The organism is Ohtaekwangia kribbensis (genome assembly GCF_042676245.1).
Lineage (GTDB): Bacteria > Bacteroidota > Bacteroidia > Cytophagales > Cyclobacteriaceae > Ohtaekwangia > Ohtaekwangia kribbensis.
On the sequence record NZ_JBHTKA010000007.1, the window covers coordinates 519,043 to 576,713 of the forward strand.

The 57,671-nt window shown below is 45.4% G+C and carries 36 protein-coding genes (2 of these 36 only partly in view); 27 read left to right on the top strand and 9 right to left on the bottom strand.

What is annotated here, in order from left to right:
- The 5 genes from ACFQ21_RS17450 to ACFQ21_RS17470 form a co-directional block, all read left to right on the top strand.
- On the top strand, nt 1-2,643 hold the 3' portion of the coding sequence (locus ACFQ21_RS17450) for a TonB-dependent receptor (RefSeq protein WP_377580565.1). The gene continues 615 nt to the left of window position 1, outside the view; 2,643 of the gene's 3,258 nt are visible here — the last part of the coding sequence; its start codon lies beyond the left edge, outside the window; the stop codon is at nt 2,641-2,643.
- Between the two features lie 166 nt (nt 2,644-2,809).
- Entirely contained in the window at nt 2,810-4,345 is a 1,536-nt protein-coding gene (locus tag ACFQ21_RS17455; RefSeq protein WP_377580566.1) for a T9SS C-terminal target domain-containing protein, read from the top strand.
- Between the two features lie 94 nt (nt 4,346-4,439).
- A complete protein-coding gene (locus ACFQ21_RS17460) occupies nt 4,440-7,319 on the top strand; it encodes an IPT/TIG domain-containing protein (protein ID WP_377580567.1) in 2,880 nt (959 codons plus the stop codon).
- 43 nt (nt 7,320-7,362) lie between these two features.
- Entirely contained in the window at nt 7,363-8,871 is a 1,509-nt protein-coding gene (locus tag ACFQ21_RS17465; RefSeq protein WP_377580568.1) for a T9SS type A sorting domain-containing protein, read from the top strand.
- A 78-nt stretch (nt 8,872-8,949) separates the two neighbouring features.
- On the top strand, nt 8,950-9,891 hold the full coding sequence (locus ACFQ21_RS17470; RefSeq protein WP_377580569.1) for a hypothetical protein: 942 nt from the start codon (nt 8,950-8,952) through the stop codon (nt 9,889-9,891).
- Nucleotides 9,892-10,072: 181 nt separating this feature from the next.
- Here the strand turns inward: ACFQ21_RS17470 and ACFQ21_RS17475 are convergent, their stop codons facing one another.
- Nucleotides 10,073-12,457, bottom strand: coding sequence for an ABC transporter permease (locus tag ACFQ21_RS17475; RefSeq protein ID WP_377580570.1), 2,385 nt, complete (start codon nt 12,455-12,457; stop codon nt 10,073-10,075).
- A gap of 310 nt (nt 12,458-12,767) precedes the next feature.
- On the opposite strand from ACFQ21_RS17475, the gene ACFQ21_RS17480 reads away from it, so the two are divergent.
- The 7 genes from ACFQ21_RS17480 to ACFQ21_RS17510 all read left to right on the top strand — a co-directional run bounded on the left by ACFQ21_RS17480 (nt 12,768) and on the right by ACFQ21_RS17510 (nt 24,096).
- Complete coding sequence (locus ACFQ21_RS17480) at nt 12,768-14,630, top strand: PAS domain S-box protein (RefSeq protein WP_377580571.1); 1,863 nt, start codon at nt 12,768-12,770, stop codon at nt 14,628-14,630.
- A gap of 8 nt (nt 14,631-14,638) precedes the next feature.
- Complete coding sequence (locus tag ACFQ21_RS17485; RefSeq protein WP_377580572.1) at nt 14,639-15,043, top strand: response regulator; 405 nt, start codon at nt 14,639-14,641, stop codon at nt 15,041-15,043.
- A gap of 210 nt (nt 15,044-15,253) precedes the next feature.
- Nucleotides 15,254-16,177, top strand: a complete 924-nt coding sequence (locus ACFQ21_RS17490; RefSeq protein WP_377580573.1) for an extracellular catalytic domain type 1 short-chain-length polyhydroxyalkanoate depolymerase — start codon at nt 15,254-15,256, stop codon at nt 16,175-16,177.
- A gap of 270 nt (nt 16,178-16,447) precedes the next feature.
- Nucleotides 16,448-19,474 (top strand): SusC/RagA family TonB-linked outer membrane protein, encoded by a 3,027-nt coding sequence (locus ACFQ21_RS17495; RefSeq protein WP_377580574.1) that lies wholly within the window; start codon nt 16,448-16,450, stop codon nt 19,472-19,474.
- Nucleotides 19,475-19,504: 30 nt separating this feature from the next.
- Complete coding sequence (locus ACFQ21_RS17500; RefSeq protein WP_377580575.1) at nt 19,505-21,091, top strand: RagB/SusD family nutrient uptake outer membrane protein; 1,587 nt, start codon at nt 19,505-19,507, stop codon at nt 21,089-21,091.
- Between the two features lie 169 nt (nt 21,092-21,260).
- Nucleotides 21,261-23,561 carry a transglycosylase domain-containing protein gene (locus ACFQ21_RS17505; RefSeq protein ID WP_377580576.1) on the top strand — a complete coding sequence of 767 codons (2,301 nt, stop codon included), beginning with the start codon at nt 21,261-21,263 and terminating at the stop codon, nt 23,559-23,561.
- Nucleotides 23,562-23,700: 139 nt separating this feature from the next.
- Nucleotides 23,701-24,096, top strand: coding sequence for a (R)-mandelonitrile lyase (locus ACFQ21_RS17510; protein WP_377580577.1), 396 nt, complete (start codon nt 23,701-23,703; stop codon nt 24,094-24,096).
- Between the two features lie 55 nt (nt 24,097-24,151).
- Here the strand turns inward: ACFQ21_RS17510 and ACFQ21_RS17515 are convergent, their stop codons facing one another.
- The 5 genes from ACFQ21_RS17515 to ACFQ21_RS17535 all read right to left on the bottom strand — a co-directional run bounded on the left by ACFQ21_RS17515 (nt 24,152) and on the right by ACFQ21_RS17535 (nt 29,166).
- Entirely contained in the window at nt 24,152-24,595 is a 444-nt protein-coding gene (locus ACFQ21_RS17515; RefSeq protein ID WP_377580578.1) for a hypothetical protein, read from the bottom strand.
- Between the two features lie 92 nt (nt 24,596-24,687).
- Nucleotides 24,688-25,464, bottom strand: a complete 777-nt coding sequence (locus tag ACFQ21_RS17520; protein ID WP_377580579.1) for a LytR/AlgR family response regulator transcription factor — start codon at nt 25,462-25,464, stop codon at nt 24,688-24,690.
- 1 nt (nt 25,465) lies between these two features.
- Nucleotides 25,466-26,536, bottom strand: coding sequence for a histidine kinase (locus ACFQ21_RS17525; RefSeq protein ID WP_377580580.1), 1,071 nt, complete (start codon nt 26,534-26,536; stop codon nt 25,466-25,468).
- A gap of 4 nt (nt 26,537-26,540) precedes the next feature.
- Nucleotides 26,541-27,650 (bottom strand): sensor histidine kinase, encoded by a 1,110-nt coding sequence (locus ACFQ21_RS17530; RefSeq protein WP_377580581.1) that lies wholly within the window; start codon nt 27,648-27,650, stop codon nt 26,541-26,543.
- A 67-nt stretch (nt 27,651-27,717) separates the two neighbouring features.
- Entirely contained in the window at nt 27,718-29,166 is a 1,449-nt protein-coding gene (locus tag ACFQ21_RS17535; RefSeq protein ID WP_377580582.1) for a hypothetical protein, read from the bottom strand.
- A gap of 318 nt (nt 29,167-29,484) precedes the next feature.
- On the opposite strand from ACFQ21_RS17535, the gene ACFQ21_RS17540 reads away from it, so the two are divergent.
- From ACFQ21_RS17540 to ACFQ21_RS17550, 3 genes are all read left to right on the top strand, one after another.
- Complete coding sequence (locus tag ACFQ21_RS17540; RefSeq protein WP_377580583.1) at nt 29,485-30,129, top strand: LuxR C-terminal-related transcriptional regulator; 645 nt, start codon at nt 29,485-29,487, stop codon at nt 30,127-30,129.
- 384 nt (nt 30,130-30,513) lie between these two features.
- The gene (locus tag ACFQ21_RS17545; protein ID WP_377580584.1) at nt 30,514-33,534 is read left to right on the top strand and encodes a SusC/RagA family TonB-linked outer membrane protein; all 3,021 of its coding nucleotides are present in this window, start codon (nt 30,514-30,516) and stop codon (nt 33,532-33,534) included.
- 12 nt (nt 33,535-33,546) lie between these two features.
- Nucleotides 33,547-34,908, top strand: a complete 1,362-nt coding sequence (locus ACFQ21_RS17550) for a RagB/SusD family nutrient uptake outer membrane protein (protein WP_377580585.1) — start codon at nt 33,547-33,549, stop codon at nt 34,906-34,908.
- A gap of 130 nt (nt 34,909-35,038) precedes the next feature.
- On the opposite strand, the gene ACFQ21_RS17555 is transcribed toward ACFQ21_RS17550, so the two are convergent.
- Entirely contained in the window at nt 35,039-35,518 is a 480-nt protein-coding gene (locus ACFQ21_RS17555; RefSeq protein WP_377580586.1) for a GNAT family N-acetyltransferase, read from the bottom strand.
- A gap of 52 nt (nt 35,519-35,570) precedes the next feature.
- Between ACFQ21_RS17555 and ACFQ21_RS17560 the strand changes: the two genes are divergently transcribed.
- From ACFQ21_RS17560 to ACFQ21_RS17590, 7 genes are all read left to right on the top strand, one after another.
- Nucleotides 35,571-37,124 (top strand): APC family permease, encoded by a 1,554-nt coding sequence (locus ACFQ21_RS17560; RefSeq protein ID WP_377580587.1) that lies wholly within the window; start codon nt 35,571-35,573, stop codon nt 37,122-37,124.
- A gap of 330 nt (nt 37,125-37,454) precedes the next feature.
- Entirely contained in the window at nt 37,455-38,390 is a 936-nt protein-coding gene (locus tag ACFQ21_RS17565; protein WP_377582040.1) for a dihydrodipicolinate synthase family protein, read from the top strand.
- A gap of 17 nt (nt 38,391-38,407) precedes the next feature.
- Entirely contained in the window at nt 38,408-39,898 is a 1,491-nt protein-coding gene (locus tag ACFQ21_RS17570; RefSeq protein WP_377580588.1) for an aldehyde dehydrogenase (NADP(+)), read from the top strand.
- Nucleotides 39,895-40,896, top strand: coding sequence for a 4-hydroxyproline epimerase (locus tag ACFQ21_RS17575; RefSeq protein WP_377580589.1), 1,002 nt, complete (start codon nt 39,895-39,897; stop codon nt 40,894-40,896). The genes ACFQ21_RS17570 and ACFQ21_RS17575 overlap by 4 nt, the downstream gene beginning before the upstream one ends.
- A gap of 5 nt (nt 40,897-40,901) precedes the next feature.
- Entirely contained in the window at nt 40,902-42,191 is a 1,290-nt protein-coding gene (locus ACFQ21_RS17580; RefSeq protein ID WP_377582042.1) for an NAD(P)/FAD-dependent oxidoreductase, read from the top strand.
- Between the two features lie 459 nt (nt 42,192-42,650).
- Nucleotides 42,651-45,623 carry a SusC/RagA family TonB-linked outer membrane protein gene (locus ACFQ21_RS17585; RefSeq protein WP_377580590.1) on the top strand — a complete coding sequence of 991 codons (2,973 nt, stop codon included), beginning with the start codon at nt 42,651-42,653 and terminating at the stop codon, nt 45,621-45,623.
- An 11-nt stretch (nt 45,624-45,634) separates the two neighbouring features.
- Entirely contained in the window at nt 45,635-47,233 is a 1,599-nt protein-coding gene (locus ACFQ21_RS17590; RefSeq protein WP_377580591.1) for a RagB/SusD family nutrient uptake outer membrane protein, read from the top strand.
- 111 nt (nt 47,234-47,344) lie between these two features.
- Here the strand turns inward: ACFQ21_RS17590 and ACFQ21_RS17595 are convergent, their stop codons facing one another.
- A complete protein-coding gene (locus tag ACFQ21_RS17595; protein WP_377580592.1) occupies nt 47,345-48,064 on the bottom strand; it encodes a LytR/AlgR family response regulator transcription factor in 720 nt (239 codons plus the stop codon).
- The gene (locus ACFQ21_RS17600) at nt 48,030-48,794 is read right to left on the bottom strand and encodes a sensor histidine kinase (protein ID WP_377580593.1); all 765 of its coding nucleotides are present in this window, start codon (nt 48,792-48,794) and stop codon (nt 48,030-48,032) included. Before ACFQ21_RS17600 ends, ACFQ21_RS17595 begins: the two co-directional genes overlap by 35 nt.
- A gap of 167 nt (nt 48,795-48,961) precedes the next feature.
- Here ACFQ21_RS17600 and ACFQ21_RS17605 point away from each other — a divergent pair, with 167 nt between their 5' ends.
- From ACFQ21_RS17605 to ACFQ21_RS17625, 5 genes are all read left to right on the top strand, one after another.
- Nucleotides 48,962-49,732 (top strand): isocitrate lyase/PEP mutase family protein, encoded by a 771-nt coding sequence (locus ACFQ21_RS17605; RefSeq protein WP_377580594.1) that lies wholly within the window; start codon nt 48,962-48,964, stop codon nt 49,730-49,732.
- Nucleotides 49,733-49,763: 31 nt separating this feature from the next.
- Nucleotides 49,764-50,819, top strand: coding sequence for a bifunctional transcriptional activator/DNA repair enzyme AdaA (locus tag ACFQ21_RS17610; protein ID WP_377580595.1), 1,056 nt, complete (start codon nt 49,764-49,766; stop codon nt 50,817-50,819).
- A gap of 298 nt (nt 50,820-51,117) precedes the next feature.
- Nucleotides 51,118-55,632 (top strand): T9SS type A sorting domain-containing protein, encoded by a 4,515-nt coding sequence (locus ACFQ21_RS17615; RefSeq protein ID WP_377580596.1) that lies wholly within the window; start codon nt 51,118-51,120, stop codon nt 55,630-55,632.
- A 177-nt stretch (nt 55,633-55,809) separates the two neighbouring features.
- The gene (locus ACFQ21_RS17620; RefSeq protein WP_377580597.1) at nt 55,810-56,448 is read left to right on the top strand and encodes an NAD(P)-dependent oxidoreductase; all 639 of its coding nucleotides are present in this window, start codon (nt 55,810-55,812) and stop codon (nt 56,446-56,448) included.
- Between the two features lie 275 nt (nt 56,449-56,723).
- Nucleotides 56,724-57,671 carry the start of a PAS domain S-box protein gene (locus ACFQ21_RS17625; RefSeq protein ID WP_377580598.1) on the top strand. 2,112 nt of this gene lie beyond the right edge of the window, so 948 of the gene's 3,060 nt are visible here — the first part of the coding sequence; the start codon lies at nt 56,724-56,726; the stop codon falls past the right edge of the window.

The following is a 57,671-nucleotide window of genomic DNA, read 5'->3' on the forward strand; positions in this document are numbered from 1 at the left end:
TCCAGTACACAACTCCAGGATATAGTCATCATCGGTGATAAAGCACTGTCGGGAAATGTTGTTGAGACGAATGAAGTGTCGCTGCTCAATTCCATTCGCAGTTCATCGCTTATTATTACCGGTATATCTGCGCAACAGATTTCGCGCAGTGTTGACCAGGATGCTGCCGATGTAGCAAGACGTTTACCGGGCGTTACCGTACTGAACAACTTTGTAAGTATACGCGGCATGCAGGAGCGCTATAATTTGACATTCCTCAACGGCATGATCGCTCCGAGTTCGGAAGCAGACCGCAGGGCGTTCTCCTATGATATGCTTCCCAGTAATATGATCGATAAGATGACAGTATACCGCAGCCCCGGGCCTGAACTTCTTTCAGACTTTGCAGGCGGTGTTATCAAAATCGAAACGAAGAATACATCAATAGCACGTCAGCTTGAAATAAATGCCTCGGCCTGGTACAGACCGGATTCACACTTCGAAAATTACTATACCTATGATGGCGGAAAGAAGGACTGGCTTGGGAAAGATGATGGCACGCGTGCACTCCCGAAAAATTTCCCGGCAACGGCTGCTATACCTGCGGGGGGATTAGGGTCACCGGCAACCACGCGCGATGTCTCCGGGTATACGGCTGATGAACTTGCTGCCAATGCAAACTGGGGGAAGCAATTATATAACAAGTGGAATTTACAAAAAGCAAATGCTGGTATGGATTATCGTGCCGGCATTAATTATTATAACGCGTGGCGACTTGGTGGTGTACGCCTCAGCAATCTTACCTCCATCAACACCACACAGGCAACGCAAATTATACGACAGGATTTCAAACCACTGCGAGGCGCAGGTAACGATGGCCGACAGCGTGATATAGAGTCGTATCGCGATACCATCAGCCAGGTAACGGCACGCTGGGGACTGTTGCAGAACCTGAGCCTCATCGTTAACCCAAGACACAGCTTTGAACTAAAGGGTATATATAATCGCCTGGGTATAGATGAGACCATTGTGCGTGATGGCCTCGATTTGTCTACAGACTATAATTCGTATCTGCGCAAAATTACGTATACCTATAGGAGTCGCGAAATACTGGCAACGCAATTGGCCGGTAGTCATACGTTGGGAGCAGAGAACAACAGTCATAAAATAACATGGTCAGGCAGCTATAGTTTTGCTAACGATGATGTGCCGGCTCAACGATCGTTACTCGCGTTGCCGGTAGGGGGCGGTAACAGTCAGAACCCGGATGCCAAACGGTATATAACCGGTACGGCTTCCAACCCGTTCACAACGGTTAATTCTTTTTTCTATTCGAATGGTGAGGAAACCAATACCACCTTTACACTTGACTACGAGAAGAAGTATGAGTCTGCATGGTTTTTCAGAACCGGCTTCTTCAATGAAAATAAGGAGAAAGATATAGATGCACGCCTGATCGCTGTCGGAGGACAGGACTTTCTTTACGAAGGTTCGCGGGTAAGTGAGTACGAAGCCGAGAAAGTATTCCGTCCTGAACTCTTTAAAGAAGACGGTACAGGTGCCTATATTTTCGATAATGAATACCTTTCCGGTGTATTCAATGTAAAGGGAAAAATATATGCAGGCTATGCTTCGGTAAATATACCACTCATTAAAAAAAAGCTGCAGATCTATGGAGGCGTTCGCTACGAAGGGCAGGATTTACATTTACGTATACCACCCAGTGAGTTTCTCGAGAACGCAGGTTATAAGGCAGACCTCATCAACCGGTATATATACTACTGGCTTCCCTCTGTTAATGTAACGTGGAGTTTCTCTGATAAAATGTTACTGCGGGCAGCATATGGTAAAACGCTCAATCGTCCGAACTACCGCGAACTTATTCCCATCACGGTTCTTGATCCGCGATTGGACAATATGTCTATCGGGAATGATACGCTGCAGGATGCACAGATCCACAACTTCGATCTGCGTTGGGAATTATACCCTTCGGAAAGTGAATTCGTTTCGGTGGGCGCTTTCTTCAAGCGGCTTAACAACGCTATAGAACCGTATGCCTATAATGAAGGCAGTCGCGAAATGATTCGCTATGATAATACACCGGAAGCACAGGTGTACGGTTTGGAAGTAGAAGTGCGCAAGAACCTGGGTTTCATTCCGGGTACATGGTCCAGACGATTTTCTGCGATCGCGAATCTCGCTTTGCTGAAGAGTGAAGTAAAATTCAAAGACGGTTTGTTTCCCGACCAGGGTAATGACTTTGATGACTTTCGTATCGGCACACGTCCCTTGGAAGGTACAGCATCATACGTGGTAAATATAGGACTATATTTTGACCAGGAAGACTGGGGCACCAAAGTATCTGCACTCTATAATGTGTTGGGACAACGCCTGGTGTATGCGGGTACTTCTTTCTTCCCGGAGACGTATGAACTTCCGCGCCACGTGGTAGACCTGGTTGTTCGCCAGCGTCTTACAAAATATCTCGAACTGAAAGCAGGTGTTCAGGATCTGCTCAATCAGCCACGCAGATTATACCGCGATTATGATCGTAATCAATATTGGGACGACCAGCGCAGAACGAAGTTGCCCAATAAAGATTGGATGTTTCAACAGTATCGTCCGGGCAGCTATTTCATGCTCGGTCTTAATCTGACGCTTTAAAGAATTAAAATCCAACAGACACCATATGGAGACCTGATCAAGAATGTTAACCCCATGTCTGTAGGAAGCAGAAAAAATGGCCCCGATGCAGTCGGGACCATTCACACAATGAAAAACCGGAATGCAGTCCAGTTTTAAATAATTATTAAAAGTAAATCAACTCACAATGAAAAACAACCTTAAAGTTTTAGTAACGCGCGTCATTGCAGGGGCCGCGTTTGCCGGTATGCTTTACGCATGTTCCGATCAACTCGCAACGGATGATTCAAATCTGAAGGATGGATCACTAAGAAGTGCTGATGTTAGTTTGCTGGCTACTCCGGTTGGTCCGTCAACGGCTACGGAGTGTACCATTACTACCATTACAGCAAACACTACCTGGTCACCATCTGGTAATCCTTATATACTATACGGAGATGTACGTGTTGCCAGTGGTGTAACACTTACGATTCAGGCGGGTACAGTAATTCGTGGTGACAAAGCTTCACGCGGAACACTGACTATATTACGCGGAGCAAGAATCATTGCGAATGGTACATCAACCAGTCCTATCGTATTTACTTCAAATCAACCTGCAGGATCACGCGCTTCAAAAGACTGGGGTGGCGTAAATATACTTGGATCGGCTCCAAACAACCAGGGCGCCAATGTTAATGCAGAAGGATATCCTTCATGCGTAACAGCACCACAGTACGGTGGTACAAACTGTGCTGACAACTCAGGGGTTCTCCGTTATGTTCGTATCGAGTACGGTGGAATTCCACAGGCAACTGTTCCGAACAGTGAGAAGAATGGTTTGACATTGTATAGTGTTGGTAGCGGAACAACAATCGATCACGTACAGGTTTCATTCGGTGGTGATGATGCATTCGAGTGGTTCGGAGGTTGTGTAAACGCCAAATACCTGATCTCGTATCGGAACCAGGATGATGACTTTGATACTGACTTCGGATACTCCGGTAAAGTTCAGTTCGGTATTGCCGTTCGCGATCCTGCTATCAACGACAATTCAGCTTCTAACGGTTTTGAATCTGACACAGATGCTGACGGTGTAAATGCTACTCGCACAACAGCACGTTTCAGCAACTTTACATTGGTTGGTCCTTACGATCCTGCGTGTGCCCGTACCGTTGTGGACAATGCTTCACCAAACCCTCGCTTCCTCGATGGTCTGCACCTGAGACGCAATACTGGTATAGATGTATATAACTCTATCATCACTGGCTGGAGAAATGCACAGGTATATGCTGAGCCAAGCTCAATCGTATCAGCTGCTTCCGGTGGTGTTGCTCTTTCTCACAACACGGCAGTGAAGCCTGCCAATGCATTGGTACCGGCTTCCGTTTGCTTCATCGAGCCTGCGGCTGCAAACAACGTATGGACGATCAGCGCTACAAACATCTGTGCTGATGCTACAGCTTGCGCAAATGGTGGTGTTGGAAGTATGGTAACCAATAGCGGTCTTGGCACTGCTGCCTGGACACTGACCAACCCAAGTGTAAGACCTTCTACTGCTACCGTTGCTATCCAGACAAACGGAACAAATGCGAATGCACTTGACAGCTTCTTTACCGTGAATGAGACAACAACCGGAGCTACTACGTACTACCGTGGTGCCCGCAGATTTGTTGATGACAACGGATGGGACTTCGGGGGATCATGGGTGAACTACGATCCGCAAAATGCTCCTTATCCTAACTAGGCTATAGGTACATATATAGTATAACTGGACTGACATTCTTTCAACTTCCGGCCCCGTAAGGCGGGAGGTTGTTTTTTCAAAAACATTTAACCTCATGATGCTTCGAAAAAATCTTTACCCATCCTTTTTTAAATTACCGGTTCGTGTGGCATTGGGATGCCTGGTATATATAGCATTGCTGTATACGGTCATTTCCTGTCAGGAAAAAGATGAGTTCGTGCCACTGAAAATTCATGCCATAGAACCATCGGAAGCGATCATTGGCGACACGATCACCATCATCGGAGAGGGATTTAGTCCCGGGTACGAGTATAATGAAATATCGTTCCAGGGAGTAAGCGATCCCATTGCTCCGTTGAGTATATCCAACACCGGTCGCCTGTATGTGCGTGTACCGGACGGAGCAGCATCCGGAAGTATACATATTAATATACTGGATGAAGAAACTGCGGATAGCCCACCCGTTACCATTCACGCTCCGGAGATCACTTCCATTACCCCTGACCATGCCTGGATCGGAGATACGGTTGTTATAAAGGGTAAAAATTTTCGAAGCGAGCGCGAGCATAATGCCGTAAAATTCAACCCGGCAACTAGTAATTTAACAGCTACCGTTATCAGCGCATCAGCAACTGAACTGAAGGCAATTGTACCTTCATCGGCCCGCACGGGTACCATGAGTGTACTCGGTTATGCCGGAGTAACATTTACATTAAACCCGGGAGAGATTGCAGTGATAGAACCGCTGCAGGGTGTTGTAGGCGACACCATTTCACTAAAAGGTAAAGGACTGAGTACGAGCCCGGCCGCAACCATAGTGTTCACCGGGAACAATGCAGTCATCACTTCATTAGAGCAAGAAAGTACTCCACGCCACCTTCGCGTTATTGTTCCACCCGGAGCAACCGATGGTGTTGTGAAGCTTGTGTACAACAATGTGGATATAATATCACCCGGTATATTTAAAGTATACCCGGTGATTAAAGATATATCTCCGCGCTCCGGTCTCGCAGGTTCCGTGATAAAAATCACAGGCCATAATTTCAGCACAGAAGCCGAAGAAAATGAAGTAAAATTCAATGGCACTACTGTACCGGTAACAGGCGTTTCCGAAACTACATTACAGGTAAAATTACCGTCCGGCATTTCATCGGGACCGGTAACCGTTACTGTAAATGGAAGAATAGCTACAGGACCGCCCTTTACACTCGCGGCCGAAGGCACACCCGTTATTACCGAGCTTCAACCTGACCACGGACCGGTAAACAGCATTGTAGTTTTGAAAGGAGAAAATTTCAGCACAACCACTTCGCAGAACGAAGTGAGGTTTGCAGGCAACGCAGTGGCTACTGTACAATCGGCTTCTGCCAAAGAGTTGATTGTGCGCGTTCCGCCGGGAGCTGTGTCTGGTCCGGTTACCGTTACAAAGGAAGGAAAGACAGGCACAAGTCCGGACTATACAATTTCATCCAAACCTGTGCCGGTAGTAATATCGCTTAGCCCACTTTCCATTAAACGCGGTGCTATACTCACGATAAACGGAGCAAACTTTAAAACAGTAAAAGAGGATGTCAATATAGGATTCACCGGAGTCGGCACCTTTAATTATACTCCCTTAAGTGCTTCCGAAAATCAACTTACCGTGCAGGTGCCAAATGATATCAGTCCGGGGAATTGGACGATCTATGTGGAGCAGGATGGTGAAAGCTCCAACAAGGATAAGACCGTTAAAGTAGAAGGACAACCTGTTATTGCTTCACTGGATCCGACACAGGGTATACCGGGCTCTGTTGTTACATTGACAGGTACTGATTTTGATCTTATTGAAAGTAATAACCAGGTAAAGTTTGGTAATACGGTAGCAACACTGGTAAATGCCGGAGATGTATTGCCGGATAAAGTATCGGTATATGTGCCCGACCTTGCTCCCGGCACCTATAGCATTACCTTAACGGCATTTGGGACAGCTTCTGCCGGAGTGTCATTCCAGGTAAAGCCCAAACCTGCCGTGGTTAGGAATGTATACTATATTTCGGCTGATGATATTGTTACCTCGCAGGCTCTTCTTATCAAGAAAGCAATATTTGATCCACCCTCTACACAAACTGTATATAAAAGTGTAAATGCCCCCATAATAGGAAGCATGCTGGTGGATCTGGCGGGAAGCAAGGTATATCTTGAAGAGAACGGAGCCATTATCCGAAGCAATCTGAATAACACCGGCAAGGTTGAACTATATGATCTGAATGAAGCAGGAGGGACCTATATCGGTGATTTGAGTCTTGATGCAGCCAACCAGAAATTATACTGGTCAGGTGCCGGAAGTCCAAATATATACAGCGGTAATACCGATGGATCGGGAACTCCGGAATTATTGTACGATGGAACCGATGGACTGGAGATTGCATTGGGCGTTACGTATGTTCCCGAGGATGGAAAGCTATATATAGCAGATCAAAACTATACCAATGGACATCGCATCTTACGCGCCAATGCAGATGGCTCCGGAACACCACAGGTATTATTTGATGGTGCGGATGGACTTGGCCTGGTACACGATGTAAAGATCGATGTTGCAGCCGGGAAAATATTTATTGAAGACATCGAAGAGTCTGCCTGGGCGTACAGGATACTCAGTGGCAACCTGGATGGCAGTGGTACACTCACGGTGCTGAAAGTATTAGGCTGGCCACAGGTTACCGGTATATCGCTGGATCCGCAGGAGAAGTATATATACTGGATGCAGGTCAATGAAGCTGATCCGCAGTTTGGAAGTATATACCGCGCGCAATACAATTTTGCTCCGATTCCCGGCACCGATCCGGCTTCCGCTGTACAAACCGTTTATTCGAATATCAAGTTGGCGGGTGTAACAGGCTTTGTTGGTGGTATAGCGGTTGAAAATACATCAGGGGCGGCACAACGCGCATCCATACGGTTGCCATTGAAACTCCGTGCCACCAAACATAAATAATGTATATATGCCAGGCTATAGATTATAAACACCTTAAATCACAATGAAAAACAAGAGATTTCTACAAACAAAACTTTCCAGACTAAATGCAGTGGTCTGGATGGTAGTACTTACCTTATTGGTACCCGCCCATAAAAGTATGGCGCAGGTAACGGCAAACGATTCAACCGCGCTGGTCGCCCTGTACAACGGTACGGCTGGAGCAAACTGGTTTTCGGCTACCAACTGGTTAACAGGTCCTGTAGGTACATGGCAGGGGGTAACCATTGCCAACAAACGCGTAACGGAGGTATATCTTCCATTTAATAACCTGTCGGGAGTGCTTCCTGACGAGGTTAAGAAACTTACCGAACTGAAATTTCTCGGCTTGCCCGGTAATCAGCTTTCCGGAGCAATCCCTTCATCCCTCAGCAACTTAAAGAAGCTCACAGCATTGGATCTGTCCGAGAATAAATTTACCGGCAGCATTCCTGCATCGCTTACCTTGTTAACGAAACTTACAAGCCTGAATCTTTCACGGAATACACTCTCCGGCAAAATACCGGCTACGATCGGACTGCTGTATAAACTGACTTACCTGAATCTTGCGCAAAACGGCCTTACTGGAAATATACCGGTAAGTATAGCACTGATGGCCGATTTGAAAGATCTTTTCCTTGAGAATAATCAACTCTCCGGAAATATTCCTTCTGTAATTGGTTTCCTCGAAAAAGCAGAGCAGGTATATCTGTATGGTAACAAGTTGTGTGGATCTATTCCGTCCTCCATCGGTTCAATGGATAGCCTGGTATACTTTAACGTATCAAGCAACCAATTGACAGGTGCTGTACCTTCATCGGTAGCATCGCTTACCAGACTATATCTCTTTAATATTGAAAGCAACCAGATCGCAGATCTTCCGAATCTTTCCGGTGTATCTTCACTGTTCCAGTTAATCGTAGGCAATAACCGCCTTACGTTTGCAGATCTGGAACCGAACATTACCAAAATGCTTCCGGGGAGTTATGCTCCACAAGACAGCGTTGGTACGAACAAGACGGTAACCGTTTGTGAAGGTGATTCACTCGTGCTTTCTGCTGATGTGCTGGAGTCATCACCAAATAATACTTTTGTTTGGTTCAAGACCGACTACTCCTATATCTCCGATGCATCATCCAGCCCTGTATTAGTGTTGCCGAACGCAACAGCAGCCGATGCAGGTATATATTCTGCCGAAATAACCAATAGCCATGTTCCGGACCTATACCTGTATAGAAAAGCAGTTTTTGTGACGGTAAATACATGTCCGGTGACAGAAGCCACTGCACGCAACGGAGCTACCAAAGTATTTCCGGCACCATTCGAGTATGAAGCTACAGTAGAGGTAACAACAGCGAAAGATGAAAATCTGACGCTCGTTCTGATCGACAAAAGTGGACAGGTAGTAACACAGCTTGCAAACCTGAAGACCAATGAAAGAATTTCCATTGGAGCAAGCCTTCCGCGTGGATTGTATTATCTGAAGTCGCAACATGGAGGAAGAAACGAAGTAGTGCGCATCATAAAAAAATAAATTAACCTAAGCCTGGCTGGAAGGGTGTTGTTACATCGCACCCTTCCTTCTTTTTAGGGCTTTCTAAACAATTGAATTATGAGAGTAGCAGGTTTGTGTTTTATATACGTAGTCATGTTCTTCGTGGCCGGTTGTTCTGATAGAAAAGAGCAACGGGAATATATATCGATTCCGGGTACACTTATAAAGATTATACCACCGGAAGAATTTACCCTTGCACCCGACATTGGTGGTTTCAAACATAACCGGCTTACAGCGTCCATTATGGTTCAGGAAAGTCCAAAGGATTTTAAGACCGTTTCGGATAGCTATACGGATTCAACTCTGATACGGCAGGGCGGTGAACTGTTAACCAGTTTTCCCATTGCGGTGGATAGTACGGAAGCGATGATGTATAAAACCTTCCGCGTATCACAAGGATTGAACTTTGTGCAGTGGTCGCTCGTCATGCAAATGGAAGATCATGTTGTTACCGTGATCAGTTCATACCTGAAACAAAACGACAGAGAGTTGTCTGGGAGAGTAAAGGAAGCACTTATGACAACGCGTATTGATCGGAATGCAGATCATAAAAAAAGTTTATTATCTTTTATAATTGAAGGCGAGCCATTAAAACAGGCGAAGTTGTTGCAGGGACCTTCGATTATGTTTACCGGGAATGGTGAGTGGAATGATCAATCTATATTTCAACTTTCTTTTTTTGCAGGTCCATCGCTGGAGAATGCCATGGTAGAACGCAGTCCGGATTTTGTTATGGGACAACTCCGGAATATATGTGCTGATTGCAAGGTTGAGAAGGGCGGCCTAAAGGAGATATCAATTGATAGTCTGGATGGCTATGAGATCGTTTCGTACCGGATAGATTCTGCTACCCATACACAAAGACTAAAATACCAGGTTGTGTTATTTGAAGATACGCGTTATTATTTACTGGCAGGCACTGCGAGCGAACATCACGAAGAGAATCTTTCTGCCTTCCGGACGATAGCGCACACGTTTAGGCGTAAGCGTTCGGTGTAGCGATTTTTTTAGCCCGCAGAGGTCGCGGATTTACGCAGATATACCACAGAAAATATTTAAATAGCATCAGGATACTTGAGCTACTGATGTACTTTGTATATATAGTATACAAGTACATGAGTACTTTTGTATTTATGCTGCGTAAATCTGCGTCTTCTGCGGGCTAATGCATTTTGGCTATCTATTCATCCTTGAGAACTTTCACCGGGTTGATGCGCGCAGCCTTCCACGATTGAAATCCGATGAAGCAGAACGCTATCAGCCACGCGGCTACTCCTGATAATATGATGAGTATAAAATCCACTTCTGTTTTATAGGCAAAGCGTTGCAGCCAATGACTCATACCATAATATATACCCGGTACAGCTATAATAAAGGCTATGGCAATGGGTATCGAGAACCCCCGTGTCAGCATAAACAGGATCTGCAATATAGAAGCGCCCAATACTTTGCGAATGCCGATTTCTTTTGAGCGTCTGTTTACCACGAAAGAAGATAGTCCCATAAGTCCCAGGCACGCAATCACTACAGCCATGAAAGAAAATACTTCGAATAGCAAAAGAAATTTTTCTTCCTGCTCGTATGTTCTGGCAAACTCGTCATCGATAAAATGATATTCAAAAGGACGGTCCTGTGTCAAGCCTTCCCACTTTTGTTTAAGCGCTGCGAGTGTTGCTGATAAATTCTGCGGAGATACTTTCAGCAACAGGTTATCGGAGCAGGCACGTGCAGGAGCAGGCACCGGGAAATAGGCTATAGGTTCTACTTTCTGATGCAGCGAGTAATGATGTATATCGTTTACAACACCAATAACTCTTCCGCGGGTGTTGCCTATGGTTACTTCTTTTCCGGTAGCTTCCGTTACACCTAACATCTTACGTGCTGTCTCATTGATGATAAATGCCGAAGAGTCATCTGTACCATACTGTTGAGAGAAGTTTCTTCCTTCGACAAAGGATGCTTTTAACAAGTTGAAGTATTCGAAGTCAACGGATACAATGAAGATTGTACCACCATCTTTCTCGGTACGTTCATCCCAGCGTATATCCCAGGCGTTGTTCATAGCAGCCGGAAAACTTTCACCGGTAGCAGAAGCTCCCGTTACTCCCAGAGTTGCCGCCATGAGATCGCGTATGGTAAGTACTTTCTTCTGTAACTCACGATCGTCAACCGGAATCGTGATCAGTTGATCGGTAACTACGCCCAGGTCTGCTTGCTTCAGATAACGGACCTGTTTGTTAATGATCAATGTACTGGCAATAAGCGCGATGGAGATGGTAAACTGAAATACCACCAATGCCTGACGCGAAGAGAAGCCGGAACCGGTAGGAGTAACTTTTGTTTTAAGGGCTTCCAGCGGTTTGAAAGCCGATAGAAATGTAGCCGGATATAGTCCTGCGAAAATACAAATCAGCGTAATAGCGGATAGAAATATAGCTGGCAAAGCTACTGCTGAAAACAGGATAGAAGTATCGGGTATATAATTACTGGCGAGTGGCTGTAAAGCTGAAACAGCAGCAAATGAAATGACCAATACAATAACAGATGTAAGAAGAGCTTCCACCATAAACTGTGTAAACAGCTGCTTCCGGAATGCACCGAGCGCCTTGCGTACACCGATCTCTTTTTTACGAAGTTCAGCCCGCGCAGTGGATATATTAACAAAGTTTACACATGCGAGCAGAAATATAAATCCACCGATAGCGGTAAATATATATACGTTGGTTATTCTGTCAGTAAGGTTTTTACCCACGTGCCCGGAGTATAAATGCAATTTGGGTAGCGGTTGAAATTCCAGTTCCTGATGGGCAAATCCTTTACCGGCATATTTTTCCAGGAAAGACGAAGCCTTTTTCTCCATATTGGGTACGGCATCCACATCGTTCACCAGGGCATACGTTGTAACCCAGCTTAGGTTCCAGAAGTTTTCGAACTGCGGGTATACCTGCATGGCTGTATGCATAGGTGCCAGAAACGTAAATTGAATGGAGGAATTGGTGGGTATATCTTTTACAACCCCGGTAACTGTAAAAGTAAATTTACGATCACCGTCATATATTTTCAGTTCAACAGTTTTGCCAATGGGATCAGCATCTTCAAAATACTTCTTCGCCATGGTCTCGGTCATCACCACGCTATAGGGATCTTTTAAGACGGTAGCGCGATCACCTTTTACAAGATCAAAGCTGAACACGTTGAAGAACGAAGAGTCAGCCCAGTAAAATCCATCCTCATAGAAGTAAGAATCCTTATCAGCACGAATGGAAACATTATCCTGTCCCAAGCGAACAATCTGTTGAATGGCTGAATATTCATTCTTCAATGAAGTTCCTAAAGGATAGGAAGTTGATAACGCTGCCCGATCTGTTTCCGGGAAGGTAAGGTTGACGCGAAATATATTCGCCTTTTGGAGATGAAATTCATCGGCCTGCAACTCAGACCACACAAACAGGGAAATAAAAATACAACACGTGATACCGGTGGCAAGACCTGCTATATTGATAATGGATGAGAACGGATGACGGAGAAGATTTCTCCAGGCGCTTTTCAGGTTCGTAAATAACATAGGCTTAGTCTGTAATCGGGCTACTATCCACCTCGAAGGCCAAATCAATGCCAAACCGAAAATATAGGTTTACGTGTTGTTTTGATAGCAGACTTGTGCGATAACGAATAATTATGTTCGCCAGCGGAACGTATAGGGTAAATGGTTAGCCTTCCATAAATACTGTATCATAAATTCTACACCCGGAATAAAACTAAGGAAAAGTCTGATTTTTAAAATCAGGACAGCCCTGATGGATTGAAGCAGTGCGGGGTTGATCTTTGTGGCAGAAATGCGATAAATGCCTTGCTTACTTTACCCGCAGTAACGCTTGAACGCACATATGCTGTCGATGAACAGAAGAGATATATCGAACGTAAATCCGGACGCAGGTTCGGATGAACCAAGTGAACCAGATGCAGAGTCGGGTAATACCAGCATTGGACTTCCCGATCAGATCCGTATACTTTTTATTGAAGACAATCCCGATGACCTGGAGCTGCTCACCTATGAGTTAAAGCGAAACGGCATCCGGTATACCGCCTGTACGGTACAGACAAAAATAGATTACGAACGTGAGCTGATAAGTTTCAATCCGCAGGTAATTTTATCCGACTACTCGCTGCCATCCTTTAATGGACTTTCAGCTTTTCAAATAAAACAAAATGTATTACCTGATGTTCCTTTCATTATTGTTTCAGGGACAATCGGTGATGAGAACGCTGTGGCCCTGATCCGGAATGGTATAACGGATTATGTATTGAAGGAAAATATGTACCAGGTTCCGCTGAAGATTTCACGAGCCCTGAAGGAAACTGCCGAGCGAAAAGAAAAAGCAATGGCTGAGACACTGCTGAGTCGAAGTCGTGAGCAGTTACAAAAAATACTGGATCAATCGCTGGACCTGATCTGTACCTTCGATGAAGCCGGAACATTTCTCAGTGCAAGTGCAGCATCTAAAAGTGTGTTAGGCTATACACCGCAGGAGCTCATTGGCAAGAGTGTATGGTCTATCATTCATCCGGATGATTTGCACCGATCGATAGACACCTCCGGAAAAGTGGTAAATGGTTTGGACGCAACCAACTTTGAAAACCGCTTTCGTACCAGTGAAGGTAAATATGTATGGCTGCACTGGTCTGCCAAATGGGATGCGCGTGAAAAGGTGTCCTATTGCGTAGCGCGTGATGTAACCGAGAAGAAACAGGCAGAGGCTTTGTTGCAGAATCGAGAGAAACGTTTCAAGGCCCTGCTGGAAAATAGTACCGATGGTTTGTCTATCTTTAGTGAAGATGGATTTTTACTGGAGGTAAGCCTATCAGGACAAAAGATACTCAACTATGATCCGGATACACTGGTAGGCAAATCTTTCCTGGACATTGTACACCAGGAGGATCGCGTTAAAGTAAATGACGCTTTCCGGTATATTATTGATCAACCGCAGCAGGTTAAATATATAGAGTATAGATCGTTGCTGCCGGATGGTTCCTATCGCTGGATCGAACTGAATTTTCAGAACCAGTTGCAGGAGCCCGCGGTGGGGGCGATCATCGCACACTATCGCGATATAACAGAACGTAAATTGTCGCAGTTACTTATCCACGAGAGTGAAGAAAAGTACAGGACTTTATTTGATATGAGTCCTTTTCCGATGTGGGTATTTGATGTGGAGACATTCCGGTTCCTGAAGGTAAACAATGCGGCCATTCGCCATTACGGATATAGTCGTGAAGAATTTTTGTCCATGTCGATCAAAGATATTCGTCCGCAGAACGATATAGGTAAAGTTGAACGCATTGTGAGTCGTACAAAAGTGACAGGTGCTTTTAGTCGCGGAGTTTTTACGCACATTCGCAAGAACGGTCAGCGTATATGTGTTGATATACAAAGTAACCTGATCGAACTGGACGGAAGAAAAGCCCGGCTCGTATTGGCGAAAGATATAACGGTGCAGATGCGCTACGTGAAAGATATAGAGGAGAAGAACAAGCGGCTGAATGAAATAGCGTGGGTACAATCGCATGTTGTGCGCGCACCGTTGGCGCGAATAAAAGGTCTTATTGAGTTCATCAAGTTTATGCCAGCACAAGAGCTGAATTTACAAGAAGTGCTCAACAATATCATGGCATCAGCAGATGAATTGGACAATGTTATACACGAGATTGTTCAAAAAACAGAACAACTTGAAAATTGAAAGAGGTCATGCGTTTTAAAGTATTGATTATAGACGATGACCCGATTATACTGGTGCTGCATAAAAGCATAGCGATACGGAGCGGCTTATGTACCGAAGAGCCGTTGAGCTTTCAGAATGGTAAAGCTGCCCTGGACTACCTTTGTGCCAATGGTAATGATAAAGAAAATTACCTGCTGCTGCTGGATATACACATGCCCCTGATGAATGGCTGGGAGTTTCTGGATTCGATCCGGAGCACACCCTTGTGGGAACAAATGAAAATTATACTGATCTCTTCGTCCATTGATGCACGCGATCATGAGAAGGCGAAAAAATATTCCCGGGTGATACGCTATATTGAAAAGCCGCTTCAGTTTGATATCTGCACCAAGCTGCCGGAAATGGTGCTTAATAATTCAAGTAGCATTTAGCTATATACGTTGGACTGATTTTTTGCAAAGACTTATTTCGAGTCGAAACATCTTATATATACGCGGATGCATCCGGAATGGATGGATACCGGCTTGATAGTTCTGTCTGCTTCATTTTCGTTTCGCAGGCTTCCATAGCAATACATTCCTTCTGATCTTCGTTCTTTATCGGAAGAAAATTTTAGTGATCATCAGTTAATGTATTGAGTTATGAGCCGAGTTATTCTTACAATCCCCATGTTGTGGATGCTGCTGCTGGTACCGGCCTGCAAAGATTCCACCGATGAAGAAAGGATATACCGGGTACAAGGCACCCTGACGGTGGATAACCGGGCACGCACCTATATGCTCAATCTCCCTCCGGATTATCATGACGATGACACAAAAACTTTTTCATTGGTAATAGCACTTCATGGTGCTGGTGGCAGTGCAAGCCAGTTTGAGACTGACTATCATTTTACAGAGAAAGCAGACGCTTCGAATTTTATAGTGGTATACCCGGAAGGTGTAGCACGTGAAAGTGTATTGGCCTTGCGAACCTGGAATGCCGGCACCTGCTGCGACTATGCTATGGCAAATAACATTGATGATGTAAAGTATATACGTGAACTCCTGGACGATCTGGTGAGACACTACAGGATCAATCCCGCCAGGGTATATGTTACGGGAATGTCCAATGGCGGCATGATGGCATACAGGCTCGCATGCGAATTGTCGGACAAGGTTGCGGCTATTGCAGTTGTAAGCGGTACTATGGTTATGGACGAGCCCTGTAATCCCGACAACGCAGTTCCTATATTACATATACATTCTGTGCTCGATACAACAGTTCCGTATGCGGGTGGAACAGGACTGCAGGGCTATCACTTTGCGCCCGTAGACTCTGTGTTGCTGGTTTGGAAAAGTATAAACAATTGCTCGGCTTCCCCTGATATACCGGTAAATAATGATCGCTATACATTAACTGTATGGAATGCATGCGCTGAAACCAGTGCGGTTGAAAGCTACCTCACGCAAGACGGTGGACATGCATGGCCCGGTGGTGAAAAGCCTGGTAACTGGGCAGATATACCTTCCACCGCTATTCGTGCAAATGATGTTATCTGGGAATTCTTTCAGCGTTATGAACGATAGTGCTCCGTTAAGTGCTGTACAATTTGCACTCTATAGTACATAGTATACTTTATTTTTCTGAATAGTTGATTTATAGTATATCATATACCTGTTCCAAATATAGGTTTGCTATACCCTTACAAGTTGCGGTGATGTAGCTCGATATATTTACGAAACCGGTTTCGTAAGTAAATAGGCGTTTGGGCTGGAAATTATCCGGGCGAATTGTCAAGTTCGTGAAGTGTTTACTTTACAGTTAATACTAAATCTTCACCAAACCAACCAAAGCCTATGAGAAAATTGTACACGTGGTTAATTCTTTTACCATTCTGTGTAACCGGATTTATACAGGGTGCAAATGCGCAAACTTCGTTGCAGGTAAAAGGAAAAGTAACATCAAGCGATGGTCCCTTGCCAGGGGTTTCTATTCAGATAAAAGGTTCAAGCACAGGAACTACTACCGATGCAAACGGTGCATACTCAGTTGTTGTTAATGACAATAATGCTGTGCTTGTATTTTCATTTATAGGTTTTCTTTCAGAGGAAGTACCTGTTAATGGACAGAGTACAATTGATGTAACACTGACAGAAGATGTTGAAACACTTTCAGAAGTAGTTGTGGTGGGTTACGGTACGGAATCGCGTAAGAATTTGACAAGTGCGATCAGTACTATAAAAACCGAAGAACTGAATCGCGGTGCAATCAGCGATGTAGGACAATTGCTACAAGGTAAAGTTCCGGGGTTGAACATCTCACGCAGCGGTGATCCCAACCGTGCTGCCGCTATCATTCTTCGCGGTGCATCTACCTTACGTGATGGTGCGCAATCTCCTTTGTTTGTGATTGATGGCGTGATCGGTGCCGATATATCGCTGATCGCTCCGGATGATATCACGGCTATAGATGTATTGAAAGATGCATCCGCCACGGCTATATATGGAAACCGCGGGGCCAACGGAGTAATTATAGTTACCACCAGGCGCCCCACCAAAGGCGAAGGTACAGTTTCCTATAGTGGCTATATTTCCCTGGATAAAGTATCGCATCAGTATGAAATGATGGATGCAAACCAGCTCCGCACCTTTGTACAGGACAATGGTTTGGTGTTTAACCCGGCTGATGATTTAGGTGCGAATACTAACTGGCAGAACGAAGTGCAACGTAGCTCGGCAGTGTCTCATAATCACAACCTTTCACTTACCGGGGGAGGAGAGAAGACAACCTATATAGCGAGCCTCAACTATTTTAATCAGGAAGGTATCATTCGCGAAAGCGGCTTGAAGAGAGTAGTAGCAAAATTAGGGGTGGAACAGAAAACATTGCGCGATAAATTGAAGTTAGGATTGTCTGTAACCAATTCATTCAGCGATGCCAGGCTGGTTCCATATCGCAATACCGTGTTATCGCAAATGGTAAGTTATTTGCCAACGGTGCCGGTGCGCAATGCCGATGGAACTTACTTTGCATTTACTACGAATAACCATAACACAGATTATAATCCTGTAGCCATGCAGGAGAGTGCAACGGAGCGTTCGAAGTATAATACTTTTCTGGGTTCACTCACCGCACAACTGGATTTGCCATTCAACCTGAAATATAATTTACAGGCATCCTATCAAAGCCTGACCACCAACTACGGTGCGTATTACAACAGTTACTTTACCAATACATTTGAAAGTGTACGCAACACGCCTGATCCTCCCAATAATCCTGCCTTTATTAATATTACAGGTAAAGATGGTCTTGCCGTACGCAACACCTACCAGTATACCAACGTGATTTTCGAAACATATTTCACATGGGACAAGTCTTTTGGTAATCATTCCGTAAATGCTGTGTTAGGATATTCATGGCAGGAGAATACCAACGGTGATGGCTTCCAGACATCCAGTACGAATTTCTCAACAGACGATGTAAGCTATAACAATCTTTCGCTCAGTAATCCGTATGGCGTTAGTGACTTCCGGGTAGACTTTGGATCGAGTATATATGATCAGATCCGGTTGATCTCTGACTTTTTGCGCGTGAAATATGATTATGACAGCCGCTATTTATTGCAGTTGTCTTTACGAAGAGACGGTTCATCTGCCTTCGGTGTGAATCACCGCTGGGGATATTTCCCTTCGGTGGGTGCCGCCTGGAGAATTTCCAAAGAGAGTTTTATGGATAACACGAGTTTCATAAGTGATCTGAAATTGCGTGCAAGTTATGGCGTTACCGGTAATTCGGCCGGGTTCAATGCCTATACTACAAAACTGCTTTATGGTTTTGTCGGTACAACGGTATACCAGGGCAATACGATCAACGCAATCAGTGCTATACAGAATGATAATCCGGATTTGCGCTGGGAGAAAACATCAACAGCAAATATAGGCCTTGACTTTTCCATTCTGTCGGACCGTATCAGTGGTTCATTTGAAGTATATGATAAGCGTACTACCGATGTTATATACCCATATCCTGTAAATACCAATCAGTACCTGTATTCACAATTGGTGGCCAACGTAGGTGAAGTATCCAACAGGGGTTATGAGATAGCATTGAACGCTAACGTGGTGGATCGCGGAAGCTTCAGCTGGAATACATCCCTGAACCTGGCACATAATAAAAATGAGATTGTTACCCTGTCGAATGATATATTCAAGGCAGACACCATTCGTTTATTTGCTCCTGAGGGTAGTCCGGGACAAACCGGGGCAACTGTCCAGGCATTGATGAGTGGTCAGCCTATCGGTACATTTTATACTTACCAATATGCCGGTAAGAATGAAAATGGCGTTTCGCAATATTTAAAGAGTGATGGTACGCTGACAACTACGGCCTCACAATTGACACTTGATGATTACCAGGTTGTAGGAAATGCACAACCCAAATTGTTATTGGGCTGGAGCAATAATTTGAAGTATAAGAATTTCGACCTGAACATTTTCTTTCGTGGAGTATTCGGCAGCAAGATCATGAATATAACACGGGCTGATTTGTTCAAACCGAGTATGGCAACGATTAACAACCTTCCGGTAGAAGCGGCTTCGGAATCTGTTAACGATGTTAACTCTTTCCGCTATTCGTCCCGCTTTGTAGAGAGCGGTAACTACGTGCGTCTCGACAATGCAACGCTCGGCTATAATTTCAAAAAATTAGGACAGGATATTAAACGCCTGCGACTGTATGTTTCCGTGAACAATTTATTTGTAATCACAAATTACAAAGGTATAGATCCGGAAATAAACCAGGGCGGTATTGCACCGGGTGTTGATTCGAAAAACTTCTACCCGAAGACGCGAACATTCCTGATAGGTGTAAACGCTTCATTCTGATAGCTTATGCTGACTCTAAAATTTAATCCAATGAAACGAATCAAATATATACTTATAATTCTTTTTGCCGGTATACTCAACTCGTGTCAAGATCTGGATGTTAATATATCGACCCAGCTCACGGCAGAAAACTTTCCATCAACGGAAGAGCATTTTGTAGCGGCAGCCGGTGCTGCATACAGCGCGTTCCGTGGTGACTATGCGCTGAAATACTGGTTTCTTCAAACCCTGAGTACCGATGAAGCCATCATGCCGGCACGCGGTGGTAACTGGTATGACCAGGCGCGTTACGAACAACTTCACAAACATACCTGGACGGCCGATCACCAATTTGTACTTGATGCCTGGAATTACCTGAGCAATGTGGTTGCCAACACCAACAAGTCGTTGCAGGTGATTGAACAGGGGGAAGGTGGAGATACAGCAGCAAAAGCTCAGGCGGTAGCAGAGTTGCGTGTACTCCGGGCGCTTACATACTTTATGATGATGGACCTGTGGGGAAATATACCGGTAGTGACAAAGTTTGGCGATACTACACCACCATCAACAACACCACGCGAAGAGGTTTTTACTTTTATTGAAAACGAGGTTATCGAGTCTCTTCCCAATTTAAGTCGCGCATCAGGTGTCTCAACTTACGGACGTCCGAATAAATATACGGCTTATGCGCTGCTTGCCAAGATGTACCTGAATGCCGGTGTATATAACAATACCAACCGGTTGAATGATGCCATTGTTGCATGCGACAGCGTGATCAACTCAGGTAACTATGCACTGGAGAGCAACTACAAGAAAATGTTCTTTATCGACAATGGTCCGGCTATAAAAGAATTCATCTTTGCAATACCGTACAGTTCGTCAACCGCCAACGGGTACATGTTTTATAACCGCTACTGGTTGCCGCGTTCGTTGCGTAAGAAGTATAGTCTCAATTACGATCCGAGCGCACCCATGAGTACCATACCTTCTTTTTACGCATACTTTAACGATGAGAATGATATACGTTCACGCCTCTGGCTCACCGGTAAACAATACCTGTACGATGGTACACCCGTTACGGTAAACACAACCAAGCTTGGATACGATGAACAGTATACGGGTTCAGATGCAAAAGACCCGATTGTATACCACGTTGAACTGACACCAGATATAATATTGCGCGGTACGCGACCTTTTGATTGTGGTAACGATGAAAAGTCATGGAACATGGGATACAGAAGTATAAAGTTCTATCCAGACAGTACATCTTCCACCCGTAACCAGAATACGGATGTGCCGGTGTTCCGGTATGCGGATATACTCCTCATGAAAGCGGAAGCTATTCTGCGGGGAGGTGCCGAAACAATGGGACACACTCCGTTGTCATTGGTAAATGAAGTACGCTCGCTGCGTACAACTTCGGCAGCACTGGGTAGTGTAGACCTGGAGTTTATCTATGCAGAACGTACCCGTGAGTTTGTCGGTGAGAACTGGCATCGTAACGACATGATTCGTTTCGGAAAATTTGAAAACCAATGGGGATTCAAAACGGATGCGGATCTTAATAAACGACTCTATCCCATCCCTACAACAGCGAGGCAGCTAAATCCTTTGCTGGAGCAGAACGATGGTTACTGATAGATGATTTGGGTAAATTGCAGAGCCTGGTATCAGATACCGGGCTTCTGTTTTTTATAATGAGACAGTTGTGAACTATAGATATACAGAAGAGGCCGTTGAAATACAGGCAGGCTACTTGCTTTCTCCGAAAAGATTAAAGTAATTACTGTGCAATTCCTGACCGTTCATGAAATCATCAGACTCTAGCCTGTTGCACAGAATCAAAAGTATCCTGCTTATCCGAAAACCGTGGTTCCGAAAGATCGTGAAGACGATCTGGACATTGTTTTTCATTTTCATGATAGGCACTCCGTTGTATGTATACCTGGTGATGGAAAATCCCTGGAACCTGTTTGGTCCGTTGCCCAGCCTGCGGGCCATTGAAAATCCCGAAAATGATTTTTCATCCGAAGTGATCTCAGCCGATGGTGCTTCGCTCGGGCGCTACTTCTGGTATCACCGGAGTCAGGTAACATACGAACAACTTCCGCCACTGCTGGTCAGGACACTGGTCATTTCTGAAGACCATCGTTTTTATGAACATGCCGGTATGGACTTTTGGTCGTACCTGCGTGTACTTAAAGGAGTAATTACGCTGAATGCACAGGGCGGTGGCAGTACGCTGACGCAACAAACGGCCAAGAATTTATTTCGCACGCGTGGCAAAGAGCTCCAGGGTAAGCTGGGTGCGTTGGGTGGTCCTGTGGAACTACTCATTAGCAAAACCAAAGAGTGGATCATTGCTTACGAGTTGGAAAAGACATTCACAAAGGAGGAGATCATCGCGCTATACCTCAATACAGTTCCATTCAACAATAACGCTTATGGAATTAAAGTTGCCGCAGAAACATACTTTGGCAAACAGCCGAAAGAACTCACTATACCGGAAGCCGCCCTATTGGTGGGCATGCTGCAAGGCACTACACGTTTCAACCCGATTGATTACCCGGAACGCGCACGCGATAAAAGAAACGATGTTCTCTTTAAACTATACCAGCACAGCTATATATCCGAAGCGCAATATGATTCACTAGCCGCATTGCCCTTGCAGCTCAACTTTAGCGTGCAAAATCAAAATCACGGTATCGCTACCTATTTCAGAAGAATACTGGAGGCTGAGATGCAAGCCTGGTGTAAAGAGCACGGCTATAATTTATACGAGTCGGGGTTGAAAATATATACTACGATTGATAGTCGCATGCAGCGGTTGGGAGAAGAAGCCATGGCCGAACACATGCGCAAACTGCAACGCGACTTCGACCAGGCCTGGGGTAAGCGCAACCCGTGGGTAAGTGAGCACGGTGTGGAAATGAAAGATTTTCTCGAACGAAAAGTAAAGCGCACCGATACCTATAAAGCATTGGTAAAACGATATGGCGAAAAATCAGATTCGGTAAAGATCGAACTGAATCGTAAGAAACACATGCGCATCTTTACCTGGCGAGGCGATCGTGATACGCTATTCAGCACGATGGATTCGGTACGATATTACTATCGCTTTTTGCAAACCGGTATGGTGTCGATGGACCCGCGTACCGGTGCCATCAAAGCATGGGTAGGAGGTATCAACCATGTATACTTCAAATACGATCATGTCCGCCAGGCGAAGCGTCAGCCAGGATCAACGTTCAAAGCATTTGTATATGGTAAAGCCATCGAAGACGGTTATTCTCCCTGTGATAAGTTTATGGATCTTTCGCCCTCCATCAAAGTAAACGGTACAGTATACCGCGTGCCGAATTCCAATGGTACTTTTGGCAGCGGTACGAAATATACTTTGAGACAGGCCCTGGCCCGTTCACTTAATACCGTTACCATGCAGTTGATGGAACAGGAGAAGCCTGAAAACGTAGTGGCCTTCGCCAGACGCATGGGTATAACCAGCGATCTCGACCCGGTATATTCATTAGGACTTGGTACCAGTGATGTATCACTGTATGAAATGGTAGGCGCGTATAGCAGCTTTGTAAATTTAGGTGTATATATCAAACCATATTATATAACCCGCATTGAAGACCGCTATGGTAACGTATTGGAGAATTTTTCAACAGAGAAGAAACAGGCAACCGATGAACGCACAGCCTATAAAATGATACACATGCTGCGTGGTGGTGTGGAAGAAGAAGGAGGAGGCTCGCGCGCACTAAGTCCTGCGGTGACGGAGCACAACGAAGTAGGAGGCAAGACCGGTACAACTGACAATGCTTCTGATGGCTGGTTTATCGGTATAACACCGAATCTTGTTACAGGCGTATGGGTTGGTGGTGATGAGCGCAGTATACATTTCCCTTCGTGGAGCTTTGGCTCGGGCGGACGATCTGCATTGCCAATCTTTGATAAATATATGTCACGTGTATACCGCCACTCCGAGTTAGGATACCCAAAAGGACAATTCATGCGTCCGGCCACCGGGTTGGGAGAAGGCGCTACGTTGGACTGTCCCGAAGAAACCGAAGAAGTAGAAGAGGAATTCAAGATCGTAGAGTAAATCTGTTTTTGTTGTTGTTAATGGGATTCGGATATAGCTGAAAGTTATCAGCGTAATTCGTTGATCGTAACTACAAGGTTGGAGATCGGGTGAAGTTACAGGTGCAATGCGTAAATTGTACGGTATAAATGAAAGTGCTATGGAAATTGTCAGATTAGGATCACAACCTTCCGGAAAAGGCCCGGCCGATTGGTTTACAGGATCAGTGCGCATCGATCCTTTGTTTCAACCCAATGGACACAGACGTGCCGCGGCTGCAAAAGTAACATTTGAACCGGGTGCAAGAACTGCGTGGCATACACATCCGTTGGGACAAACGCTGCTTGTTGTTTCCGGAATTGGCTGGGTGCAGCGCGCAGGCGGACCGATTGAAGAAATTCGCCCCGGTGATGTTGTCTGGTTTGAGCCCAACGAAAAACACTGGCACGGGGCTTCAGCAACCATGGCTATGACGCACATTGCTATCCAGGAAGAGCTAAATGGAAAAGTAGTTGATTGGATGGAACAGGTTACCGATGAACAGTATAAAAAGTAACGGTATAATGCCTTGAAGTTCTGAGACTATAAATTACAACGCTATATATACTTCATTACGTCAGGCTGAGTTTATCGGGCTCAACCCAGCTGGCGCGGGCCTTTACCGAGAACAGTAACTCGCGGGTATAGAATTGTAACGGAAGTTCTTTGGATGTCCATTGACTCTTGAAAAGTGTATCGCACAGATCAACCAACGTCAGGTCGCGATTCTTGTTGATGAACTCGCGAATGATCTTGCACCAGAAGATTGTAAGAGTCTCATGATAGCCCTTCTCCGGAGTATTCTGCCCTCCAGTCACTACGTTGTACGTAATGATACCGCTTCGTAAATAACAGATCGCTTCAAACTCATCATAGTTTTTGTTAAACCAGAGTGCTGTTACCAGGTGTGCTTCATGCGTCCATTCCTGCACAGGGAGCGTACCGTTACGGAAGTTGTTAACGAGATCTAAAATTTCTTTTTCAGTCGTATACAAGGGACGAGTGAGCGTTGACATATTTTTCGCTATGCGGTTAGCGTAATACTTACGGTTAAAAACACGTAAAGTTCAGGGATTATGATCTAATATAGATCACATGATCGGGTGATCTATACCGCGGCACCATCGAACCAGGTCTTGAAGTCCTGTACTTTCTCACGACTCACAATAATCTCCTTGTCAAATTCCTGTAGCAACGTAATTTTTAGTCGGCTGTTGGAGTATACCAGTACATCTTTAATCGCGTTGATGTTTACAATGAACGTACGGTTGATGCGAAAGAACGCGCGCGGGTCCAGTACATCTTCCAACGACTCGAGAGTATAATCGATAATGAATTTTTTCCCCCCCGTTGTCACCAGGTATACATCGCGGCCTTCGGCATAGAGCACTACAATCTGGTCAGTAGTAACAGAGCGTATATGTTCGCCCACCTTTACCATAAAGCGGTTCTTGTATACATGATGCTGCGAAGTACTGAAAGCTTGCTGCACACGTTGAGACTGATCGGTATGCAATGTGAATTGCTCACGCAGCACCTGCAGTTTATGAAGACTCGCAGAGAGATCTGTGAACGTAACCGGTTTCAACAGGTAATCGATACTGTTTACTTTAAAAGCATCCAGGGCAAACTCGTTATACGCTGTCGTGAAAATTACCGGCTTACGCACCTGCACCTGTTGAAAGATCTGGAAGCTTAGTCCATCCGTTAGCTGAATGTCCATAAAAATAAGATCGATCGTATCCTGATTTTGTTGTAGCCACGCTACAGAGCGTTGCACCGAGTCAAGGTGTGCCATTATCTGAATGGATGCATTGTATTTGTGCAGGTACCGCTCCAGCTTTTCCGCTGCCGGAATTTCATCTTCAATGATAACAACCTTCATGTTACTTATTTATAGCGATGGCTTCTTCTACTTTTAACACCGGCAGTTTGGTATAACTTTCCTGGTATGCCTTTACCTGTATCAACGGCAGGTCGCTGTACAAGGCATACGATTTTTGCAAGCGGTTAAAAGCAACTTTACCTCCTTCATACTGAATCAGGCGGTCGTTTAATTTATTCTGGATCACAAGGTAATCATCTTCGCGGTAGCAATGTATAATGAATGGTTCGAACCGGGTAATGATGCTGTTCCGGATAATACTTTCAAGAACAATAGGAAGCGAACCCGGAATGAGTCGCGCATCGGCATCTGTTTCTTCAAGTGATGTCTCAAAGCGAAGTTGTCCAAAGTATTTTTCATTCAGAATACGGATCAGGTTCTTACCTGCATCCAGTTCGGCTGTTACAGGCACTAACTCCTGGTGACGGTTGGCAAGCACATAGCGATAAGCACTGGCAAGCGAATCAATATAGTCTTCTGCTTTATCGACATCGCGATACATAATACCGATCAGGTTCTCCAGGCTTTCATAAAGTAAATCCGGGTTGATGTCTTGTTGAAACTCGGTCATCTCCATTTCCAGGATTTCACGTTGCTGTATTTCGGCCTGTATCTTCAGTGTGTTTTCTTTCTGCAAGTAATAATGGCTCAGGTATAGAATGTTGTACAGTATAACGGTAACCGTAAAGATGATGAGGAAGATGAACGCCTGCGTATCACTCATACTAAACCCGATCGCATACCGGAAGTAGAGGCTCAATGCGGTCATCACCAGGCCAACCGATACAATCGTAGTAGCAATTACCTGCACCGGTATATGGAGCCGTCCCTGGGCATACCGGGTATATTTACCCAGCAATTTGATAATGAGCCGCGAGCTCTCGAACGCTACAAAGGTGAGGACAATGAATACATATACCTCTTCACTGCGAAATAATTCATTTACCTGCGCTACAGTGTTGTTGATCATCAGCACGAGTAAATAGATCAGCACACCATACACCACCGGGGCCACAATGCGAAACACAGGATGGTTAACAAAGTATTGCTTGGTATAACGCTTGTTGTTCATACGCCTATGCCTGCTTTAAATAGAGATGCTCATTTTTTTCAGTAGTCAGGATAAGCGGCAATGATACACTGAACTTATCATCATCACGTACTTCGATTTTACGATCAGTAAACAATTGATACCGCTTCTGAATATTTTCGAGTCCCACGCGGAACGAAGTCACGTGATCGTATATACCGGTTTTGGTGTTCATTACACGCAGGTACGAATTATCATGTGCCGTGATATAGATAAAAAGTTTCTTGTCGTTCTGGATCGGGTTATGCTTCACGGCATTCTCAACCAGCATCTGTAATGTCAGCGGAGGAATTTTACTCTTCATGATACCCGAAGGCAGGTTTATCTCCACGTGCAATTGTTGCTGAAAGCGGATGCGCAGTAAATAATAATACGATTGTACAAAGTCCACTTCCTCCTGCAAGGTAACATAGCGTTTATGCTGGGTGTTGAGTATAAACTGGTATGTTTGCGCGAGTCTGCGAATGAACTGTTCTGCCGATGGAAGATCCTTGAAGAGGAGAGAGGAAATTGTATTCAGACTGTTGAATAAATAGTGTGGACTGATCTGACTCTTCAACGCTTCGAACTGCAATTCAAGTTGTCTCCGGTCGCGCTGTAAATTTTCAATCTGTGCCACGGCATAATGCTGGTATGAAAATAACAGTGCATATACAATGTTATAAATAAACATAACCGTTAGCAGCAGTATAATTGTTTTCAAAACGAGGTCGTCATCCTTGGCGGAAAACCCAAGCCATATACTGTCAGGACCTGCCAATGCCATCAGTACGTTGGCCATACCAAAAACGAGTATAGCAGCGAGTACAGCGTTGGAAATATAGCCTGTGAGCAACCGCGCAGCAAAGTGGTTGCTCCAGGGAATAACACGGTCCAGCTTCCGGTTGCTATAGAGCAGGCTCACTCCGGCTATACCTCCGGTAAATATACTGAAGAGTATACCCACGATGTCTGTATGTATATCCGGGAATTGAGCCGTTTCACTGAAGTGCAGGTAGCCATAGATCATGAACGAGGCAAAGGCGGGCAAAAGCATCACCACCAGCACCTGGCGCAGCACATCACGCATACGGGTATAATAAGCGGTTGAGTTCATGGTATTGCAACGCACCTGTAAAATAAGAATTGCGCATCAGTTTTGAAATGATTTATACTTCAGCGGTTCAGTCGATGGCACGAACTGCTCTGCCATAGTACGTTTCTGATTCTATAGATTTCGCTGCATCGCGGTAAGCATCCTTAAGAGGAGTGCCTCCGGCTTTTACCTTCGGGGCGACATTCGTTAACACGTCCGTTGCGTAATGATCGGACTCAATGCGCTTGGTAAGTTGGATAAGTTGTATGAGCTGGCTTTCGCTGAGCGAGGCCGAAGATGCTGCACGAATCAATACCTGAGATTTATAGTGATCACTTCCGATAGAGCCCACCAGGTTCAGCACACCGGTAAACTGGTTGTCATTAAGACCTTGCTTTTGCAGCAGGTTAATTAAAACGTCTGAGCGGTAATGATCAGATTCGATCGTGGAGATAATAGAGAATGTGGCCGTAAGAATTTCCGGTGTAAGCTTCGCGCGCATTAAATGATTGATCACTTGTGTGAGGTAATGGTCAGACTCTATATCTTTTACCGTTTCCACTAAACGTTGGTAAGAAGCTTTCGATATGCCAGGTTTATCCAAAGCCTTGGTAAGCACCTGGGTTTTGTAATGATCAGATTCTATGGAGCGCGTGGCGTTAATCAATTCTGCAAGTGTTGCATCCGTAAAGGAGGGTGCCTTTAGTAATGACAGCAATACTTCCGTTATATAGTGATCGGATTCCATGCGTGCTGCCGATTGCAGAATTACTCCTATATTTTCAGGAGTTGCAGATGATTCCTTTAGTGCTTCCTTGATCACATCTGTTTTATAGTGATCAGACTCTATGCCATTCGTTGCAGCAAATACAGCGGTAGTACTTTCTTTCGTCTGTAAAAACTTGGCGATGTTCGTTTTCAGAAATTCAGTTTTGTAATGATCGGAATCTACTTTGTCAGTGATGGATTTAAGAACCGTTACATACTCACCGGGCTGCAGTGTTTTTTTCATCAGTAGATTCGCATACTGAATGCGGACAGCATCATTCTCAAGTCTGTTAATTTCGGCTAATACAGCCGCCGTGCCACCTTGTTTATAGATACGGTTCAAACGACTTTCGGCAGATATACCGGTGGAGCGTACTACTTCCTGAAGAATTTCTCCGAGCCATGCCTTGCCGTTTTCCCATGAAGAAAGCGTACGTCCTTCATAGTATTCTTTTTTCATTTTCCCGCCACCCAGCGATTCAATTTTTACCGTGCGCTTGCTTCCGAAAACTGTTTTGCTGATCTCAAGATAACCATCGTCTGAAATGGATTTTATATCGCGGTCATCATCGGTAACTTCAATTTTTCCACGCAGTTCGATGTTGAACTCGGTTCCGTTGGAAGAAGTTGAATACCGGTAACGGGCCTTGTTGTTATTGATTTCAACAGATGTATTGGTTGATACTGATTCGTTCTGGCCCAATGCGGACTCCACGAGGATCAATATCAGGAAAGCAATGCTCATCAGGGTGCGTGCCGTGTATTTCATATCGAGTTTTGTTTTTTTATGCTATCAACGGTACAAGAATGGTGATAAGATTCACACATAAAAAGAGTATTGTAATGAAGTGTAGAACGGGTGTAGTGAACCGTATAAAACGGTTCGGTTGCCGATAGCATATAGACCTCGATAGTGAAATAATTGAAAACGATTCCGCTGATTCAGAGTGATTTATGCCGCTTTATAGAGGTATATTTTTTATCCCGGGAAAGGTACCGGTAGTAACTATTTTAGGTGACTTTGTCTATTAAATTCGTAGTCATCTTTCAGGTACTATATCTTGGATAAAAACATCTGAATAAACCTATGATTGGAAAATTGAAGAAGAGAATCGTGCTGATCGAAGAAGATGACAGGCTACGCGAGGGGTTGAGCTTTATGATTGAACACAGCGGTAATTACTCCATGGTAAATGCCTATAAATTTTATGGTGATGCGATCCGCCAGATCCACCGCGATTGTCCTAACCTGGTTATTATGGACATCACCATATCGGACATGCACGGAGTGGAAGGTATACGCACCCTGAAAAGTAAATACCCCGCAGAAATTGTCGTGTTCACCGATATAGATTCGGCACAGGTGATCAACGAAGTGCTCAGTCTCGGCATCAGCGGGTATATATTGAAAGATGTACCGCTTACGGATTTCATTCGTTCACTCGAATGTGTTGTAAACGGAGGTGCTGTGCTCAGCCCGGCTGTTGCCAAAACCGTGCTGGAGTTCTTTCATCTCAATCCGTATACACCCCTTTCTTCGAGGGAAACCGATGTGTTGAGACTGATCACGCGCGGCAAAACGTATTCGGAAATAGCGCTCGAATTGAACATCGCGATTGAGACATCCAAAACACACATCCGGAATATATATAAGAAACTCAATGTCAATTCAAAGTCAGAAGCTGTACGCAAGGCTTTGAATGATAAACTGGTTTCCGTTGGTGTTGATTAGTTAAGAGTATATATAGTTCCCCGTACGGCAGGTGTAAACATAGAGCGATTGGTTCATAGGCAACGAGTGTAACTCCCCCGACACTTCACCTGCTACTTTTTTTGAATGGTAGCTGTCATAAACAATATCTCCTTCTCCTCGTAAAGGTTAAATGATAAACTAAAACGATTACGGTTTTTGTGATCTATAGCACCGGTTTGTAGAGGCGGGAACGAATCGAACAGACCCATTATGCTGCCTGTAAGATGTTACAACACCAGGGCTACCGTAACAATACCGAGAAGTCGGTAGGCTCCCTCTCTTAAAATCGGTATATCAGGTTATTTACTGCGCAGGTATACTTCCGCACTTTTAGGGCATAACATTAACCTAAATCTAACAAGGATGAAGTATCTACTTTATGCATTCGTTATGGTGCTGCCTGCGATTGGTCTGGCGCAGAACAGGACTGTTTCAGGAAAAGTTACTTCGGCAGAAGACGGAAGCGCGCTGCCCGGAGTAAACGTTTTACTGAAGGGAACTACGGAAGGGACGGTAACAGACTCCGATGGAAACTTCTCGATTGAAGTGAAGGGACCAGCCGGTACACTGGTGTTTTCATTTATAGGATTGAAGACAGCGGAAGTTGAATTGGGAAACCAGGTATATGTCGATCTGAAAATGCAGACCGATATCAACCAGTTAACCGAAGTTATCATTACCGGTGCCGGTGAACGTGATAAGAACTCCTATACCGGATCGATCACCGCAGTGGGAGCGGATAAAATTGAAAATCGCCCGGTGGCTACGGTAGACCAGGTGTTGCAGGGAAGTGTTCCCGGCTTGCAGCTGAGTGCTTCATCCGGTACTCCGGGTTCGGTTCAGAATATACGTATTCGCGGAAGAAGCTCCATCACGGCTGGGAACGAACCACTCTATGTAATTGATGGTATACCGGTATATACCGGGGAGAACGATGTATCCACATCGACCAGCGGGTTGAGTGTATTGTCGTCACTGAATCCCAACGATATCGAAAGTATGTCAGTATTGAAAGATGCAACGGCCACGGCTATATATGGTGCGCGCGGTGCGAACGGTGTAATCATCATCACCACTAAAAAAGGTAAAGCCGGTAAACCGCTTGTCTCATTCTCGGCACAAACCGGTTTTGTTTCACGTGCGGTAGAAGGACCGAAGATGCTGAACGCGGCACAGCGTGATGAACTATATTATGAGTCATTGGTGAACGCAGGCTATGCCTCTTCAATTGACGAAGCGAAAACCGAGTATCCCAGCAGTTGGGATGGCGTAACAGATACCAATTGGGGAGATGTGCTGACAAATGATGACGCCAAGACAGCAAGCTATGATATATCGGTACGCGGAGGTAATGATCGTTCGAATTATTACTCATCCGTAGGATACTTCAAACAGGATGGTGTGAACGTAGGCAGTAACTATAAACGCATCACCGGTAAATTCAATGTAACGACAGCGCTCGGCAAGAAGATATCGCTGGAGAATGCCACCACCGGTGCTTACTCATTGCAGAATGGACAGCTTGAAGGTGCTGCATACTTCGGTAACTCCGAGCTCGGTAAACTCTTTTTGTCGCCGTGGGATAAAGCGTACAATGATGATGGTACGATCAACACTGATCTTTCCAGCTCCGTATTCAACCCGCTATATATAGCAGCAAACGACATTAACCGCAAGCGCCAGGTGCGCGCGATGAACAACACCGTGTTGAAGTTTGATATCACCGATCGTTTACGGTTTACATCATCGCTCGGTATAGACTATATCGTAACAGACGAATTATATTATGATAACCGTATACACGGTGATGGTGTAGATGTAGACGATGATGGCAATGATGGTGCTTCCTATGCTTATATGAACCGTAATTTCAACTGGGTATGGAAGAACATGCTCGACTATAGTATTGAGATCGGTTCGCAAAGTAAACTTGCTTTCAAGGCTATATATGAAGCACAAAAGAATAAATACTATACGATTGGCACCGGCGGTATAGCGATCGCTGCGGATGGTTTATACTATCCGTCATCCGTAGCAACACCCGATTTTGCTTCCGGTTATGAAAATGACTGGGCGATCAATTCCATTACCGGTATGGTAAACTATGCTTTCAGCGACAGGATATTTGTAGACGCTACGTTGCGTGGTGAAGGTAATTCACGTTTTGCTCCGGGCAATCGCTGGGGTACTTTCTATTCATTGGGTGCATCGTGGGTGTTATCGCGTGAAGTATTTCTTTCCGGTATAAGCTGGCTGAACCTCGCAAAGCTTCGCGGATCATACGGAAGAACGGGTAACGCAGCAATTGATCTGAACGAGTATCAATCATTTCTCACGTACGATGGTTCTTATGGTGGCTCGGCAGCGGTATACCCGGATCAGCTCGGTAACGATCAACTCTCCTGGGAGAAAAGTAATTCCTGGAATCTAGGTGTGGATGCAGAACTCTTCGGCAGAATTACAGCGACTGTAGAATATTTCAACCGCACCAGCTACGATCTCCTGTTAGACGTACCGTTGTCTCGCACAACCGGTTTTACAAGCCAGTACCAGAACGTAGGCGAGATGGTGAACAAAGGTATAGAAGCTTCCATCAATGTAGATGTGATCAAAACACAATCCTTCAAATGGACAGTAGGCGGTAACATTACCTCGCTGAACAATGAAGTAACCAAATTGCCGAAGACTTCCGATGGTGATGAGATTGGTATAGTGGGCACGACGCAGATCGTAACCGAAGGCGAAGCAGCCTATACCTGGAACCTGAAAACATGGGCTGGAGTAGACCCGACTACAGGTGCTCCGCTCTGGTATGTGAATGGTCACAGCGGTGAGACAACATCAACCTATAGCAAAGCTACAGCCGTTACACAAAACGCCAGTGCGCTGGCTACACTATACGGTGCGGTAAATACATACGTGGAGTATAAAGGTATATACCTGAGCGGTTCACTCTATTTCTCCGGGGGAAACAAAGTCTATGACCAGTGGGCAGGCTATACACAGTCTGACGGCCGCTATACATTTACGTACAACGCCTATGCCCGTCAGTACGATCGCTGGCAGCAGGCCGGAGATATATCCGAGAACCCGAAGAACGTATACGGCAATACATCCAACTCCAACGCAGCATCTACCAGACGTTTATACGATGGCGACTTCATGCGCCTGCGCGATGTTACGATCGGTTACAACTTTCCGAAGAGTCTCATTTCTGCATTTAAGCTGAGCAACCTCGGCATCTATGTACGTGGCACCAATCTCTGGACACACGTATCCGACAGCAATCTTGAGTTTGACCCGGAAGTGAAACCGGATGGTGAACTTGATCTGACAGCACCTCCGTTGAAATCTGTTGTACTCGGTATCAAGCTTGACTTTTAAACTATATCCCGTATGAAGACATTTAAATTTTCAATCTATATATTTCTTGGAATGACTTTGCTGGCTTCGTGTTCCAAGGATTTTCTGGAGCCCGAAGTAACTACGTCCAAAGATGTTGAGACCAACGTGAATACAGCCGAAGACCTGGATGGTATCATACTCGGTGCGTACGATCGGATGAACGCATCAACCTACCTGGGGAGAGACTATGTGGTGTATGCAGAAGTTCGTTCCGACAACGCCTTTAGCAATGGTAACTCCGGAAGGTTTGTTGGTCCGGGACAATTTTTCCTAAATGCCACCGATGCCTATCCGTCTGATACCTGGCTTCAGATTTACCGCGTTATTGCCAATGCCAATATTGTTATCAATACAGAAGTTGAAGATAATGAGAGTGCCGAAGTACAACACCTGAAAGGCGAAGCGTATGCTATACGCGCCCTGGCACACATGGATCTACTCCGCTTGTATGGTGAGCAGTATTCCGGGGGTACACTGGGGGTTCCCTATATCACCGTATATAACAGTGGAGAACTATATCCGACTCGTTTAACCATTGATGAAGTATGGACGAATATAGGAGCAGATCTCGAAGAGGCTGAGGCAAAAATGTCATCTGACTATGATAACGATTCGCCTACGCGTATTACAACGCTGGGGGTAGCTGCATTGCAGAGCCGGTATTACCTGTATACGAAAAACTATACGGCCGTGATTGAAGCGGCTGAGCGTGTCATAGAATCCGGTGCGTATAGCCTGGCCGATGTAGACAACTATACAACGGTGTGGAGCGGTTCCGGTGGCACTACATCAGTTTTCGAACTGGCCTTTACATCTACCGATAACCTGTCCAACGATGCGATCTACAATATATACCAGGGCGCGAACTATGGCGATATCGAAGTGACTACCGACCTGTACGATGCCTACGAGGAGACAGATGTTCGGAAAGAACTATATACATACAATGAAAGCACTGGTAAAATCCGCATGACGGGTAAATATCCGAACCTGACGGCCAACATCCGTGTGATCCGTTATGCAGAAGTTATTCTCAACTATGCCGAGGCGCTGGCACAGACCGGGGCAGGCAATGCACTGGAAGTGTTGAACATGATTCCGGCAAAACGCGGAGCATCGTTATACGAAGACGCAACCGTTGAAAACGTATTGACCGAGAGAAGAAAAGAACTGGCCCTCGAAGGTCATCGCTTTTTCGATCTGATGCGAAATGAGAAAGCTATACTCAAAGTAGATTCACGCCAGACATTCAGTGGTGATGAGATTGCTTACGGCTCATTGTTGTTGCCTTTCCCGATTCCACAATCAGAAGTCAACGCCAATCCCAACATGGAGCAGAACGATGGCTACTGACAGCAAGCTATCATTCTGATGTAGTATAAAAAACTTTCAACGCGGGAAGAAGTATATCTCTTCTTCCCGCCACGAAAGCCGAACCCGCAACACTCACTACTCGTAACTCACGGCTCAAAGCTCGCAGCTCTCAATAAAGGTAGCTCATCATCAATTCATCCAGGAAGATCTTCTCTTTCTTCAGATGCGTATACTTCCTCAGCACACCTTCCCGTTCAAAACCAACCTGTTCATACAGACGTATAGCCCTGGCGTTGTCTACAGCCGTGCTTAGTTCAATGCGCAGCAGATTTTTGGTTTTGCCTAGCGCTATAATTTCTTCCATCATTTTCAGGCCAAGTCCTTTGCCGCGATGGTCCGGGTGTATAGCCAGGCCACCGAGGTATGCGATATGATCGCTCCGGTGTGTATAGGGAATCAGCTTGAACATGCCTGCATCTTTTTGCTCATGCCCGAATATATAGAGGACATTTCGTTCCTGCAGCTGATTGAACTCCGGCACGAATGCCGATGCTTCCATGAACTCATATAACAGAAACGGATTTACCTCCGGGTGCATATATAGCGCATAGATGAAATCAAAATCTTCTTTCTGTACAACACGAATCATTTTCAATCTTTGTTAAGAATGCCAAGATACAAACGGTTCTGACGCGAACCCAATGCAGCCGCTGGACAAGATTGTATTAGAGGAGGGTAATTCAAGTCCTATCGCGCATACCGGCACGGTTAATTTTGTACAGATAGCCTTTACCGTAAACCTTTTTTCTTCCATGACTGACGAAACCAAGCAGGAATTCAAACCACATTTGGGATTGCTGGATGCTACCATGATTGTAGCCGGATCGATGATCGGTTCCGGTATATTTATCGTGAGTTCCGAGATTACACGCAGCGTGGGGGGTGCCGGATACCTGGTTGCCATGTGGGTGCTCGCAGGTGTCATTACCATTATAGCCGCGGTAAGTTATGGAGAACTTTCAGCCATGTATCCGAAGGCCGGTGGCATGTATGTATACCTGCGCGAAGCATTCGGACCGCTTACAGGTTTCTTATACGGCTGGACATTCTTTACCATTATACAAACCGGAACCATTGCAGCCGTAGGTGTGGCCTTTGCCAAATTTACTTCCTACCTGCTACCCGCGGTGGGCGAAGAAAATATACTCTTGTCTGTCGGGGAGTTTCAACTCAAGGCATCGCAGCTTATATCCATTGCCGTAATTGTGTTGCTCACTTATATCAACAGCAGAGGTGTAAAGAACGGTGCGTTCATTCAAACCTTTCTTACACTCATCAAGATTGCCTCCTTAACAGGACTGATTGTATTCGGTTTTCTCTGGGGCGCTTCATCGGAAACGTGGACGCTGAACTGGCAAAATGCCTGGACAGCTTCATCGCTTACCACCGGGAATGGCAACGTTGTGCCCGCTGCATTATCCGGACTTGCATTCTTCGGTGCCATCGCGATTGCTATGAAAGGATCGTTGTTCTCCAGCGACTCCTGGCATAACATCACATTTATTGCCGGTGAAGTGAAGAACCCAAAACGAAATATAGGGCTCAGCCTGGTGCTCGGCACTTTACTGGTAACTGTAATCTATGTGTTGACGAACATCATGTACTTAGCAGTGATACCCCTCGAAGGGATAGCGTTTGCTAAAAGCGATCGGGTAGGAGTAGTGGCGGCTGAGTATATATTTGGTCCGGCAGGTACCATCATCATTGCCGTTATGATCATGATCTCTACCTTTGGCTGCAACAACGGTCTCATTCTGGCCGGAGCCCGCGTGTACTATACCATGGCAAAAGATAATCTATTCTTTGCGCGTGCAGGTGTTCTGAATAAATACGAAGTGCCAGGCTATAGCTTGTGGTTGCAATGCATCTGGGCATCCGTACTGTGTCTCACCGGTAAGTATAACGATTTACTGGCGCTGGTAATTTTTGGCGTGCTGATTTTTTATGTGTTTACCATCATCGGTATATATGTACTCCGTAAAACCCGGCCAGACATTCCTCGTCCGTATAAAGCCTTCGGTTACCCGGTACTTCCCGCTATATATATCGTAGTCGCATCTGCACTGGCCATACTGCTGCTAATCTTCGAAACCAGGTATACCCTTCCGGGACTTGCCATTATCCTGTTGGGTATCCCCGTGTACTATTTCATTTTGAAGGGAAAGCGTGATGAATCCTTAGCGGTTAATGGTTAACCGTGAATCGTTAGCAGTTAATCGTTATTAGTGGGTGATGTATAGTTACGTTGTTCAATAACGAGTATATTTCCTTTTATCAAACTTTGTGATTTCTATGATTCTCCGTGGCCTTTGCGTCATGGATTTTATTTTACGGATAACCATTAACGATTAACGGATAACGATTGTCCTCATTCCGTAAGTGTAAAAAATACGTTTTTAATTGGATAATTGAATATATTGTCCGATGTTAATATAGTATTACTACCTGCTAATCGGAGCAAAAGGTTAGCTTCTGCATCCTGATAGATTTGTACCGTTGAAAACTAAACAGATTATCTTATGAAGATTACATGGGAAGGAGTTTTTCCAGCCGTTACGACAAAATTTAGCAAGAACGATACGCTTGACTTTGATGCATTTGGAAAAAATATAGACGTGCAACTTGCAGCAGGTGTGGACGGTATCATCATCGGGGGAACGCTGGGAGAATCAAGTGTACTTACCAATGAAGAGAAAACCGATTTACTGAAATATACCCTGCAGAAAGTAGAAGGTAAAGTGCCGGTGGTGCTGAATATAGCAGAAGGCTCCACACGTGAAGCTGTCAAGATTGCTGAGTCTGCCGCAAAAGCAGGACTGAGTGGTTTGATGATGTTGCCACCGATGCGCTATAAATCCGATCACCGCGAAACCGTTACGTACTTTAAGACAATCGCTGATGCAACTGATCTGCAGATCATGATCTATAACAACCCGGTAGACTATAAAGTAGAGGTAACGCTCGACATGTTTGAAGAGCTGACGGCTTGCAAAAATATAGATGCCGTAAAAGAATCGACACGCGATGTAGTAAATGTTACGCGTATGATCAGCCGCTTTGGTGATCGCTTCAGCATTATGAGTGGTGTTGATACACTGGCTATGGAAAGTTTGGTGATGGGCGCCAAAGGCTGGGTTGCCGGATTGGTGTGTGCTTTCCCGGCAGAGACCGTTGCTATATATCGTCTTGTAAAAGCCGGGCGCATCAAGGAAGCGATCGAGATCAACCGCTGGTTCATGCCACTGCTGGAATTGGACACCTTTGCGAAACTGGTGCAGTATATCAAACTGGCCGAAGCCGAAGCCGGTATAGGAACCGAAACCGTGCGGGCTCCGCGATTAACACTTGTTGGTAATGAACGCGAAGAAGTATTAAAGGTAATTCGCGATGGTATAAAGAACCGCCCTCTGCTTCCTGACTATCTTAATCTGAACAAAAAAGAAAAAGTTGTACAAGTATAAACGATATATAGAGTGTGATGACTGAAAGAAGTGATGAGGTATTGAAGCGGGCTGACAAAGCCTTCCAGGTATATAGAACCGTGTCGCCTCAGAAGCGCGCGGAGTTGTTGTATGCTATAGCCGAGCAGATCGATCAACGGGGCGATGAGTTGATTACCATCGCGGGAGAAGAGACCTGCCTGCCCGAAGCGCGACTCAAAAACGAAAGAGGACGAACCACGAATCAACTTCGTGCCTTTGCAAAATTACTCGAAGCCGGTGATTGGGTACAAGCTACCATTGATACGGGCGATCCCGAACGAAAGCCCGCCCCCAAACCGGATCTTCGGAAGATGTTATTCCCGGTAGGACCTGTTATTGTTTTTGGTGCGAGTAATTTTCCGCTGGCGTTCTCAACAGCCGGTGGTGATACGGCATCAGCGCTGGCGTCTGGCTGTACCGTTGTGGTGAAGAGTCACCCGGCTCATCCGAAAACATCAACAGTGGTTGCCGGTGCCATTCGCGCTGCCTTGAAACATTGTGGCTTGGGAGAAGATATATTTCAGGAAGTTACTGACACGAGTATAGAAGCCGGACAGCAACTGGTAAAACATCCGCTTACAAAAGCTGTAGCATTTACCGGGTCGTTTACCGGGGGTAAAGCGCTTTTTGACTTGGCGAATCAACGGGAAGAACCTATACCTGTTTTTGCCGAGATGGGAAGTATAAATCCCGTGGTGTTGTTACCGGGTGCTATACGCGATAACAAAAATTTACCGGCTACACTCGCTGCATCAGTCGTGTTGGGCGTAGGACAATTTTGTACCAACCCCGGCCTGCTAATCGCGGTGGACACCGAGGGCTTTGCTTCTTTCCTGCATAAACTTTCTGTAGAAGTGGCACAGGCAGTACCGGGCAATATGTTGCATACCGGTATAGCTGCAAACTATAAACACAAAAGAGCCGAGGCGCTGAAACAGAAAGGCGTTATGCGTCTGACGGAAGCAAAAGTTGAAGCAACGGAGAGGCTGGGGGCACCGGCACTGGCTTTGGTAAACGCACGTGATTTTATAGCCAGCACGGTTTTGAAAGAAGAAGTATTCGGCCCGTATTCACTGATTGTTAAATGTGAAGACGAAACGGAATTGAGACAGGTGATTGAATCGCTTCAAGGCCAGCTTACGGCTACTGTATTTGGATCGCCCGAAGAACTGCCGGAGTATAAAGCATGTATTGATTCGCTGCACGTACGTTGTGGCCGGTTGATATTCAATGGAGTGCCTACGGGTGTAGAAGTAACGAAAGCCATGCAGCATGGCGGACCTTTCCCGGCTTCAACCGACAGTCGCTTTACTTCGGTCGGTACGGATGCTATCTATAGGTTTGTGAGACCGGTATGCTACCAGGATTTTCCGGAGCAGTTTCTGCCGCCTCAACTGAAAAATAATAATGAACTGAATATTTTGCGTTGTGTAAACGGAACGTGGACACGCAACGCAGTGGAAACTTTTAATCTGCAACAAGCTTGAGGAAGACTTTTTTTTGCATCGATGCACACACCTGTGGTAATCCCGTGAGACTGGTAGCGGGTGGTGGTCCTATACTGGAAGGTAAAAACATGAGCGAGAAGCGTCAGCATTTCTTACGCGAGTATGACTGGATTCGTAAGGGGCTGATGTTCGAACCGCGCGGACACGATATGATGAGTGGAAGTATACTATATCCGCCATCCGATCCGCAAAATGATATGGGCGTATTGTTCATTGAAACGAGTGGATGTTTACCCATGTGTGGTCATGGTACCATCGGCACGGTAACCATCGCGATAGAAGAAGGACTGATAACCCCAAAGACACCCGGAACATTGCGACTCGAAGTACCAGCCGGTATTATTACCATCACGTATAAACAGGAAGGTAAAAAAGTAAAGTCTGTGAAGATCCGGAATGTGAAAGCATACCTGGCGGCAGAGAATATATCTGCGGAATGTCCTGATCTCGGTGAGCTCACATTAGACGTTTCCTATGGCGGTAATTTTTATGCGATCGTGGACGTTCAGAAAAACTTTCCGGGCCTTGAACATTTCAAGGCTGATCAACTGGTTGCCTGGAGTCGCACGTTGCGTAAGAACATTAATGCGAAATATACCTTTGTCCATCCGGATGATCCAACGATTAACGGATGCAGCCATATACTCTGGGCCGGTAAACCCATCGATCCTGCCTCAACGGCACGCAATGCAGTGTTCTATGGAGATAAAGCGATTGACCGCTCTCCATGCGGCACCGGAACTTCGGCACGCCTCGCGCAATGGCACGCCAAAGGAAAATTGAAACAAGGTGAACCCTTCGTACATGAAAGTATTATCGGTTCTAAATTTATAGGCCGTGTAGAAGAAGAAACACAGCTGCACGATAAAACGGCTATCATTCCCAGCATAGAAGGCTGGGCCGTAGTAACCGGCTATAACACTATCATCATAGACGATGAAGAAGATCCCTACGCACACGGCTTCCAGGTAATATAGTATATATCCACCAACATCAACACCTTAACACACCAACACGTCAACACATGAAAAACGTTGCCATCATAGGAGGCGGAATCATCGGACTCAGCACAGCCTACTATCTGCGGCAGGCAGGACACAACGTAACTATATTTGACCAGGGCGATCTCACGGACAATTGTTCTTCGGGTAACGCAGGCATGATCGTGCCCAGCCACATCATTCCGCTCGCGGCACCGGGAATGATATCGAAAGGCATTCGCTGGATGTTCAACGCACAAAGTCCGTTTTATGTGAAGCCTCGTCTCAACGGGAAACTTATACGATGGGGATGGCAGTTTTATAAACACGCCACGAACGAACATGTAGAACGCGCTATACCAGCGTTGAAGGATATAAGTCTGCTCAGTAAAGCGATGTACCAGCAAATGGTAAAAGACAACCCGTTTGATTTCGATTACCAGGAACGCGGTCTGATCATGCTATACCAAACCAAAGAAACGGAGCACGAAGAAGCAGAAACAGCATACATTGCCAATAAAAATGGTATTGAAGCACATATACTCTCACCGGCAGATGTACAGAAACTGGAACCCGATGTAAACGTTACCGTGCGGGGCGGAGTATATTTTCCGGGTGATGCGCACCTTACTCCGCAATTGCTGGTGAAAAATCTCATTGCATACCTGAAAAGAAATAACGTAACGTTTCATACCCATACACCGATAACAAACTTTTCACTGAATGGCACGGCCATTAAGAGTCTGCATACCGCACAGGAAGATAAAACGTTTGACGAGTATATTGTAGCAACCGGGGCGTGGTCAGGTATATTCAGTTCTGCATTAGGACTTGACCTGCCTTTGCAGGGAGGTAAGGGATATAGCTTTACATTGGACAATGTTGCGAAAAACATACGCATACCTTCTATTTTGCTGGAGGGTCGTGTAGCTGTTACCCCGATGGGTAAATCATTGCGCTTCGGTGGCACAATGGAGATCAACGGTATAGACCGCAGCATTAATATGAATCGTGTGAAAGGAATTGTTAACACGATACCTGCATACTATCCGGAGATGAATGTAGCCATGCCGCAGGAAGGAGCGATCTGGCGCGGCCTGCGTCCGTGCTCACCGGACGGTCTGCCCTATATCGGACGTTCAACGAAGTACAAAAACCTGATCATCGCCACAGGTCATTCCATGATGGGACTAAGCCTCGCGCCTGGCACCGGTAAACTTGTAGCCTCGCTTGTAAACAACGAATCCACGGATATACCGCTGGCGCCTTTTAATCCCGAAAGGTATCAGTAACGATATTAATGCAGAATGAAATATAGGCCGGATATCCGGCCTTTTTTTTATGGCCGTGTGTTTGTGACGAAGGATGTTGCTACAACCCATCAAAATAATATTACTTTCAGATAATATCGGATAAGTGTTTGAAGATGTCGTGTTTTATATTCGTTATACATATTTCTATTCTGTCATAAAATAATTTCCGGAGGGGTATAGGCTTGCATATATACCTTGCTTCTGAAAGTGCGCCCTGTTGTTCTCTTTACAGGGTATAGCCCATGTCTGTTTATATTTTTTTTAGAACGCTGATTAGTCGTTCTGTATATAGCCTGATACTCGATTTCGATATATACTATATATTCGTTTTGTAGTTGGATAATATCCTATTAGCATCAGTTAATATTCCGGAAAAGTGTGGGGTGTACATTTAATAATTTGGATATATAAAAATACTAACACTAAATATCATCCCCTATGAAGGAAACTTTTACGAAACAAGTATTCCGGTTGACACTATATATAGTGTTGCTGACAGCCGCGAATAATGTTTTTGCACAGCAAACAGTACGCGGTACTGTGCTGTCGGAAGCAGATGAAGGAATGCCCGGAGTCAACGTTGTTTTGAAGGGTACGACTACAGGAACGACTACTGATTCCAATGGTAGATTTTCAATTAGCGTTCCCGGGCCGGAGGCTGTACTGGTAGTAAGCTTTGTGGGCTATAACACCGAAGAGATTACGGTCGGGAGTCAGTCGCAGGTTGATGTAAAGCTGACACCGGATATAGCATCATTGCAGGAAGTTGTTGTTATCGGGTACGGAACGCAACGCAAGCAGGATGTAACAACCGCGGTGGCACAGGTAAAGCCCGATGAATTTGTTCCCGGTGCCGTGCGCAATGCTGGCGAATTGCTCCGCGGTAAAGTAGCCGGGCTTACCCTGAGTACATCGTCCGGAGATCCGGATGCCGGCACCGAGATATTGCTCCGTGGTATCACTTCGATATACGGATCGTCTTCTCCATTGGTACTCGTTGACGGATATCCAGGTGATATGAATTCCATTTCTCCCAACGATATCGAGAGTATAGATGTACTGAAAGATGCATCGGCTTCCGCTATATATGGTACACGCGGTAAGAATGGTGTTATCCTCATCACAACCAAAAAAGCAAAAGCCGGACTTCAACCTACGATAGAATACTCCGGTTATGTAGCAACAGAACGTTTTAACCGCAAGGCTAAATTCATGAATGCCTCGGACGTAAGAGCGCGCATAGGTGAGGGGCTGATCGATGGCGCTTATGATAAAGGTTCCTCAACGGACTGGCTGGACGAAATTTCACGAGCGCCTATAAATCATTTTCACAACATTTCGCTTCGCAGTGGAACCGAACGTACACAATACGCTGTGAATGCAAGTTACCAGCTTGCAGATGGTATGTTCCTCGCTTCTGATAACGAAGAGTTCAAACTTCGCATGGACGTTACGCAATATCTCATTGCCGATAAATTGAAAATGAATGTGAATGTATTGAAGGGCTTGCAGAAATATGGAGGTTTCAATGGTTGGACATACCGACAGGCCCTGATCCGTAATCCTACATCCAGTGTAAAGGAAGCTGATGGCAACTGGTCAGAAGAACCTGCACAGTTTCAGTATGAAAATCCGCTGGCACTTATTAAAGAGCAGATCTACGATAACAAATCACAGTGGACATGGTTAACCGGTTCCGTGAGTTATTTCCCGGTGGATAACCTTGAACTGAAAATAGTAGGTTCACAACACCAATGGAGTAATGAGACTGGCACGTATCAGACAAAGAAACATATATCCAACGTTCGCGATAGCAAGAATGGTGTTGCCTATATCGAGAATAGCGCTGTTGTCGAAAACTATCTCGATCTTACTGCCGACTATACGAAGACAATCGGTCTTCACCGTATTACCGGCTTGCTCGGCTATAGCTATATCGACTATGCCAATACAGCTTCATCCATTTCCAACTTTGATTTTCCTACCGATAACTTCTCGTATCATAGCATTGAACAAGGTCGTGCTTTGAGACAAGGTCTTTCAGGATCGGGTGTTGACAGCTATAAAGCCGATTGGAAGTTGATCGGGTTCTTTGGTCGTGTAGGATATGGATTCAACGACAAGTATAATTTACTTGCCAGCTTACGCTACGAGGGCTCATCACGCTTTGGTGCCGACAACAAATGGGGATTATTCCCATCTATATCCGCTGGCTGGACCATCAGCAATGAAGCTTTCCTGAGTGATGTTGCCGTGATCAACATGTTGAAGCTACGTGTAGGCTACGGACGCACCGGCTCTATATCCACAGATCCATACGCATCGCTGACACGTTATGCCTATAGTTCTTCTCAATTTTACTTTAATGGTAAAGACTGGGTAAGTATACTTCAGCCCGTAGCGAATCCAAACCCTGATCTCGGTTGGGAGACTAATATAGAGTATAACTTCGGTCTGGATTTCAGCTTATTGCAGAATCGTGTATCGGGTACCATTGATTATTACGATCGTACACTCGAAGACCTTGTATTCGATTACCCGGTACCCGTGCCTCCAAACCTCGTAGGCACAACACGTGCCAACGCAGCAACGATGACGAATCGAGGTGTTGAAATTGCTTTGAATATTATACCAGTACAGAGCGGCAAGTTTGAGTGGAGCACAAACTTCAACTACTCACTCAACAAAAATAAACTCACCTCTTTGTCGAATGATAAATTTAAAGTTGAGAACGATTTCTTCTATGCAGGCTATACCGGAGATCCGATCCAGTTATCTACTCACAAAATTCAGGAAGGCAAAGCTATAGGAAGCTTCTTCGGCTATAAAAGTGTAGGCCTGGAAGAAGACCCTGACAATGCCGGAGAAGGAAAGTGGCTGGTGGAAGGAGCGAACGGTGAGATCAAGTCCATTGAAGATGTAACGGAAGATGATCGGCAGATACTGGGTAACGGATTACCACAGTGGTATCTCGCCTGGAATAATTACCTGCGCTATGGAAACTTCGACATGAGTATAACGATGCGTGGTGCTTTTGATTACCAGATCCTAAATTTCCAACGCATGTTCTATGAGAATCCAACGATCGTATACAACAAACTGAACAGCGCATACGATAAGATCGATGGACTTACACTTGCAAGTCCGCAGTCGTACGTGAGTTACTATATCGAAGATGGCGACTTCTGGAAGATTGACAACGTAACGCTCGGGTATAACTTCAATCCTTCCAATAGCAAAGCGTTCCGCAAGGCAAGAGTATATATATCCGGTTCCAACCTGGCTACGATTACCGGCTACAAAGGCATTGATCCGGAAGTAACACGTTTGGGGCTTGCGCCCGGTAACGATGATCGTGATAAATATCCAACCACACGCACCTTTACACTCGGTGTTAACCTTACATTTTAATTATATAGTGTATGAAAGCAATCAATCGAAATATATATATAGCATCCTTTGTATTTCTGAGCATGGTTTGTTCCTGTACAGACCTGGATGAAACTCCGCACGATGTTCTGACACAGGATGATCTCGGCAATTCACCGGAAATACTCCAGGCACTTACAGCACCGGTATACACCAGTCTCACCAACGTGATGTTCGGATGGCATGGTTACTTTGATTTGCAGGAAGAATGCTCGGATGTTATTGTAACACCGGCACGCCCGAATGGCTGGGTGGATGGTGGCACATATCGCGCGTTGCACATGCACACCTGGAACTCATTTCAATCACAACCCGCATCGTTATGGAACCGGGTATATGGTGCACTGAACATTCTAAATACTTCCATCGGCACCTATAAAAATATGGCTAACGTAGAAGGGCTTGTGGCAGAGCTGCGCGCTTTACGTGCTTTCTATTATTACCTGTTGCTGGATAATTTTGGAAATGTACCGATCGTAACGGAAGACGATGTAACAAAAACAAACTTTGTACCGGAGCAGAGCACCCGTGCCGAAGTGTTTGATTTTGTTGAGACAGAGCTGCTGGAAGTGATGCCCATACTCAGTAAAGAAAAAGTTTATGGCAAAATGAATCACTGGGCGGCACGCATGGTACTGGCCAAAATATACCTCAATGCCGAAGTGTATATAGGTGAAACCATGTGGGATGAAGCGCTTGAACAGGTGGAAGATATCGAGGCAAACGGAGGTTTTACACTCGAGTCTAATTACCACTCTAACTTTGTTGTAGAAAATGAAAGCTCGGGAGAACAGATATTCTCCATTGTATTTGATGCTACACGTTCAGGTTGGTTCCATTATCCGTGGAAGACATTGCATCCGTCCAGCGGAGCTACCTACGAACTGGGTTCACAACCGTGGGGTGGAAGCTGTGCTATACCGCAGTTTATAGATACCTACGATGAAGACGACAGCCGCTTGAATATATGGATACGCGGACCGCAGTTTGCCAGTGATGGAAGTCCGATCTACAATATATTTGATCCTGCACTTGAGGATGTTCAGCTCAATTATACCAAACAGATTGGTCACATCGATGAGACACAGGAATATGAAGGATATCGCATCGGTAAATTTGAAATTGAACGTGGCGTTGCCGGCACGGCAATTAGTAACGATGTACCATTCTTCCGTTATGCAGATGCCCTGATGATCAAGGCGGAGTGTCTATTGCGAAAAGGTCAGGCCGATGCAGCAGCAGCCATTGTTACCGAGCTACGCGCACGCGCTTTTGTAGCAGCCCCCGACAAAGCAGAAGTAACCGGTTCGGAGTTGCAGCAAGGCAGTAAGTATAACTATGGCACTTACAAAAATGGCGTGATGCTTACAACCGAAGGCGGTGCCGATATACAGTATGGAAGATTCCTGGATGAATTGGGCTACGAGTTTGCTGCCGAATTTCATCGCCGGCAAGACCTGATTCGCTTCGGTGTATTTACAAGCAAGTCATGGCTTTCGCACATTCCGAACGGAGACCATCGGGCTATATTTGATATACCACAGTCAGCACTCGATGCCAACCCCAACCTCTCACACAACCCCGGATACTAATAAACTATAAAAAGATAAATGCCTGGCTTAAAAGTATATATACTCAAGCCAGGCATTTTATTTTTTTAGCGCATCTACTTACACACGTACCCACGTAAACACGCAAACACTTTAAACTCGCACTTTCCCGATAAACTCCTGCCGATACGATTCACTCAGCGTAAGCACCAACGGTTTCCCGGAAGGCTGCGGAATGCTGGTAGTGATTTCATCGTGCGAGAAGAAGTGAACAGACTTTATAGCAACCAGTTCTTTTTTATTAACGCGTGAAAACTGATCGGAGGGAAGTACTTCAAGTAGTTTCTCGAAAGATATATTCTTCAATGTAAGAATGGTTCCGTCCAGTAGCTGTACCGTTTTATCACGACTGTCGGAGTCGGAAGTTTTAATATAGCCTACCTGGTCGAAGAACAGCAATGCTTTACCTTTATCCGTATTCAGCTGAACAAAGTTTTTGGCAGACGAAGATTTACTGATGCGACTGACCGCCTTTTGTATAGCCTGTTGCAGACGTTCTTTCTTTACAGGCTTGCGTACATAGTCAATGGCATCCAGATCAAATGCCTCTGCGGCAAACTCTTTATAGGCTGTTACAAAAATTACAGGTTTACCTTGTAATAGATTAGCAACGTGCAAGCCATTCATCGCAGGCATTTCGATGTCGAGAATGCAGAGATCAAAATCAAGATTCGGAACTTCCTTCAGAAATATATCCGGGCTGTTAAATGCCTTTACTACTTCCAGCTCCGGCAATTGCTCACATAACATTTTCAGATAAGTGAGTCCCGGCAGTTCATCATCGAGCAGTAAGCATCTGAGCTTTGTGTTCAAGTAAATTGATCTTTAGGTGTGCAATAAAAACATCTTCTTCGGTAAACCGATCGAGCCGGTAATGATTTTTATAAATGAGTTTGAGTCGTTGCTCCAACGTTTCCGCACCAATACCGCTCTTCTCTTTTCGCAATGGAGCTTTACCTGATATCTTGTTGGAAACCGTTAATGAAAAAGTACTGTCTTTGAATTCAAAGACGATCGATATAAAAGCATCAGCACTTTGCAGGTCGGCATGTTTAAAAGCATTCTCGATCAGGTCGATGGAAATGAGCGGAGCCAGCAGGCGTTGTGTAAAGAGCGGGTCTTCTTCATCAATTTTCGATTTTACTTTCAGCTCAAACAGCGGACTTACTTTGATCTTGTTGATCTCGATCAGGTTCAATGCAAATTCAATTTCTTCCTGTGGCGTTACAAAGCGATTACGGGCTTCGTACAATATATAGTCCAGTACGTTCGCCAACTTGTCCAATGCAAAATAAGTCTGGTATGCGTGCGACTGAATCGAGTTGAGTACATTTTTAAACAGGTGCGGGTTAAGTCTCGATTCCAGCGATTCCAGTTGCAGACTGTCCACTTTATTCTCCAGTTCCGTGAACTTGGTTTGAATTATATTCTTGTTTTGCTCAGCGCTGCGAAAGCGCATCAGCAGGTACCCGATCACGGCAACAAGCACCGCGATAATAACGATCGCTACGATGAGCATGATAAACACAATGTCCTGCTTCATAATATTTCTCAAAGGTAACAGTTTCAGATCAAGCGATCATCATCCGTCACATTTCAGTTATGTGGAAAGAATTTTCGGAAAAGTTTTCATAGAAAAAATAGTTGTTAATTTTTCGGTTGTCTGGTGCGGCTGCCTCCGTTTTTCTTTGCATCATCATTCAGACGATTATGGATACATACGAAACGTTCAGACAACTTCATCAGCAGCAGGAAGCGCTGCTCCTCGGTAATGCATGGAATGTACATAGCGCCAGACTATTGGAACAAAACGGATTCAAAGCTATTGCTACTTCGAGTACAGCCTTGTCGTATGCGCTGGGCTATGACGATGGCGAAGGTATGTCTTTTGCCGAGCTGCTATATACCTTGAAGCGCATGGTTGCTTCCGTACGTGTTCCCGTATCTGCTGATATAGAATTCGGGTATAGCGCTACCGTTGCAGGTTTACTGGAGAACATCGACAAGCTTCACGATGCCGGTGTAGTCGGTATCAACATCGAAGACTCTGTTGTTACATCCGGAAGACAGTTGATAACCGCGGATGCTTTTTGCCGGAAACTCGATGCCATTCGGAATCATTGTATACAACATAACATTCAACTCTTTGTGAATGCGCGCACGGATACATTTTTACTCGATGTACCGGCACGCATGGATGAAACACTTTCGCGCCTGAAGGCGTATACCGATGCCGGTGCAGACGGAATTTTTGTACCCTGTGTAACGGCCACTGAAGACATTCGTCAGATTGTTGACGCTTGCGCATCGCCCGTCAACGTGTTGAGCATGCCCGGTCTTGCTCCTTTTACAATGCTGTCAGCTATAGGTGTAAAACGAATTAGTATGGGTAACTTTGCGTATGATAAAATGATGGAGAGTTTTGCTCAAAGCGTGACCCGCATTCAAAAAGAGCAGTCGTTTGAATCACTGTTTGTATAAATAAGTTGTTGTCAGGTATATAGGTATTATTATGAAAAGGGCGTTGACATTTGAGGAGAAGTATAAAGCGATGCTCAGCGAAGATGCTTCGTTTGAAGGTGTGTTTATTACCGCAGTAAAAACTACCGGTATATTTTGCAGACCTGCGTGCCGGGCGCGGAAACCCAAAGCTGAGAATGTAATCTTTTATGACTCACCACAGGAAGCTATACTCAACGGTTTCCGACCTTGCAAAATCTGCAAGCCGCTGGAGCAGGCGAGTACAACACCGGAACCTATTCAGCAACTGATTGATGAATTAAATAACAATCCCTATATACGGATAAAGGATCATGATTTACGAACCCGCGGCATTGAGCCCAGCCAGATACGCAGGTGGTTTAAGAAACATCACAACCTGAGCTTTCACGCCTATCAGCGAATGCTGCGCCTCAACGCTGCGTTTCATAAAATTACCGTAGGGGAGTCTGTTACCAGCACGGCATTTGACAGCGGTTATAATTCATTAAGTGGTTTTGCCGATGGCTATAGATCTATATTTGGCAAGGCACCATCCCGCTCAAAAGCGAAGACAGTAATAAATATAGTACGCTTCACAACACCATTGGGTCCTATGTTTGGATGTGCTACTGCACAAGGTGTTTGCCTGGCTGAGTTTACCAATCGCAGAATGCTTGAGACAGAATTTAAAAGTCTGTGCAAACGTCTTGATGCCGTTATACTTCCCGGCACGAATAAACACCTGGAGCAATTGGAGAAAGAGCTTGCAGAATACTTTTCGGGTAAACGAAAGCAATTTACAGTTCCGTTACATACACCGGGTACTGATTTTCAGCAGCAGGTATGGAATAATTTACAACAGCTTCCGTATGGAGAAACAATTTCGTATAAAAAACTTGCTACAGGCATGGGGATAACTTCAGCCGTGCGGGCCGTTGCATCGGCCAATGGCTATAATCGGATTGCGATCCTTATTCCATGTCACCGCGTGATTGGCGAGAACGGTGATCTGACAGGCTATGGCGGTGGACTCGCCCGAAAGAAATGGCTGCTGGATTTTGAGAAGAGTATAGCGGTAGCGAAATAATCTGTCCTGGAAGTGTATCGTCAACATTTGAATCAGGCATTACTATAACACCTTTTGACGTATAGGTAAAAACTTGAAAATCAAGTTTAATAGCAGGTTCTGGTAGTTGAATTAACTTTTTGCGCAGTTTTTTGGGTGATGGACATCTTTTTCACGTACCTTTATCACAAACCGTAGCGCCCGTCTCTTAACCCGATATCCGTGAAGTTGCTTGTTCACAGGCAGGGGAGAAGTGGACTCTGTCGGTACGTAGGTGCAACAACCTTAACCTGAAATCCCAATGAGCCCTAACCTGTGTGTGAAGAGATCAATAGTACTGGTCGGTCTTTTATTCCTTTCGTGGAGTGTTTTCTCACAATCGATCACAACATCAACCATTACTGGATCGCCTTTTTGTGCCGGAGCCGCGGTAAATGTTCCCTATACTATAAGCGGTACATTTACATCCGGAAATATATTTACGGCACAACTCTCGGATGCCACCGGAAGTTTTGCAAGTCCTGTAGCGATTGGTACACTCACTTCTATCAATGCCGGTACCATTAATGCCACCATTCCCTTTACCACGGCCAGTGGCACTGCGTATAGGGTTCGCGTTGTAAGTTCAAATCCGGTTACTACCGGTAGCAACAACGGGGCAAACCTTACCGTCAACGCACTGACTTTATCGGCCCCGGTTTTAACGGAGACATCATTTTGCCAGGGACAAACATTTTCCATTACCTATACCGTCAATTGTGATTTCTCCAATACACCTTCCAACAATATATTTACCGCACAACTCTCCGATGCTACCGGAAGTTTTGCGAGCCCGGTAACGATCGGTACCAATACATCGGTTGCTTCCGGAACGATCAGCGCATCTATACCAGGCGGTACACCTGCGGGAAGTGCCTATAGAATACGCATCGTGGCATCAAACCCTGCAATCACCAGCGCTACCAATGGTACGGATCTGAGTATAGCAGCTCCGGCCGGAGATCCCGCTATATTTGGAAACAACGTATGGAATGTGTATGCCTATATCGGCACATCGTATACAACCTATGCGGGATACTATACTGAAAACAACCTGTCGTTTAACACTACTAACCGATGGGCTAATAATACGAGTCCTTCCAATGCGAACAGCAGTGCGGGTACAGCTTACCAGGGATGTACGATTGCCAATACCAGTACATACTCCTTTATACACAAGCGTGCAGGCTTTGCCTGTGGTTATTATCAGATTGATATACCTGCGCATGATGACAACGTAACTTTGTTCATTGATGGTGTACAGGTATACCAGCACGTAGGTTGCTGCGATGCACATACCAATGTATGGACGGGTTTCCTGGGTACATCTTCTACCGTAGAGGCGCGGGTACAAAACTCAGGCGCTGGTAATTCATACCTCACATTGCAATTCAGTACATCTGCAGTACCCTTGACGATGTCGGCACCGGTTACGGTTTGTTCCGGTACACCGACTACATTGACCGTTTCATCACCCGTAACATTGTCCTATGCGTGGACACCGGCAGTAACACTCACACCGGCCACAGGCGCCAGTGTTGAAGCAAGACCTACAGCGACCACTACCTATACCGTTACAGGTACGGATGCAACTACAGGATGTACTGTGTCCAACAGTGTATTGGTTACTGTAGCGGCTACACCGACAACGACTATAGCTCCGGCACCTTCTACGATATGTTCGGGTATAACAACGATAACATTAACGGCAAGCGGTGCCAATACCTATACGTGGTCGCCGGCTACCGGTCTCAATACAACTACGGGTAATACCGTTATTGTAAATCCATCGGTATCGACAACCTATACTGTGACCGGTAGTAACAACTGTGCTACGTCAAATGCATCGCGTTTTATTACTGTGCAGAACCCACCGACTACACCAACACCAAGCGGATTTGGTGACGGTACGTGGAATGTATACTGCTTCAGCGGCACTGATTTCAGCAATTACTATGGTTACTATACCGAGAACAACCTGAACTTCAATACCACCAGCCGCTGGGCAGATGCGAGTGGCCCCTCCGTTGCAAACGCTTCTTCCGGTATAGGTTATACGGGATGTTCAGTAAATACAACGTTTTACTCCATGAGCTTTAAGCGCACCAATATACCCTGTGGCTATTACCAGCTTGATATACCGTATCATGACGACAACGTGACGCTATATATAGATGGCGCGCAGGTATTTCAACACAACGGCTGGGGCGATGTACATACCAACGTATGGACCGGATTTATAGGTCCAGCCAGCACAGTAGAATTACGCCTGATCAACAACTCAGGTCCCGGGAGATTGCAATTCTCCATGGTGCCATCAACCACCACACCGGTATCAGTCAACACACCGGTTACAATTTGTGCCGGCACGAGTACAACGCTCACAGCAACATCGGCCATTAGCGGAGCAACCTATAGCTGGGCACCGGGTGATGCAGCCAACACCGGAACCGTCGCGACACCAGCTAATGCCAGTACCAGTATATCACCGGTTGTGTCGGATAATTATATAGTAACATTGACCGATGCAGCCGAGACCGGATGTACGGCAACCAACTTCGTTCCGGTTACGATCGATCCGTTGGCGAATACATCGGTAACACCAACCGTAGGTTCAACATATTGTCCGGGTACATCCTTTACATTAACTGCGAGTGGCGCGAGTTCCTATACCTGGTCATCGAGTACAGGAGCTTCCGGAGGTTTGAGTGCTACATCCGGTTTCCAGGTAACAGCCAGTCCTACCGTAACAACAACCTATACGGTATCCGGCAGTAACAATTGTAATACACTTGATGCCTTCAGTACGATCACCATTAATCCGTTACCGGCTGTCAATACCTATCCAACCAACACGTGGAATGTATATGCGTTTAACTCCACAGTAGTGGGAACAAATTATTCCGGTTACTATACCGAGAACGGATCCGGTGCCAGCGGTTATGATTTCAATACAACTACACGCTGGGCTAATAACGCAGCGCCATCAACAGCGAATGCTACGAACGGAACAGCGTACCAGGGATGTGCGCTCGGTGTGTCCAATTATAGTCTCAGTTTCAAGCGATCCGGCTTTACCTGTGGTATATATCAGATCAGTATACCGGCACACGATGATAATTTTACATTGCTCATCAATGGAACACAAGTAGCACAACACAACGGTTGCTGCGATGCACACGGTACACTTTGGACGGGTATACTTGAAAGTACATCGCAGGTTGAACTGCGCCTGATACAAGGCGGAGGTACTGCATACCTTACGGTACAATTTACACCGGTAACGCATACAGCATCCGATGTTATATGGACCGGAGCGGTAAGCTCAGATTGGTTTGATGCCAGTAACTGGTGTGGATCTATACCAACGTCTGCAACGGATGTAACGATACCGGCTGCAGGCGTGCGTAACATGCCCGTTATAGCTGGTGCCGGTGCACAGTGCCGCAACCTTACCATTAACGGAGCGGTAGCTGCAGGCACCTATAACTCCGCTATAGCGGCTGCATCGCTGGCTACGAGTGGAACATTCAACCTGCAGGTATACGGCAGCTGGACGAACAGCGGAGGCTTTACGGCCAATAGTGGTACCGTTGAGTTTGTCGGAACCAACGCATCCAACACGATCAGCGGTGTTTCCGCTCAAACCTTTCACAATCTGGTGATCAACAAAACGAACAACATTACAATATCGTCTGGTACACAACAGGTGCGTAATCAACTCACGCTTACCAATGGTATAGTATATCAGAACGGTATATTGGAAATACTAAATGGCGCTACAGTTACCGGAGCGAGCAATGCAAGTCACATCGATGGTGATATACGCAAAGTTGGAAACACTGCATTTATATTCCCGGTAGGAGACAACGGTTATTATCGCCCGATCGGGATGTCGGCTCCGGCACAGGCTACCGATCATTTTACTGCGCAATATTTCCATAGCAACCCGACTGTGTTATACCCGAACGCACAACGCGATGCTTCGCTCGATCACGTGAGTGGTGCCGAGTATTGGACCTTGAATCGTACCGGTGGTACCTCGGGTGTAAACGTAACGTTAAGCTGGGATGGTAACAGCGGAACTGTAAATGATCTGGCTGCTTTGCGTGTAGCGCGCTGGGATATAGGTCTCGGCAGTTGGAAAGATCAAGGTAACGGTGGTACAACCGGAACTACCAGTGCCGGTACGGTAGTTACCAGTGGTGCTGTAACATCGTTCAGTCCGTTTGCATTGGCATCGGGTAACGGGAACAATCCATTACCGGTTACATTGCTGAGTTTTACCGGTAAGAAAAACAGTGAAAACCAGGTCGAGTTGCGTTGGGCAACAGCCAACGAACTGAACAGCGATTACTTCCTGATTGAGCGTTCAAAGAATGGGAAATACTTCGAATCAATTGGCAGTGTCAAGGCAGCCGGTACTTCTACACAACGGCATGACTACACGTATACAGATGCATTGCCGTTCGCAGGAAGCTCATATTACCGCCTGAGACAAGTTGATTTCGATGGAACCAGTATGTATTCCAAACTCTGCTACATTGGTGGTGTTGAGGATGCCCTGGTTGTTCATCCCAACCCCACCACAGATTTTGTAGAGATTGAATCGAACGGTCATGGTATAGCTTCGGTTACGGTTCGCAACGAAGTGGGATACCTGGTCAAAGTTCCGGTAAAAGAATCAGAACGTGGTGTTATTCTTAACATGACAGCACTACCATCGGGTATATATATACTCGAGGTTCAACAGGAAGCACGCCTGACTACGCACAAAGTTGTAGTTGAAAAATAACAGGTTGCAGATACAACGGATAGCACATCCGTTGTATCTTTGTCTTATTAAACGCTTTTCATAAATATTCGAAACCGCATCGTTCCACAGAAAAATCTTTCTGTTCGGTGCAGTATACTTTGCTTTCTCAGAGGCAAGGTTCTATTACCTATTCATTGAATTTTATGAAAAAGCATTATGAAACAGAATCAAACTATTGCCGTTCTTGGCGCTACCGGTAAATCCGGAAAATATCTTGTCGACCAGCTTCTTAAACAAGGATACGCTATTCGCGTGCTGGTTCGTGATCCTGCTAAATTCACAACGATTAATTCACGCATCGAAGTTATACAGGGCGATGCCCGCGACTATACCGCTATATACCGGCTGCTTGAAAAATGCGAAGCTGTTATCAGTACATTAGGACAACGTAAAGGAGAACCGCCCGTACTCAGCCAGGCAACAACGCACATCGTACAGGCTATGTGCGAACGGAATATAAACCGGTATATTGTTGTAACAGGTTTAAGTATTGATATACCCGGTGACCGGAAAAGTTTCCGGACAAAGTTTTGGTCGCGTATCATGAAGTGGTTCTTCGGTTCCGTTATTGCTGATAAACAAAAGGAGTTTTCGGTATTGGCCACCAGTTGGCTGCGATGGACACTGGTTCGTCTGCCGATGATTGAACGCACGGAAGAAACCGGGGCAATTGCCATCGATCTGTATGACTGTCCTGGAAAGAAGATACGGGCAACAGACCTTGCAGTCTTTTTGGTACAGCAGTTATCGGATAATCGCTTTATACAAAAGGCACCTTTTATAGCCAGTATATAATTGATCATACACACGTGAGCCGGCACTTCGCTGGCTCACATTTTTGTGTAGTGTTCCTGGCATTGTCTCATATTCAGCCGTTGTATAAAGGCACCGTGATTAAATCAGAGAAATGATTATCTTAAACCGGTATATTCACGGGTAACCGGAATAACCTTGGTCTCTTGTGCAGGCGTGATCTTTCCTGTCGGGGTTGGGCATAATTGTTTTGCGTGATGTAAGGATCTGCACGGCAGCTTCCCGGTAGAATAATGTTTGTGTAAAACTTTTGAGCGATGTATCGGAACATTACCATATTACTTGTAGAAGATAATTCGGATGATGTTGTACTTGTACAAAGTATTTTAAAAGATACCGAGTATGTCAGCGCGCGGATGATCCTGAAAAGTTCGTTGCAGGAAGCCGTTGATTTCTCAGCTGATAATCCCTGGGTAAATGTTATTTTATTCGGACTCGATATAGTCGGTGACGAAGGGATTGATATGTTGAGACAACTCAGTGCTGCATATCCCATCAGTCCCATGATCGTACTCACACAGGAAGATGATGACGAAATGGCGGTGCAGGTGCTGCGTGAAGGTGCCCAGAACTATATTAACAAGCAGCAGCTCAATCAACGTATATTAAGACGCGCTATCCTTCACTCCATTGAACGCAATGAAAACCTGTTGAAGTTGAAAAATGCCTATAGAGCGTTGCAACTTTCAGAGCAGCGTTTTGCCAGGCTGTTTCATTTTAACCCGGTGGCAGGGCTCGCACTTGCCACGTTCGATGGTGTATTTTCAGAGGTTAATGAAATCTTTCTGAAACTGCTCGGCTATACACGCGAAGAAGTTATCGGTAAGCATGTGCATGAATTAAGTATCTGGCGAGATCCCGATCTGCGCGAGCGCATGGTAGCGATGCTGAAGCAGGGTGAAGAAGTGCGCAATAAAGAAGTACAGTTATATACCAAGTCGCGCAGGATAATCGATGTGTTGTTCTCGATGGATATCGTGGAAATGGAAAATGGTCCTATGGTCATTTCAACCGCCAATGATATAACGGATCGGGTAGAGGCCGAGAAAAGATTGCGCGAAAGCGAGCAGAGCCTGGATATACTCATCAACAGTTCGCCAGACCAGATCTGGCTTATTGATTACGAACTGAAACTGGTAAAAGCAAATAAAGCTTTCTTCCTTGCTGTGAAAGACGCCTATAATATTGACCTGAAGGTAGGCGAC

Bases quoted from the DNA above. Each gene is read 5' to 3' on its own strand.
- ACFQ21_RS17500 (WP_377580575.1), top strand. From the start codon at position 19,505: ATGAAACGAATCAAATATATACTTATAATTCTTTTTGCCGGTATACTC.
- ACFQ21_RS17510 (WP_377580577.1), top strand. From the start codon at position 23,701: ATGGAAATTGTCAGATTAGGATCACAACCTTCCGGAAAAGGCCCGGCC.
- ACFQ21_RS17600 (WP_377580593.1), bottom strand. From the start codon at position 48,794: ATGAAGCAGGACATTGTGTTTATCATGCTCATCGTAGCGATCGTTATT.
- ACFQ21_RS17560 (WP_377580587.1), top strand. From the start codon at position 35,571: ATGCAGCCGCTGGACAAGATTGTATTAGAGGAGGGTAATTCAAGTCCT.
- ACFQ21_RS17490 (WP_377580573.1), top strand. From the start codon at position 15,254: ATGAGCCGAGTTATTCTTACAATCCCCATGTTGTGGATGCTGCTGCTG.
- ACFQ21_RS17460 (WP_377580567.1), top strand. From the start codon at position 4,440: ATGATGCTTCGAAAAAATCTTTACCCATCCTTTTTTAAATTACCGGTT.
- ACFQ21_RS17590 (WP_377580591.1), top strand. From the start codon at position 45,635: ATGAAAGCAATCAATCGAAATATATATATAGCATCCTTTGTATTTCTG.
- ACFQ21_RS17505 (WP_377580576.1), top strand. From the start codon at position 21,261: ATGAAATCATCAGACTCTAGCCTGTTGCACAGAATCAAAAGTATCCTG.
- ACFQ21_RS17610 (WP_377580595.1), top strand. From the start codon at position 49,764: ATGAAAAGGGCGTTGACATTTGAGGAGAAGTATAAAGCGATGCTCAGC.
- ACFQ21_RS17570 (WP_377580588.1), top strand. From the start codon at position 38,408: ATGACTGAAAGAAGTGATGAGGTATTGAAGCGGGCTGACAAAGCCTTC.
- ACFQ21_RS17605 (WP_377580594.1), top strand. From the start codon at position 48,962: ATGGATACATACGAAACGTTCAGACAACTTCATCAGCAGCAGGAAGCG.
- ACFQ21_RS17495 (WP_377580574.1), top strand. From the start codon at position 16,448: ATGAGAAAATTGTACACGTGGTTAATTCTTTTACCATTCTGTGTAACC.
- ACFQ21_RS17485 (WP_377580572.1), top strand. From the start codon at position 14,639: ATGCGTTTTAAAGTATTGATTATAGACGATGACCCGATTATACTGGTG.
- ACFQ21_RS17550 (WP_377580585.1), top strand. From the start codon at position 33,547: ATGAAGACATTTAAATTTTCAATCTATATATTTCTTGGAATGACTTTG.
- ACFQ21_RS17585 (WP_377580590.1), top strand. From the start codon at position 42,651: ATGAAGGAAACTTTTACGAAACAAGTATTCCGGTTGACACTATATATA.
- ACFQ21_RS17620 (WP_377580597.1), top strand. From the start codon at position 55,810: ATGAAACAGAATCAAACTATTGCCGTTCTTGGCGCTACCGGTAAATCC.
- ACFQ21_RS17545 (WP_377580584.1), top strand. From the start codon at position 30,514: ATGAAGTATCTACTTTATGCATTCGTTATGGTGCTGCCTGCGATTGGT.
- ACFQ21_RS17455 (WP_377580566.1), top strand. From the start codon at position 2,810: ATGAAAAACAACCTTAAAGTTTTAGTAACGCGCGTCATTGCAGGGGCC.
- ACFQ21_RS17555 (WP_377580586.1), bottom strand. From the start codon at position 35,518: ATGATTCGTGTTGTACAGAAAGAAGATTTTGATTTCATCTATGCGCTA.
- ACFQ21_RS17520 (WP_377580579.1), bottom strand. From the start codon at position 25,464: ATGAAGGTTGTTATCATTGAAGATGAAATTCCGGCAGCGGAAAAGCTG.
- ACFQ21_RS17475 (WP_377580570.1), bottom strand. From the start codon at position 12,457: ATGTTATTTACGAACCTGAAAAGCGCCTGGAGAAATCTTCTCCGTCAT.
- ACFQ21_RS17470 (WP_377580569.1), top strand. From the start codon at position 8,950: ATGAGAGTAGCAGGTTTGTGTTTTATATACGTAGTCATGTTCTTCGTG.
- ACFQ21_RS17540 (WP_377580583.1), top strand. From the start codon at position 29,485: ATGATTGGAAAATTGAAGAAGAGAATCGTGCTGATCGAAGAAGATGAC.
- ACFQ21_RS17535 (WP_377580582.1), bottom strand. From the start codon at position 29,166: ATGAAATACACGGCACGCACCCTGATGAGCATTGCTTTCCTGATATTG.
- ACFQ21_RS17530 (WP_377580581.1), bottom strand. From the start codon at position 27,650: ATGAACTCAACCGCTTATTATACCCGTATGCGTGATGTGCTGCGCCAG.
- ACFQ21_RS17465 (WP_377580568.1), top strand. From the start codon at position 7,363: ATGAAAAACAAGAGATTTCTACAAACAAAACTTTCCAGACTAAATGCA.
- ACFQ21_RS17525 (WP_377580580.1), bottom strand. From the start codon at position 26,536: ATGAACAACAAGCGTTATACCAAGCAATACTTTGTTAACCATCCTGTG.
- ACFQ21_RS17515 (WP_377580578.1), bottom strand. From the start codon at position 24,595: ATGTCAACGCTCACTCGTCCCTTGTATACGACTGAAAAAGAAATTTTA.